37 protein-coding genes and 3 pseudogenes are annotated in these 47,542 nt (G+C 48.7%); 22 read left to right on the forward strand and 18 right to left on the reverse strand.

The features are described 5' to 3' along the window. From E2L00_RS20595 to E2L00_RS21885, 3 genes are all read left to right on the forward strand, one after another. Positions 1-1,054, forward strand: a 1,054-nt coding sequence (locus E2L00_RS20595) for a putative PEP-binding protein (protein WP_338031952.1), incomplete at its 5' end; no start/stop codon positions are given. Positions 1,055-1,204: 150 nt separating this feature from the next. Then, positions 1,205-2,530 carry an MFS transporter gene (locus E2L00_RS20600; RefSeq protein ID WP_167614852.1) on the forward strand — a complete coding sequence of 442 codons (1,326 nt, stop codon included), beginning with the start codon at positions 1,205-1,207 and terminating at the stop codon, positions 2,528-2,530. 613 nt (positions 2,531-3,143) lie between these two features. After that, entirely contained in the window at positions 3,144-4,457 is a 1,314-nt protein-coding gene (locus E2L00_RS21885; protein ID WP_338031953.1) for an MFS transporter, read from the forward strand. 154 nt (positions 4,458-4,611) lie between these two features. Here E2L00_RS21885 and E2L00_RS20610 read toward each other — a convergent pair whose 3' ends face one another. The 9 genes from E2L00_RS20610 to E2L00_RS20650 all read right to left on the reverse strand — a co-directional run bounded on the left by E2L00_RS20610 (position 4,612) and on the right by E2L00_RS20650 (position 13,777). Further along, positions 4,612-4,935, reverse strand: a complete 324-nt coding sequence (locus E2L00_RS20610) for a DUF1869 domain-containing protein (protein ID WP_167614856.1) — start codon at positions 4,933-4,935, stop codon at positions 4,612-4,614. Positions 4,936-5,712: 777 nt separating this feature from the next. Next, entirely contained in the window at positions 5,713-5,910 is a 198-nt protein-coding gene (locus E2L00_RS22045) for a hypothetical protein (RefSeq protein ID WP_167614858.1), read from the reverse strand. A gap of 282 nt (positions 5,911-6,192) precedes the next feature. Continuing rightward, on the reverse strand, positions 6,193-7,119 hold the full coding sequence (locus E2L00_RS20620) for a substrate-binding domain-containing protein (RefSeq protein WP_167614860.1): 927 nt from the start codon (positions 7,117-7,119) through the stop codon (positions 6,193-6,195). Between the two features lie 102 nt (positions 7,120-7,221). After that, positions 7,222-8,253 carry an ABC transporter permease gene (locus E2L00_RS20625; RefSeq protein ID WP_167614862.1) on the reverse strand — a complete coding sequence of 344 codons (1,032 nt, stop codon included), beginning with the start codon at positions 8,251-8,253 and terminating at the stop codon, positions 7,222-7,224. A 78-nt stretch (positions 8,254-8,331) separates the two neighbouring features. Next, a complete protein-coding gene (locus E2L00_RS20630) occupies positions 8,332-9,447 on the reverse strand; it encodes a Gfo/Idh/MocA family protein (RefSeq protein WP_167614864.1) in 1,116 nt (371 codons plus the stop codon). Between the two features lie 10 nt (positions 9,448-9,457). Then, the gene (gene iolG / locus E2L00_RS20635; protein WP_167614866.1) at positions 9,458-10,453 is read right to left on the reverse strand and encodes an inositol 2-dehydrogenase; all 996 of its coding nucleotides are present in this window, start codon (positions 10,451-10,453) and stop codon (positions 9,458-9,460) included. Between the two features lie 31 nt (positions 10,454-10,484). Further along, positions 10,485-11,477: a hydroxyacid dehydrogenase gene (locus E2L00_RS20640; RefSeq protein ID WP_167614868.1), complete on the reverse strand. Its 993-nt coding sequence runs from the start codon at positions 11,475-11,477 to the stop codon at positions 10,485-10,487. A 1-nt stretch (position 11,478) separates the two neighbouring features. Beyond that, the gene (locus E2L00_RS20645; RefSeq protein WP_167614870.1) at positions 11,479-12,297 is read right to left on the reverse strand and encodes an HpcH/HpaI aldolase family protein; all 819 of its coding nucleotides are present in this window, start codon (positions 12,295-12,297) and stop codon (positions 11,479-11,481) included. A 10-nt stretch (positions 12,298-12,307) separates the two neighbouring features. Beyond that, positions 12,308-13,777 carry an NAD-dependent succinate-semialdehyde dehydrogenase gene (locus E2L00_RS20650; protein ID WP_236127789.1) on the reverse strand — a complete coding sequence of 490 codons (1,470 nt, stop codon included), beginning with the start codon at positions 13,775-13,777 and terminating at the stop codon, positions 12,308-12,310. Between the two features lie 379 nt (positions 13,778-14,156). Between E2L00_RS20650 and E2L00_RS20655 the strand changes: the two genes are divergently transcribed. From E2L00_RS20655 to E2L00_RS20690, 8 genes and pseudogenes are all read left to right on the forward strand, one after another. Continuing rightward, entirely contained in the window at positions 14,157-15,092 is a 936-nt protein-coding gene (locus E2L00_RS20655) for a MurR/RpiR family transcriptional regulator (protein WP_167614872.1), read from the forward strand. Between the two features lie 149 nt (positions 15,093-15,241). Then, positions 15,242-17,086, forward strand: a complete 1,845-nt coding sequence (gene iolD / locus E2L00_RS20660) for a 3D-(3,5/4)-trihydroxycyclohexane-1,2-dione acylhydrolase (decyclizing) (RefSeq protein WP_167614874.1) — start codon at positions 15,242-15,244, stop codon at positions 17,084-17,086. 14 nt (positions 17,087-17,100) lie between these two features. Then, on the forward strand, positions 17,101-18,015 hold the full coding sequence (gene iolE / locus E2L00_RS20665; protein ID WP_167614876.1) for a myo-inosose-2 dehydratase: 915 nt from the start codon (positions 17,101-17,103) through the stop codon (positions 18,013-18,015). After that, positions 18,015-18,824: an SDR family oxidoreductase gene (locus E2L00_RS20670; RefSeq protein WP_167614878.1), complete on the forward strand. Its 810-nt coding sequence runs from the start codon at positions 18,015-18,017 to the stop codon at positions 18,822-18,824. The genes iolE and E2L00_RS20670 overlap by 1 nt, the downstream gene beginning before the upstream one ends. Before the next feature lie 248 nt (positions 18,825-19,072). Then, on the forward strand, positions 19,073-20,557 hold the full coding sequence (locus E2L00_RS20675) for a sugar ABC transporter ATP-binding protein (RefSeq protein WP_167614880.1): 1,485 nt from the start codon (positions 19,073-19,075) through the stop codon (positions 20,555-20,557). 19 nt (positions 20,558-20,576) lie between these two features. Further along, positions 20,577-21,599: an ABC transporter permease gene (locus E2L00_RS20680; RefSeq protein WP_167614917.1), complete on the forward strand. Its 1,023-nt coding sequence runs from the start codon at positions 20,577-20,579 to the stop codon at positions 21,597-21,599. A 427-nt stretch (positions 21,600-22,026) separates the two neighbouring features. Continuing rightward, positions 22,027-24,432, forward strand: a complete 2,406-nt coding sequence (locus tag E2L00_RS20685) for a membrane-bound PQQ-dependent dehydrogenase, glucose/quinate/shikimate family (protein ID WP_167614882.1) — start codon at positions 22,027-22,029, stop codon at positions 24,430-24,432. Between the two features lie 370 nt (positions 24,433-24,802). After that, a pseudogene (locus E2L00_RS20690) lies at positions 24,803-25,015 on the forward strand (MurR/RpiR family transcriptional regulator); the annotation flags it as partial. A gap of 301 nt (positions 25,016-25,316) precedes the next feature. On the opposite strand, the gene idnD reads toward E2L00_RS20690, so the two are convergent. From idnD to E2L00_RS20705, 3 genes are all read right to left on the reverse strand, one after another. Further along, the gene (gene idnD / locus E2L00_RS20695; protein ID WP_167614886.1) at positions 25,317-26,360 is read right to left on the reverse strand and encodes an L-idonate 5-dehydrogenase; all 1,044 of its coding nucleotides are present in this window, start codon (positions 26,358-26,360) and stop codon (positions 25,317-25,319) included. 15 nt (positions 26,361-26,375) lie between these two features. Beyond that, positions 26,376-27,734 carry an MFS transporter gene (locus E2L00_RS20700; protein WP_167614919.1) on the reverse strand — a complete coding sequence of 453 codons (1,359 nt, stop codon included), beginning with the start codon at positions 27,732-27,734 and terminating at the stop codon, positions 26,376-26,378. A gap of 88 nt (positions 27,735-27,822) precedes the next feature. Beyond that, entirely contained in the window at positions 27,823-28,590 is a 768-nt protein-coding gene (locus tag E2L00_RS20705) for an SDR family oxidoreductase (RefSeq protein WP_167614888.1), read from the reverse strand. Between the two features lie 358 nt (positions 28,591-28,948). On the opposite strand from E2L00_RS20705, the gene E2L00_RS20710 reads away from it, so the two are divergent. Together E2L00_RS20710 and E2L00_RS20715 are read left to right on the forward strand one after the other, a co-directional pair. Continuing rightward, complete coding sequence (locus E2L00_RS20710; RefSeq protein WP_167614890.1) at positions 28,949-29,656, forward strand: FCD domain-containing protein; 708 nt, start codon at positions 28,949-28,951, stop codon at positions 29,654-29,656. 84 nt (positions 29,657-29,740) lie between these two features. Beyond that, on the forward strand, positions 29,741-30,994 hold the full coding sequence (locus E2L00_RS20715; RefSeq protein ID WP_167614892.1) for an enolase C-terminal domain-like protein: 1,254 nt from the start codon (positions 29,741-29,743) through the stop codon (positions 30,992-30,994). A gap of 213 nt (positions 30,995-31,207) precedes the next feature. Here the strand turns inward: E2L00_RS20715 and E2L00_RS21770 are convergent. The 3 genes and pseudogenes from E2L00_RS21770 to E2L00_RS20725 all read right to left on the reverse strand — a co-directional run. Then, positions 31,208-31,366 (reverse strand): annotated as a pseudogene (locus tag E2L00_RS21770) (integrase); the annotation flags it as partial. Between the two features lie 395 nt (positions 31,367-31,761). Continuing rightward, complete coding sequence (locus E2L00_RS20720) at positions 31,762-33,126, reverse strand: class-II fumarase/aspartase family protein (protein WP_167614894.1); 1,365 nt, start codon at positions 33,124-33,126, stop codon at positions 31,762-31,764. Between the two features lie 40 nt (positions 33,127-33,166). Beyond that, complete coding sequence (locus E2L00_RS20725) at positions 33,167-34,723, reverse strand: PTS transporter subunit EIIC (RefSeq protein ID WP_167614896.1); 1,557 nt, start codon at positions 34,721-34,723, stop codon at positions 33,167-33,169. A 248-nt stretch (positions 34,724-34,971) separates the two neighbouring features. Between E2L00_RS20725 and E2L00_RS20730 the strand changes: the two genes are divergently transcribed. After that, positions 34,972-36,537, forward strand: coding sequence for a helix-turn-helix domain-containing protein (locus tag E2L00_RS20730; RefSeq protein WP_167614898.1), 1,566 nt, complete (start codon positions 34,972-34,974; stop codon positions 36,535-36,537). Positions 36,538-36,723: 186 nt separating this feature from the next. On the opposite strand, the pseudogene E2L00_RS20735 reads toward E2L00_RS20730, so the two are convergent. Beyond that, positions 36,724-37,050 (reverse strand): annotated as a pseudogene (locus E2L00_RS20735) (integrase core domain-containing protein); the annotation flags it as partial. A gap of 650 nt (positions 37,051-37,700) precedes the next feature. Next, entirely contained in the window at positions 37,701-38,651 is a 951-nt protein-coding gene (locus tag E2L00_RS20745) for a hypothetical protein (protein ID WP_167614900.1), read from the reverse strand. Between the two features lie 495 nt (positions 38,652-39,146). On the opposite strand from E2L00_RS20745, the gene tssB reads away from it, so the two are divergent. The 8 genes from tssB (at position 39,147) to E2L00_RS20785 (ending at position 47,300) form a co-directional block, all read left to right on the forward strand. Then, positions 39,147-39,647 carry a type VI secretion system contractile sheath small subunit gene (gene tssB / locus E2L00_RS20750; RefSeq protein WP_167614921.1) on the forward strand — a complete coding sequence of 167 codons (501 nt, stop codon included), beginning with the start codon at positions 39,147-39,149 and terminating at the stop codon, positions 39,645-39,647. Positions 39,648-39,770: 123 nt separating this feature from the next. After that, positions 39,771-40,412: a hypothetical protein gene (locus E2L00_RS20755; protein WP_167614901.1), complete on the forward strand. Its 642-nt coding sequence runs from the start codon at positions 39,771-39,773 to the stop codon at positions 40,410-40,412. Further along, positions 40,409-40,621 (forward strand): hypothetical protein, encoded by a 213-nt coding sequence (locus E2L00_RS20760; RefSeq protein ID WP_167614903.1) that lies wholly within the window; start codon positions 40,409-40,411, stop codon positions 40,619-40,621. The genes E2L00_RS20755 and E2L00_RS20760 overlap by 4 nt, the downstream gene beginning before the upstream one ends. Before the next feature lie 186 nt (positions 40,622-40,807). After that, positions 40,808-43,336, forward strand: coding sequence for a type VI secretion system tip protein VgrG (locus tag E2L00_RS20765; RefSeq protein WP_167614905.1), 2,529 nt, complete (start codon positions 40,808-40,810; stop codon positions 43,334-43,336). Between the two features lies 1 nt (position 43,337). After that, positions 43,338-45,359: a lipase family protein gene (locus E2L00_RS20770; protein ID WP_167614907.1), complete on the forward strand. Its 2,022-nt coding sequence runs from the start codon at positions 43,338-43,340 to the stop codon at positions 45,357-45,359. Continuing rightward, the gene (locus tag E2L00_RS20775) at positions 45,352-46,125 is read left to right on the forward strand and encodes a hypothetical protein (RefSeq protein WP_167614909.1); all 774 of its coding nucleotides are present in this window, start codon (positions 45,352-45,354) and stop codon (positions 46,123-46,125) included. Before E2L00_RS20770 ends, E2L00_RS20775 begins: the two co-directional genes overlap by 8 nt. Before the next feature lie 110 nt (positions 46,126-46,235). Next, the gene (locus E2L00_RS20780) at positions 46,236-47,006 is read left to right on the forward strand and encodes a hypothetical protein (protein WP_167614911.1); all 771 of its coding nucleotides are present in this window, start codon (positions 46,236-46,238) and stop codon (positions 47,004-47,006) included. 27 nt (positions 47,007-47,033) lie between these two features. Then, a complete protein-coding gene (locus E2L00_RS20785; RefSeq protein ID WP_167614913.1) occupies positions 47,034-47,300 on the forward strand; it encodes a PAAR domain-containing protein in 267 nt (88 codons plus the stop codon). Here E2L00_RS20785 and E2L00_RS21435 read toward each other — a convergent pair. Further along, positions 47,279-47,542 (reverse strand): hypothetical protein (locus tag E2L00_RS21435; protein WP_201279518.1); only part of this gene is annotated, 264 nt, incomplete at its 5' end. The two genes, E2L00_RS20785 and E2L00_RS21435, sit on opposite strands and share 22 nt — an antisense overlap.

Raw genomic sequence — 47,542 nt, forward strand, 5'->3', positions numbered from 1 at the left:
CATGAAGGACGACCAGAACGTGACGGTTTCCTGTGCGGAAGGCGATACCGGTTACGTTTACCAGGATCTGCTGGATTTCAGCGTGAAAAGCTCCACGGTCGATACCATGCCGGACCTGCCGCTGAAAATTATGATGAACGTCGGCAACCCGGACCGCGCATTTGACTTCGCCTGCCTGCCGAACGAAGGCGTGGGCCTGGCGCGCCTGGAGTTCATTATCAACCGTATGATTGGCGTGCACCCGCGCGCGCTGCTGGAATTTGACCAGCAGGAGCCTGCGCTGCAGAACGAAATTCGCGGGATGATGAAGGGCTATAACGATCCGGTCGAATTCTACGTCGGCCGTCTGACGGAAGGGATCGCGACGCTGGGCGCGGCGTTCTGGCCGAAGCGCGTCATTGTGCGCCTGTCCGACTTCAAATCTAACGAGTATGCCAACCTGGTGGGCGGCGAGCGTTATGAGCCGGAAGAAGAAAACCCCATGCTGGGCTTCCGTGGCGCCGGCCGCTATGTAGCGGACAGCTTCCGTGACTGCTTTGCGCTGGAATGCGCCGCGATGAAACGCGTGCGTAACGAAATGGGCCTGACCAACGTTGAAGTGATGGTGCCGTTTGTGCGCACCGTGGCGCAGGCGAAGGCGGTTGTCGAAGAGCTGGAACGTCAGGGCCTGAAGCGCGGCGAAAACGGCCTGAAGGTCATTATGATGTGTGAAATTCCATCGAATGCGCTGCTGGCTGAGCAGTTCCTGGAGTATTTCGACGGCTTCTCTATCGGTTCTAACGATATGACGCAGCTGGCGCTGGGCCTCGATCGCGACTCCGGGGTGGTGTCGGAACTGTTTGACGAACGCAACTGCGCGGTGAAAGCGCTGCTGTTAATGGCGATTCGCGCCGCGAAGAAGCAGGGCAAATATGTCGGCATCTGCGGACAGGGCCCGTCGGACCACGAAGACTTTGCCGCCTGGCTGATGAAAGAGGGGATCGACAGCCTGTCCCTGAACCCGGATACCGTGGTGCAAACCTGGCTTAGCCTGGCCGGGATCAAAAAAGAGTAAAAGGTCAGCACGAGGTTATTTAAGTAGAGGAAGCCATTAAGCCACCTCTAACCCGATATTTTTATTAACTATTTAGTTCTGTTTCAAGACTTCATTAATCTTTTTGTGTCTATGGCATGGTAAATTTATAGCAATGGGTGAGGTTACATAATGGATACAGAAATAAGAGTGGGAGTTTATAATAATAAAAAAACGCACGTCAGGTTTTTAATATTATTCTTCGTTTTTATTATCACCGCAATTAGCTACGCAGACCGTGTGGCCTTATCAATTGTCGGTAGCGATCTGATTAAAGAAATGAATTTAGATGTCGCAACCTTAGGAAGGATTTTTTCTGCGTTTGGTATTGCATATATGTTAATGCAAATACCTGGTGGATATTTACTGGACCGCTATGGGTCAATAAAAATTTATGCCTATAGTTTGTTCTTTTGGTCTTTATTCACTTTCCTTCATGGCTTTGTAATTTTTGCTCCAGCAATGTATATAGTTGTTTCGCTGGCGCTGTTGCAATTCTTGCTTGGCGTGGCTGAGGCTCCGGCTTTTCCCGCCAATACGCGTATTGTTGCTACGTGGTTTCCCACAAAGGAGAGAGCTACGGCTGCGAGTATATTCAATGCATCACAATATTTTTCATTGGCTGTATTCTCTCCGCTATTGTCATGGGTTACATATAATTTTAACTGGCAATATGTTTTCGTGGTGATGGGCGTTATTGGTTTTATTTTTACTTTGATATGGTCAAGGTTGGTCCGCAACCCCTTAGAGCACCGTTCAGTATCCGCTGCTGAACTGAGCTATATTGAACAAGGCGGCGCCATGATCCACATGGATAAGCCGAAAGTTAAAAATAAATCACCATCAATGTCTAATATAAAGAAATTGATAACTAACAGAAGCATGTTTGGCATATTTCTTAGCCAATACTTTCTGAATACTATCACCTGGTTTTTCCTTGTCTGGTTCCCTATCTATCTGGTTCAGGCTAAAGGTTTTCCGGTCGTTAAGGCTGGATTGGTCGCTGCAATTCCCGCAATTTTTGGTTTTAGCGGTGGTATATTGGGAGGGGTGTTTTCTGATTTTTTATTAAAAAAAGGTTTCTCATTGACGGTAGCCAGAAAGATACCAATTGTAATTGGTATGCTGCTGGCGGCATGTATTGTATTGTGTAATTATACAAACAATAACACAATCATTATTATCTTGATGGCACTTGCTTTTTTTGGTAAGGGCTTTGGTGCTTTAGGCTTTCCGGTGATAACTGATACCGCACCGAAAGAAATGGTAGGTTTATGTGCTGGTATATTTAATGTGTTTGGGAACCTTGCCCCAGTTGTTACCCCATTGGTGATAGGTACATTAGTAAAAGAAACGCACTCGTTTAATGCCGCATTGATTTACGTTAGCTGTTCCGCATTAATGTCTATGTGTTGCTATTTATTTATTGTTAAAGATATTAAACGGTTTGAAATATAAGATATCAGAACCTCACGATGAAAATATATTTGATGAGGCATTTTTGAGTTCCAGGCACGCCGGAACGGACGACAGTCATCGGCTGGCCGGAAAAGCGCTTTATTGTTATGGCTTGTGCCAGGGGCGGAAAACGTCAAATAAGTTAATTTTCTGCCGGAGGAACAGAATGAATAGTTATGGTTGAAATGCAGATTCAAACGGGCCGCGACGGTTCGGCGCGACGCAGCGCAGTGCGTTATGGCAGTAATGACTCTTAATAAGCAGACTATGTTTACGAATCTCTGCGATAAAAGTTTGTGCAATCCTGGCCTGTATGGCGCTACACGTTCATGAGATGGGTACAAATTCCATACCATGATATGGCGATTATGGGTTCCACGCCGCCGGAAAATGATGAGCAAATAAGTGCTCCTGGTTTGCAGCGTTAAGCGCTTATTTTTAGTTGAAGCTAATAACCATTTTGGAGCTTTATATTCTATTGCCGGTATTCTCCACATCAAATATTTAGGGGCAGAGGTTTTTTATGACGCATAATGATAGTAATACCGTTGTGCCTGTTGCAACACGAAAGGCAAAAACATAAGGCAGTGCTGGAAATACAAATCGTACGGTTATTTCCGGAACATTAGGAACGGCTCTGGAATTTTATGATTTTGCGATTTATGGGCTGGCGGCAGGTACGGTATTTAAAGAAATATTTTTCCATGGCGCTAATCCCTCACTATCTTTATTTGCTAGTTTGGCTACCTTTGCTATCGGCTATTTTGCCCGGCCGGTCGGCGGCATGTTTCTGGGAGCAGTCGGTGACAGAGTGGGCAGGAAAGCCATATTACAATGGACCGTCATTATTATGGGGCTGGCTTCAACGCTCATCGGTCTGTTGCCAACCTACGCCAGTATTGGGTTATGGGCACCGGCGATGCTCGTACTGCTCAGAATAGTACAGGGTATCGGCGCCGGGGCTGAAATGGCATCCAGTTCAGCCTTGTTAGTGGAAACTGCCCCAGGACAAAAGAGAGGTTTTTTTGGCGCGATGGTGGCATATGGCACTAATGGCGGAACTTTACTGGCGGCAATAGTCTGGTTATTGATTAACAAACTTCCGGAGGATGATTTTTACAGTTGGGGCTGGCGGGTGCCATTTTTACTCAGTATCGGGATCGCTGTATTTGGCCTCTGGGTGCGTAGAAACGTTCAGGAAAGCCCGGCCCATCTTGCTAATGTAAAGCAGGGAAAAACGCTGGGATTAGTGGAGAACTATGCGCATATTATTAAGAACAGCCGCAAAACGGTGTTGGCTTGTATCTTGTTGCGCTGGGGCGAAAATGGTATCTCAACCATATTTTTAGTTTTTCTGGTGGGGCAATCCGGGCTCATCAGTCACCAGAATCCACAAATAGGCTCCCTGGCAGTGCTGATTTCAGCGGTGTTTGCAATGGCGATGGTGCCTGTGGCAGGGTTCTTCTCCGATCGTATCGGACGGCGTAAATGTTATCTGGCTTTATCGCTATTCCAGTTTATTGTCGCGCTACCGGTAATTTATTTTCTTTATTCCGGCCAGTCGGCGTGGATTGTGCTGGCATTTATTCTGCCTTATAGCATTGGTGTTACGGGGATGTACGCCGTGCAATCGGCATGGATGGTTGAGTTATTTGGTGCGCGTACTCGTTTAGCCGCGATTACGTCATCTAAAGAATTAGGTGCCTTGACGTCCGGTGGGATTGCGCCAGTCATCTGTGCCGCGTTGCTTGCAGCATACGGGAATTTGTGGGTTATTGGCGGGTATATGATGCTGCTGGCGTTCGTTTCAACGATAGCGGCGGTAATGCTTCCAGAAACTGCCGGTCGGGATTTGGCTGATGAGCATGACGCCATCATCAAAGTGAAAAATGCCTCGATGGCGGCTAAGGAATTTAACCTGAGTTAAGACGGTTAGCTTGTCCAAATCTCAGGTTGAGAGCAGTTCGTTTACAGCATCAACACCAGTCGGATAGAGGCTGGTGTTGATGCTGATGAAAGAGTTGATTTTATTTTTCGGTGCTCCGCTGAAATCATGTGAGTAGCGTAAAGCTATGCTGCTATCAATCATGAAAAAAAATCTCTTCCGCCTCTTCATACCCAAGGATAATATTCGCTATCGCTTTTATCTCTTCGCTTAAGAAATCATTACCTTTTAGCTCTGTAAAGGATTGATAATCCCTGGCTACGGATATTCCATTATTGCTGTTTGTCACGGTTAATATCACCTCTAGTTCATTCATGCTATTTTTATGCAGATTGTGCGTGATGGCTTTGATCATGCCGTTAGCGTACAACCCTTTTAAATCGGCAGCATGTTTTACTATTTCATCCCATTCAGCAGAAGAAGATATTTTTAACTCATAGCCTCTATTTTTCACTTGCATAAAATGCTCCTCATTACTGTTTTTTACGAATGTTTTTTACATGCCTTTTTCCGCTATCAACGTCTTATACGTTAAAAACGATTACGCTTGTTTTTGAATGGTTATTAAGACTAAGTATGATGAGTCTATTTCAGCAACCCTTGTGTGTACAGTTACACTTTGACCGTAGAGAGATAACTGTAATGAAATAATCAGTACAACAGTTACATTGTGGAGGTTTTAATTTGCTTAAAATCAAAAGGTTACGTTGAGTTGTGTTTTTTTATTATAACCATTAACAATAAAGTGTTTATAAATCAAGAGAATAAAAATAGGTGAGGGCAAGGGGATATTGTTTTATTTGGTGATCTGTATCACGAAATATCCCTTTCAAAAGAAGAAAATTATTAACTCACCTTTAGAATGTTAAAAGTGTCTGGAATTATGACGCGATTTTATGCATGACATTCGATAAGATCCCGAGCCGGGGAGTAAGGCGTAACAGGAATAGTGGCATAAATGCCCCTGCCCGGGAGCCCGATCCATTCAGCAACAGGATGCCAGGATAAGGCGATATTTTCTGTCAGATAAAGCAAGTATTGCTCCGCATAAGCGCGATCGTTTCCGGAACGTCATCGGTGTAACTATAATTCCGGTCAGGGCGGGAATGGCGCCGGTGAGAACTATGGAAAAATAGCCGAAAGAAGCTGCCAGCAGACTGGCAGGGAGGCCGGTAATATCGTCGGCGATATCCTGAAATGCCGAGCGCTGCACCATGAATCTGCGCTGGCACGCTTTTCACAACCTCCACGCCGGGCCGATAGCCGGTTTCCAGATTTGACCTGCAACGCTCCACAGAGACGGGCGCTGTCCTGCATGAGACGACATCTTCCGTACGCCTGCATTAAGAAACCAGGCCTGCGGCGGCAGCGTCATGATGGCGCTCGCCAGCGCGACAACCGCAAAGTGACGGTGAGCCAGCAGCCATTTGTGCAATGCTGACGCCGGGTTGTACTGCAAATGCTGCCGGGCTGAGTGAGAGTAGGAGTAGAGAAGCTAAGGCGAGATTTTTCAGGTTAACCTTTCATATCTATTAATGGCTTTGGTTTTGTCATTGCGTATAAATAATCTGTTGTGGAATGTTTTGCTTTCCCCTTTCACGTATCGAGCCGATGATATATTTATCAGAACGTAACGCAGCGAGTTATTTAGCGTTACGAATCGCATGTTAAAAATCGGCACCTGTAACCAGTACAGGTGCCGAAGATCCAGAGAAGCTTATTTTGTCATGAATATCTGGTAATTTTTCGGGGTAATCAACTGGAACGGGATAAAGTTAACGTCCTGCAGGCTTTCACCTTTGGCGGCTTTTACCGCCATATCCACGGCGCCGTAGCCCTGTGATTTTGCATCCTGGAACACGGTCGCGGTCATCATGCCGGTTTTAATCGCCTGCAGGCCGTTGGGGCCGCCGTCGGTGCCGCCGACTAAAACATCTTTACCTACTTTCATACCGTTACTTTTAATAGCCATCGCCGCGCCAATCGCCATTTCATCTGAGTTTGCGGACAGAATGTCAATTTTATCGCCAGCCAGGATCCAGTTATTCATTAAGTTCATGCCGTCTTCACGCATCCATTTCGCCGTGTCTTCGACGATAACGTGCATGTTCGGGTGTTTGGCAATCACTTCTTTCGCCCCCTGGGTTCTGAAGCGTGTTGCATCATTACTTAATAAGCCTTTCATGATGGCGACATTAACGTTTTTACGATCTTTCACCATATCCGCCAGATATTCCATCTGCAGACGACCGGCTTCAATTTCGTCACTGCCGATATAGCTTATACCGTCACCCATTTTAGAGTCAGAAGGCATACGGTTAAGATAAATTAACGGGATTTTTGCCGCTCGCGCTGCGGCGGTAATATTCTTGGTGCCCTGAGTATCAACCGGTTGGACGATAATGACATCCACTTTGCCGTTAATAAAGTTTTGTACCTGGCTCAGCTGCTTATCAGGCGCTCCCTGGGCGTCTTCAAACTGAATCTTCATATCAGGGTACTCTTTGGCTCGCTCGATAATATGGGTGCGAAGCAATGAGTGAAAGACGACATCCATCTGAGAGAAGCTAATACCAACCTGTAAAGCAAAGACCGAAGGACTGATAGTGATTAGAGCAAGACAGAGTAAGATAAATTTTTTCATGATAATCTTCCACAGTAATGGGTACGGCCAGAACCTGCCTGACAGCACCGGATTTATTATTAAGCTTACTTTCGTAGGGTTTGTTTCTATAACCGATATTATTTAGCGTTTCTTCTTATGGCGATACATATCAACAGCAACGGCGCTGACAATAATAATTCCTTTAATAATGTCCTGGATATAAGCATCGATGCCAATAAAGGTGAAGCCACTCTTAATTAAGCCCAGAATACAGGCGCCAATCAGCGTTCCCGTAATACGACCGACGCCGCCCATCAGGCTGCTGCCGCCAATCACCGCCGCAGCGATGGCATCCAGTTCATAGGACATCCCCATGCTGGACTGTCCACTGCTCACCCGCGCTGCCAGCACCACTCCAGCTAAACCGGCTAAACCGCCGGCAATGGTATACACCATCACCAGATACTTTTTTACGTTAATCCCGGAAACCTGGGCGGACACGATATTGCCGCCGATGGCATAAATATATTTTCCGTAACGTGTGGAACGCAGCGCAATATGAAATACGAAGGCAACTAGCAGGAAAATTACTACGGGCATTGCACCCTGACCAAGAGCGGTAAAGCTGTCAGAGAGGAAGCTAACCGGGTTACCCTGGGTATAATATTGCGCCAGGCCACGGGCGGATACCATCATCCCGAGCGTGGCGATAAAGGGCGGGATCCCCGTGCGGGTAATCAACATGCCATTAATAAATCCGCCAATTAAGCCGACACCAATCCCGGCGCAGATAGGAATGACCGCCGGCAGATCCACCAGCGAGGGGAACATTGGCGACATGCTATCTGATGTTTGCGCCAGGCTGGCGGCAATAACGGCGGTTAGCGCAATGAGTGAACCAGAAGATAAATCGATCCCCGAGGTGATAATGACCTGGGTCACGCCTACGGCAATAATGCCAATAATGGCAACCTGTAAAACAATCAGGATCAATCTATTGGTATTAAGTAAAAATGATTGATCGCGTAAATACCACCCTGCACATTCAAATACGAGTGCAATTAACACCATAACAACAAATATGCCGGTATCTTTGGGCAGGCTACGGCGCAGCGACTGCCACCTGAATGAAGGTTTCCCTTCATTGATTCCAGTTGAATTACTGTCAGACATAACATTCTCCTCGTATTTCTTTCCATACGCAGCAACAAGAGCCTGCGCCTGGCTTCCCAGCCAGGCGTAATATGCACGTCAGATTTTTATCCAGCTTCTTTCACGGGAAGAGGTGACAGCGGCATCGACAATTTTCTGTATTTCAAAGGCTTCTTTGAAATCCGGACCGGCGGCGTTGCCATCAGCAATTGCCTGAATAAGCTCCAGCATCTCGATTGTTTTAAGATCGTTAAAGCCAAGCTGGTGCCCTGGCGCCGGGCAGAACAGACCGTAAGGATAATGTTCCGGACCGGCAACCAGCGTCATAAAACCGTTTTTGCTTTCATCTTCACTGAAGCGGAAATATTGCAGTTCGTTGAAACGCTCCTGGTTGAATATCAACGAGCCTTTCGAACCGGTAATTTCAAAGCCCAACTGCATTTTATGACCAGAAGCGACCCAGTTGGCTTCGACATGACCGCTACAGCCACGGGCAAACTTCACCGTCAGACGGGCAATGTCATCAACCTCCACCGCTTTTTTTGTGGCTGCGCCAGGGCTTTCCGGGCGCGTTTTAATCACCGTTTCCAGGTCGGCAACCAGCTCCTCAATCGGACCAAGCAGGAAACGCGCCATGCCAAGAATATGGCTGCCCAGATCGGCTACAGCACCCGCACCGCCAGACGGATCGAGACGCCATGACCATGGAACGGCCGGGTTGGCCAAAAAATCTTCGGCGTGGATGCCCCGGAATCCGTTAATTTCACCCAGATCGCCATCGGCTATCATCTTCTTCGCAAGCTTCAGCAGCGGGTTTTTGACGTAGTTAAAACCGACCTGAGTAATGACGCCGGCCTGCTCGGCGGCACGATACATACGTTCCGCAGTGGCGCTATCCGGGGCCAGCGGTTTCTCGCAGTGAACATGTTTGCCAGCGGCAATTGCGGCGAGCGATTGTTCAGCGTGAAAACGGTTGGGCGAGGTGATGGAAATTACATCAATCTCCGGATCGTCAATCAGATCCTGCCAACGGTTTGTCCAGCGCTGGAAGCCGAACTGCTGCTGCGCGCGCTGTGCCGCGTCGCCATTAATGTCTGCTACGCTGACCAAAACAGGTTGTACGTCGCCCGAAAACGACGCAGCCGCTTTCCATGCCATAGCGTGTGCTTTTCCCATAAAACCTGTGCCGATCAGTCCAATACCTAACTTGCGCATGGTTACTTCCTCAATCCACAGTGACAACCGTATGCGTATCAGCAGAAAGCTGCGCCGCATCCGCTAGTTTTAACGCCTGGCAACCGTCATGAATGGTTACCGGCACCGTACTGCCATTTCTGATGGCAGAAATAAAGACATCCATTTCGTGGCGATACGCCTCGGTATATCGCTGCATAAAGAAATTAAGCAGTGGGCCGCGGACCTCTGTCTCCTGCGGGCCGTAACGGCGAACGCTGGTTTCGCGCTGGTTATCGTTGAGCATCATGCCGTTAGAACCAAAAACTTCCAGCCGCTGGTCATAACCGTAAACCGCCTGGCGACTGCAGTTGATCTGGCACTGTTTCCCGGAGGCCGTGCGCAGCTGTACCATTACGGTGTCGTAATCGCCCAACGCTTCCAGCGAAGGCTCAAAGAGGCGGCTGCCGGTCGCGAAGACTTCTACCGGTTCTTCGCCGAGGATCCAGCGCGCCAGGTCGAAGTCATGGATCACCATGTCGCGGAAGATGCCGCCGGAGTGTTTCAGATAGTTCATCGGCGCCAGCCCCGGATCGCGGCTGGTGATGATCACCTGATGCAGATCGCCAATCTCACCGTTACGAATACGTTGATACGTTTCGCTGTGTCCTGCATCGAAGCGGCGGTTGAAGCCCAACATCACGCGGCTGGCATGTTCGCCGAGCGCTTTTTCCGCAGCGATCGCCTTGCGAATATCGAGATCGACCGGTTTCTCGCACAGCACGGCTTTTCCGGCTCTGGCGGCCGCCAGCATTAATTCGACATGGGTATCGGTCGGCGTACAGATAACAACTGCATCAATATCCTGATGATTAATGGCGTCCAGGGGATTATTGACTGCGGTTCCACCATACAGGGCGGTGAGCGCGTTAGCGTTGTCGATAAAGGGATCGGCAACCATTACTAGTTGAGCGTCGTTATGGTGGGCGACGTTTGCTGCATGTACCTGGCCGATGCGACCGGCGCCGAGGACGGCAATCTTGAGCATGATATTCTCCGCTAAGGGGATGTTATTGCGATCAGGGAAGTTGACTCGTCAGGTCGTTAAGCAACAGAACCTGTTGATTCACTACCAGCTCTTTATCAAGTTGCCCGGTGAAGAAGTTGACGATGTTTGTCGCAGCGGAGGCAGACATACGCATCGCCGCTTCTTCGGTCAGGCCTGCCGCGTGCGGGCTGAGGATTAAGCGATCGCTTTGGGCAAGTAAGGCCGCGTGTAGGTCCGGCGGTTCATTGCGCAACACATCCAACCCGGCGCCGCCGAGTGCGTTATTTTGCAACGCTGCGGCAAGCGCTTCTTCATCGACGATTCCGCCACGCGCGGTGTTGATCAGCAGGGCTCCACGCTTCATCAGCGCCAGTTCCGCCTCGCCGATAAGGGGTTTATGACCGCTTAACGGCAGATGGACGGTAACCGCGTCAGCCTGCTGCAACCCACGGTTGATGTCGGTAACCCGCGTAACGTCATGGTCAACGAATACGCTGTCAGGCAGGAAGGGGTCATAGGCGGCAACCTTCATGCGAAAGCATTTTGCCAGGCGCGCCACTTCTCTGCCGATACGGCCAAAGCCGAGGATAAACAGCGTCCTGCCCGCGACTTCAACAGCGGAAAAGCTGTTACGATTATTCCATTGCCCTTCGCGAATGCTGCGGTCGAAATAATTGACGCGTTTGGCCACCGCCAGCAGCAATGCCAGAGTATGTTCGGCCACTGAAAGCGAATTCACATCGCCGACGACGGTCAGCGGAATATTGCGTGCGGTCAGGGCGTCAACGTCTACCGAGTCGTAACCTACGCCGTGACGGGAAACAATGCGCAGTTTCGGCGCGGTATTGATTTCGCGTGAAGTTAGCGGCTGGGTACGAATCAGCAATGCATCGGCGTCTTTAAGAAACGGCGCAAAGCTCTCCACGCTGACTTCATTAACGAGCTGGAGGTTAAATCCTGCGGTGTGACGCAGAATATCGAGACCGGCCTGATGGATTTTGCCGGCGATCAGAATGTTTGCCATCTCAATACCCTCCTGGCTGGACATATTGACTGCTCTGCGAAGCGCCGCCGCTAAGTTCGCGGAACTGCTGCACGCTGGCTGCTGCGGCAGAGCGCAGCAACTGCACATCATTAGAGAGCGTGACCAGATCGAATCCCCATTCCGCCGCTTTTGCCGCGTAAGCTGCCGAACCGTTGTGCAGACCGGCTTTTTTACCGGCGCGGTGCGCGGTGTGCAGAATGTGCTTAATGGCATCAACTATTTCCGGTTCCGTGCGGTCAAAACCCGTACGATATTTGCGGCCTGTTAACCCGAGCGTCAGATCGGCCGGCCCGATATAGACGCCGTCGAGGCCCGGCGTAGCGACGATCTCTTCAAGGTTCTCCACCGCTTCGGCGGTTTCAATCATGGCGAAGCAGACCACCTGTTCGTCAGCGTGCTGACCGTAATCCTGACCGGCAGAGAAGGTGACTCGTGTTGGTCCGAAGCTACGGTTCCCGGTGGGCGGATAGCGAACGCAGGAAACCAGCGTACGCGCCTGTTCCGCGGTGTTAACCATTGGGCAGATAATGCCCCACGCCCCCGCGTCGAGCGCTTTCATGATGATCCCAGGCTCCAGCCAGGGTACGCGCACCATCGGCGCAACGCCGCTGGCACGCATCGCCTGTAGCATTTGCGTAGCCTGCTCATAACCGACGAAACCATGCTGTAGATCGATGGTTAACGAATCGTAACCTTGTTCTGCCATGATCTCCGCAGAGAAGGAGTTGGCGATACTCAACCAGCCGTTGAGTACCGTGCGGCCTTCATTCCAGCATGACTTGAGATTATTCATTTTCATTAGCCGCTCCTTACACCACAATTTGGGCCAGTTTGACGTTCATATAGTCATGAATGCCTTCGCTACCGCCTTCACGTCCCATCCCACTGGCTTTGATTCCGCCAAAAGGCACTTCAGCGGCGGCCAGCGCGTAGCTGTTAATACCCACCATGCCGGATTCCAGGCGCGCAACCGTTTCGCGAATACGAGCGGGATCGCGGGTAAAAGCGTAGGCGGCGAGGGCAAACTCAGAACTATTCACCCGACGCCACAGATCTTCGCTATCGCTAAATGAGGTAATGGCGGCGATAGGGCCGAAGTTTTCTTCTGCGAGCGCCAGTGCGTCATCCGGTAAATCGGCAATCACCGTTGGCGCATAGAAATAACCGTCGTTCAGAGCGATACGCTGACCACCGGTGACGATACGGCCTCCTTTAGCACGAGCGTCCTCGACAATCGCTTCGATGGCCTTGAGACGGCGCGGGTTGATGAGCGGCCCCATCTGCGTTCCCTCTTCGAGGCCGTAGCCCACTTTCAGCCTGCTGGCGCGCTCCGCGAAGCCCCGGACAAAATCGTCATAGCGGCTTTCATGAACATAAAAACGATCGCAGGTGACACAAACCTGGCCACAGTTGGCAAATTTGGTTGCGACGGAAAGATCCAGCGCCTTTTCCAGGTCCGCATCTTCATAAATGATGACAGGGGCGTTGCCGCCCAGCTCCATGCTCAGGCGTTTAACGGTGGCCGCCGAGTCGCGGATCATCTGCTGGCCCAGCTGTGTGGAGCCGGTGAGAGAAACTTTTTTGACGACAGGGGAGTTAATCAGCGGTTCATAGGTGTCCGCTGTCGCCCCAACGACCAGATTCGCCACTCCGGCGGGCAGGCCACTTTTACGCAGGCATTCAAAAATCATCATCGCGGAGCCGGGAACTTCGCTGGATGGGCGCAGCACCACCGTACAGCCGGCCGCCAGCGCAGGGGCGAGTTTGCGGGCCACCAGCACCACCGGGAAGTTCCATGCGGTAAAGGCCGCAACCACGCCAACCGGTTCGTGCAAGACCTCGCAGCGCCCGCCGGGTACGCGGCTTTCAACAATACGACCATAGATACGGCGCGACTCTTCTGCGTACCAGGTAAACTGATCGATAGAGAGTTCCCACTCGCGTCTGGCCTGTGCCAGCGGCTTGCCGCTCTCTTTTGACACCAGCAGCGCAGCATCGTCGATGCAGGCCGCCATCTGGCGTGCAACTTCCTGTAATACATCGGCGCGGGTCCAGGCCGGCGTGGATTTCCAGACGCTGAGCGCGCGTTCCGCACTGGCAAGCGCTTCCTGCGTATCTGCGGCGGTGGCCGCCGGAATTTCGCCCAGCGGTTTTCCGGTACCCGGATCGATAACGGCTACGGCTTCACTGCTACTGCCTTTCCGCCACTGCCCATTGATGAACTGTCCAAAGTCTTGATACATGATATTTCTAACCTCCGGCATATGTTTCAGGCTCATTTTTGGATCCTGCAACTGGGAAAACGGGTTAGCTAATAGGATCGCTTGTCAGAACCTACAAACCTTAAACGCATCAGTTCTTGCAATACTATGGTATCCGCAATAAAAATTGCAATGTGGTTGTTATCAAAGTGTTGTTGATTTGTTTTTTCAATTTTATCTTTATAAATCAAATAGTAATTAAGGGTTCGCTGGCGTTTCAGGACAATAAAATGATAATGAAAAGTTAATTTTTTAGAAGCCAATCACAAATATCGAGAAGAGTTTTTCCCAGCCTGTTGCAAATACGTTAGAACTAATTGCATCTGAATTTTAATTGCAATTTTTATTGCGGAAAGAGACCGGCAAGTTGAACGGTTAACCTGCGAAGGAAGCGTTGATGAGTAAAAATGAGAAGCGTGAAAGCGTAGCCAGTTCGCTACCTCACGCGAATTATGAGCAGGTTGTCGATGAAATAACGAGGCGATACCCGCAGCTGTCGGTACGCTATCAGCAGGCCGCGCGTTATATCACACAAAACCCGAATACCGTGGCGCTGGAGTCGATCAACGCCGTTGCCGCCAAATGTGGTATGCACCCTTCGGTACTGGTGCGTTTTGCTCAGGCGTTTGGCTACAGCGGCTTTAAGCAGATGCAGGGCGTATTTCAGACGCGTCTGGCAACTGCGGCGCCGGGTTATAACGAGCGGATTACCGCTCTGGAAAGCGACCTGCGTAAGAATGAGCAAAAGGGGAGCCACGGCTTTCTGCAAAGCCTGGTCATTCGCGATATTGCGACATTGCAGGAGCTGTTGGGTAGCGTGACGGAAGCCGATCTGGATAGTACGGCGGCGCTTTTGAAGCAGGCGGAAACTATTTATATCGTAGGCCAGCTGCGTTCTGAGCCGATAGCCTTACTGTTGCGTTATCTGCTTACCATGCTTAACCGCCGGGTGATCCTGCTGGATTCCGCCGGCGGTCTGGCGCCGCAGATGGCAAATAATATGCGCAAGAACGACGTGTTGATTGCCATCGCCTTTCGTCACTATGCAAAAGAGGTGATTGCGATTGCCGATAACGCCAATAGCAACCGTATCCCGGTAGTGGCGATCACCGACAGCCTGCTATCGCCGCTGGCGAAGAACGCGAGCGTGTTGTTCACCATTCCGGAAGAAGAGTACAGCTTTTCGCGTTCGTTGGCGGCACCGGTTTGTCTGGCGCAAAGCATTGCCATGGCGCTGGCGGCGGTATTGCAACCTACGGGGTCGCCGCGTATCGAAACCATTACTGAACGCGAACAACGTACAGAAATCCAGCGTAAACGCAAACGCGATTAGTCCTTCATAACAAAGCTCCCGTCTCAGGTAATCGGGTGTTTTGTCGTCTAAAATTGCAGCTTTTATTGCCATTATCGACCAGTGGCAATTTATGTTGCTAAGTGAAACGCGATGCCGCTATGTGGCATCTAATAAGAGTGAGTGAGGATATGGCTACGATTCGTTGCACGACGGCTCAGGCGATAGTTCGCTATTTGAGCAATCAGTTTACCGAAGTAGACGGCAAGCGCGTACCGCTGTTTCCCGGCGTGTATGGAATTTTCGGTCACGGCAATGTGACTTGCCTGGGCGAAGCGCTGGAAGCGGCGCAGGACACGCTGCCGACGTGGCGTGGTCAGAATGAACAGTCAATGGCGTTTGCGGCGGTAGGCTTCGCCAAGGCGATGACGCGTCGACAGATTATGGTGGTGACAGCCTCCATCGGGCCGGGAACCACCAACCTGTTGACCGCCGCCGGTGTCGCCCACGCCAGTCGTTTACCGGTACTGATGATTTGCGGCGATAGCTTCGCCCGTCGTCATCCCGATCCGGTGATGCAACAGGTCGAGCATTTCAACGATCCGACGCAAACCGTCAATGATGCGTTTAAGGCCGTTTCACGCTACTGGGATCGTATTACCTGGCCGGAACAAATTCTCTCTTCTCTGCCGCAGGCCGTGGCAACCATGCTGGATCCAGGCGATTGCGGTCCGGCCTTTATCGGCGTTTGCCAGGATGTACAGGAGATGGCGTGGGACTATCCCGAAGCGTTCTTCGCGCCGCGCCTGCATCAGATGCCGCGTCCGCGTCCCGATCGTTTACTGCTCGCCCGCGCGGTGGAATGTCTGAAGCGGGCTAAGCGGCCGCTGATTATCTCCGGCGGCGGTGTACGTTACTCGCAGGCCGAGGCGGAGCTGGAACAGTTTGCTGTCACCCACGGTATTCCGGTGGTGGAAACCATCGCCGGGAAAGGGGCTTTCTCCCATGATAATCCCGTGCATATGGGGCCCATCGGCATTCTCGGCTCTACCTCAGCCAACGCGCTGGCGGCGGAAGCTGATGTGGTGATCGCGGTGGGGACGCGACTGATGGATTTCGTGACCGGTTCCTGGACCGTCTTCGATCATAAAGCCCAGTTTATCTCGTTGAATGCGGCCCGTTTTGATGCACATAAACATTTTGCCATCCCGCTGGTGTGCGATGCGCGTGAAGGCATTACTGAACTGGATGCGGCACTGGTGAACTGGAAAGCTGACGATGCCTGGATGAAGAAGGGACGTCAGGCGTTCGCCAAATGGAATGAACTGATCGCGCAAAGGCAGGAACGTACGATTACGGAAGGCGATCCTACTTATGCTCAGGTGATTGGCGTGGTCAACGCGGCGGCAGCGCCGGAAGATTACATCATCAGCGCGGCGGGTGGGCTTCCCGGAGAGCTGGTGAAAGGCTGGCGAGTAAAAAATCCCGGCACCTTTGATTGTGAATTCGGCTTCTCCTGCATGGGCTATGAGCTTTCTGCCGGCTGGGGAGCGGCGATGGCGGAACAGGAGCGGGATGTCTTTGTCATGATCGGCGACGGCACCTACATGATGATGAATTCTGATATCTACTCCAGCGTGCTGTCCGGCCACAAATTCATTTTGCTGGTGTGTGATAACGGCGGCTTTGCGGTGATTAACCGTCTGCAGAATGCGAAAGGCGGTGCCTCGTTTAACAACCTGCTGAAAGATTGCCGTGTGAAGGAGCCTTTCCACGTTGATTTCGTCGCCAATGCGCAATCTATGGGGGCGCTGGCGCGTAAGGTCACCTCGCTGGATGAGCTGGAAGAAGCCGTCCGCTGGGCGAAGGGTAACGATCGCACGACGGTGATTTCCATTGCCACCCATCCGTTTGACTGGACGCCGGGCGATGCATGGTGGGATGTCGGCGTACCAGAGGTCAGCGCCCGCGAAAGCGTTAATCAGGCCTATGCGGAACACCTTGAAGGTCGTCAAAAACAACGTGTTGGAATTTAATCAGGGGAAAGAATATGGCACTTAAAGCAAAACTGGGGATCGCACCTATTGCCTGGTCTAACGACGATCTTCCGCAGCTGGGCGGTGATACGCCGCTGACTACCTGTCTGGCGGAAAGCCATCAGGCGGGTTTCCAGGGCGTTGAAACGGGCGGTAAGTTTCCGAAGGCAACGCCGGAACTGCGGGCAGTACTGAAAGAATACCAGCTTGATTTAGTCTCGGGCTGGTACTCCGGCACGCTGCTGGACAGTACCGTCGAGGAAGAGATTAAAAAAGCGCTGCCGCAAATGCAGCTATTCCGCGACTGCGGCGCCGTGTGCCTGGTTTACGGCGAGACGGCAGGCACCATACAAAATCGCCAGGATATCCCGCTGGCCAATCGCCGTCGCCTTAGCGACGAGCAGATGCAGGAATATGCAGCGAAATTATCGCAATTTGGCGCCTTTTGCCGCGATTTTGGCGTTCCGCTGGCGTTCCATCATCATATGGGGACCGCTATCGAAGATGAACATGACATCGACCGTTTAATGGCGGCGACCTCGGCAGATGTGGGCTTGCTCTTTGACGCCGGCCACCTGGCGTTTGCCGGCGTCGATCCCATGTCTATCCTGGAAAAACACGGTGCGCGTATTAATCACGTTCACACGAAAGACGTGCGCGCGGAAGTGTTACAGGCGCTGGACTGGCAGCGAGACTCTTTCCTGGATGCCGTGTTGAAAGGCGTTTATACCGTGCCCGGCGACGGCATGATCGATTTCACCGCCATTATCAAAAAGCTGGCACAACTTGGCTATGAGGGCTGGTTCGTGGTGGAAGCCGAACAGGATCCAGCAAAAGCGCCGCCGCTGGAGTATGCACAAATCGGTTACAAAACCCTTTGTTCAGCGTTGGATCAGGCAGGTTACACCCTTATTAAAGGAGCATTCTGATGGGTCAGTTGCAGGGTAAAGTTGCGGTTGTTACCGGCGGTACACAAGGCGTCGGCGCCGCCATTGCGCGCCAGTTTGCGCAATCAGGCGCTGCTGCGGTAATTATTTGCGGGCGTAATCAGGAGAAAGGCGAAAAGATGGCGGCGCTATTAAATAGCGAAAGCGCAAGCAAGGTCACTTTCGTCCGTGCAGATTTATCCTCGGTGGCGGATTGTCGCAAGGTTATTGCTACAGCGGATGAGCTGCACGGCAGAGTCGATATTCTGGTTAACGCTGGCGCGATGACCGATCGCGGCAGCATTCTTGATACTTCCCCCGAGCTGTTTGATCAAGTATTTGCCACCAATGTCCGCGGACCCTTTTTCCTGATGCAGGAGACGGTTAAGGTTATGCGCCGGGAAAATATTACCGGCAGCATCGTGAATATTTGTTCGATGTCTTCACTCGCCGGGCAGCCTTTTATTGCCGCCTATTGTTCTTCGAAAGGAGCGCTGGCGACGCTGACGCGTAACACGGCTTATGCGCTATTGCGTAACCGTATTCGCGTGAATGCGTTAAATATTGGCTGGATGGCGTCGGAAGGCGAAGATCGAATTATGAAGCAATACCATAACGCGGAAGATAACTGGCTGGAGAAAGCTGCCGCGGCACAGCCGTTTGGGCGTCTTATTCAGCCAGAAGAAGTCGCGCGAGCGGTGGCATTCCTGGCGAGCGATGAGTCTGGCCTGATGACCGGTTCGGTTGTGGAATTCGATCAGTCGGTCTGGGGAGGATATGACCAGGCGCCAGCGCCTGCCAATCCGCTTTAAGCGTGATGGTATCAGCCTGCAATGCAGGCTGATTATTTAATTTGTTAATCTATTAACAATCCCCCGTAATATTGCGATGCTTTTTATTTTTACGCGGGCATTAAAATAAATAGTTTAAACATAAACGTTCAGGAGAGCGTTTTTGTTCTCACTATTTTTATTCATTTATTACCAACGAGTATCGGCTCCGGTTCGTTAACCAAAATCAGAAATAACTATTACTCATTCAGTCGTGCGGAGGTTGATGTATGAACGGTTTTGCACTTGAAGCGGAAGGGATCAGTAAATTTTTCCCAGGCGTGAAGGCGCTCGATAATGTATCGCTACGCGTGCGGCCGGGAACGGTGCATGCGCTGATGGGAGAAAACGGTGCGGGTAAATCCACGTTAATGAAATGTCTGATCGGTATCTATCGCCCCGATACGGGCGCTATTCGCGTCAAGGGTGAATCGGTGCAGTTTCAGGATACGATGGATGCGCTGCGTTCGGGGATCTCGATGATCCACCAGGAGTTAAACCTGGTCACCCACATGACGGTGGCGGAGAATATCTGGCTGGGACGTGAGCCTATGAAATATGGCTTTGTGGATCACCGCAAGCTTAACCAGCAAACCCGGGAACTGCTGAACAGGTTGAATATCCGTTTGTCGCCGGAAAAAATGGTGGGTGAATTGAGCATCGCCGCTCAGCAAATGGTGGAAATCGCCAAAGCGGTGTCGTGGGATGCGGATGTAGTGATTATGGATGAACCCACCTCAGCATTAACGGAGGGGGAAGTAGGTCACCTGTTCAATATTATTCGTGAGCTGCGCGAACAGGGCAAAGCTATTATCTATATCAGCCATAAAATGGATGAAATTTTTACGATCACCGATGAAATCAGCGTATTCCGCGACGGCACCTGGATTGGCAGTAAACAAACCTCGGAATTTACGCGCCAGTCGTTGATTACCCAAATGGTTGGCCGTGAATTAACGCAGCTGTTTCCGAAATTTAATAGCACCATCGGTGAAGAGGTGCTGACGGTACGTAACTTGACGCGTAAAGATCATTTCCAGGATATCAACTTTAGCGTCCGGCGGGGAGAAATTCTCGGCATCGCAGGTCTGGTTGGAGCCGGTCGTACTGAAGTGATGGAAAGTTTATTTGGCATGGAAGCGTTTGATAGCGGTGAAGTGCTGATTGATGGAGTTCCCGTCAACATCGATTCACCCGCCGCCGCAATTGACAAGGGCATGGCGTTATTGACGGAGGATCGCAAAAAGTCCGGTTTATTCCTGGTTCTGTCAGTATTAGAGAACATGAGTATCGTTAATATGCCGGAATATATTGGGAAAAGCGGGTTTGTCAAACATGTAAAAATGGCGCAGGACTGTATGGATCAAATCCATCGTCTGAATATCAAAACCCCAACCATGGATCAGATTATTAATAATCTTAGCGGCGGTAATCAGCAGAAGGTTTTAATTTCCCGCTGGCTATTAGCACAGCCGAAAATTCTGATACTGGACGAACCGACCCGTGGTATTGACGTGGGGGCGAAGGCGGAAATCTATCATCTGATCAGTGAACTGGCGAACCGTGGCGTAGCCGTCATTATGGTTTCTTCTGAACTGCCCGAGATTCTGGGCATGAGCGATCGCGTGATGGTCATGCATGAAGGACGTGTCACCGGCATTCTCGACAGAGAAGAGGCCGATCAGGAGTCCATTTTGTCGTTGGCATCTAATTGAGGCGCAAAAAATGAGCAATATGAAATTGACCGCGGCACCGGTAAGCGCACAGCCTTCTTTTTTTGGTCAGTTACGCCATAAATTACCCAAGGATACCGGTATATTTGTTGTTATGGTTGTTATGGCCCTCATTTTTGAAATGGCGGGCTGGTATGTGCGCGATCAATCCTTTTTATTAAATACCAACCGTCTGGTACTGATTGTTTTGCAGATCGCCATTATAGGTATTATTGCCGTGGGCGTGACCCAGGTCATTATTACCACCGGGATTGATCTCTCATCCGGTTCGGTGATTGCGTTGGCGGCGGTCGTTGCGGCAAGCCTGGCGCAAACTTCTGATAGCATGTCGCCCATGTTCCCTGCTCTGGTCAACCTGCCGGCAATTATTCCTTTTTGTGCCGGGATTGGCGTCGGCTTAATCTGCGGGTTTATTAACGGCGTGCTGGTCACCCGTACCGGGATTCCCTCTTTTATCGCCACGCTCGGGATGATGGTGTCCGCCCGCGGTCTGGCGCAATATTACACCCAGGGTAATCCGGTTAGTTTTCTTTCCGACAGCTTTAGCGCTATCGGGCAGGGGGCCATGCCGGTAATTATCTTTTTCGCGATCGCCGCGCTGTTTCATACTGCGCTGAAATATACCCGCTATGGTAAATATATTTATGCCATCGGCAGTAATATGATTTCAGCAAAGGTTTCAGGCATTAACGTTAATAAATACCTGCTTCTCGTCTATACTATTGCGGGAGCGTTAGCCGGTTTAGCCGGTGTGGTGCTGGCAGCACGAGTGAGTAGCGGACAGTCCAGCATGGGGATGTCCTATGAACTGGATGCGATTACCGCCGCCGTTATTGGCGGCAGCAGCCTGATGGGCGGCGTCGGTCGTATTACGGGAACGCTGATTGGCGCTGTGATCCTGGGCCTGATTAAAAGCGGCTTTACCTTTATCGGCGTTGATGCTTACGTACAGGATATTATCAAGGGAATAATTATTGTCTCTGCGGTTGCCATTGATATGCGGCGTAATCGCAAGAAAAGGTAAGCAATTTAACAACAGAATGCGGTGTCGGAAACCACGCCGCTTTATCTTTCGTTTATTAAATGTATCCGGTTATCGGACGCTTTTTTATGCCTGAAATTACTGCTCGACGATATCTACGCTATGAAAAAGGTTCCCCTTAGTTATTTTGTTGTTTTTATAAAGGGCCTGAAAAGAGAGGAGCTGTTTATTTATAGAACAGAAAGGATATTATTTGTTATATAAAAGCAATTTTTGCATAGATATTATGTGAGCAAAATGTTAATACTTTTAGGCCCAACCTCAGGCGACGATTGATTAGGACGACAGTGTCCTTAAATAGCCGTTTGTTGCGTTTGTACAATTGCCGGTAGGGAGATGTATTTCTGGCAAAGGAAGGGAACATGTCGGTATATGCCGATACTTATACAAAAGTACGAGAGTTTATATTATGAGAAGTCGGGTTCCTCTCGCGATTATTGGCGGGATAATTTGTATTTTAGGGGTTTTACTTGCGGCAGGAGGCCTGTGGCTGATTACGCTTGGTGGATCGTGGTTCTATTTGCTGGCAGGTTTACTGATGGCAGGAATAGGATACGGTATGGCTAAACGTCGGAGATGGGCGCTGCCGCTTGCCCTGGCGCTGTTAATAATCAGTATTATCTGGTCTCTGTGGGAGGTCGGATTTGATTTCTGGCAATCAGTGCCACGTATTATAGCTTTTCTGGTTATCGCGTTGATCGCATCGGCTGCTTCGCCGTGGCTATTGCGTTCAGATTCAAAGGCCGCGCTGAGTTGTAAACCAGCAGCAGTGTTGTCAGTGGTGTTCGCGGCCAGTATTGTTGCGTTCTTTACCGGAATGTTTTTCCCCCATCCTACTGTCGTGGCCGAGAATGCAGCGCCAGCTGCCGTTGTTAAGCCTGATGCCGGACAGGACAGCGGTAATGACTGGCCAGCCTGGGGGCGTAATGTCGAAGGTAACCGCTTCGCGCAGTTCGATCAAATTAACAAAGATAACGTGAAAGATCTGAAGGTTGCCTGGACTTATCGCACAGGCGATCTGGCGGTGAATGGCTCGGAGTATCAGGTTACACCGATTAAGATAGATAACACGATGTATCTGTGCACTCCGATGAACAAGGTGATTGCGCTGGATGCAACCACCGGCAAAGAACGGTGGCGCTTCGATCCACATATGAAGATCACCGACAGTAACAAGCAATGGAAACGTTGCCGCGGCGTTGGTTACGCCGATTTGACTGCCGACAAGGTTAGTCCTCCGGTTGCGTCTGTCACGCAGAATACGTCAGCAACTACGCCGGCTGCGTGCCGTAAACGTATTGTCAGCACCACCAATGACGGTCGCCTTTTTACTTTAGATGCTGAAACCGGTGCCCTCTGTGATGACTTCGGAACACATGGTTTTGTGGATCTCAAGGAAGGTCTGAGTGAAGCGCCTGAGCAAGGTTCTTACTACCTGACTTCTGCACCGCTGGTTGCCGATGGCGTCGTTATGGTCGGGGGTAAGATAAACGATAACATTTCCACCGATGAACCTGCGGGCGTTGTGCGCGGTTATGATGTCCGCACCGGTAAGTTGCTGTGGGCCTTTGACCCGGCAAGACCTGAAGACAGTACGCCGTTGCCGTCAGGCCAGAATTATGCTCCTGAATCACCCAACTTCTGGGGAACTGCCTCTTACGATCCGAAACTGGGTCTGGCCTATTTCCCTACCGGTAACCAGACGCCAGACTTCTGGAACGGTAACCGCCATCCATACTCGGAGGAGTTCAATGATTCCATCGTTGCTATCGAACTGAAGACCGGCAAGTTACGCTGGCACTTCCGCACAGCCAACCAGGATCAGTTTGACTACGACGTTTCCTCGCAGCCTATTCTGTACGATCTGAAGAATAAAGACGGCACTACAACGCCGGTAGTTATTCAGTTGACCAAACGCGGTCAGGTATTTGTCCTGGATCGCCGGGACGGAAAACCGGTGGTACCGGTGGAATACCGTAAAGTATCAACCGACGCGATGCCGGGCATGAAAGTGGCCAGTACCCAACCTTATTCGAAAATATCAGTGGGAACAGAACCGCTGAAAGAATCAGATATGTGGGGAGCATCGATTTTCGACCAGCTGTATTGCCGTATACAGTTCAAGGATATGCGCTGGGAAGGTGAGTGGACGCCGCTGTCAGACAAGAAACGCACGTTGATTTATCCTGGCTACTATGGCGGGATGAACTGGGGAGGCGGAGCTCTTGATGCCTCCACCGGTACGTTGATTGTGAACGATATTCGCATGGCGCAGTGGGGGCGTTTCATTAAACAGGATGAAGCGAAACGCATTGGTCTGAAACCCAGCACGGAAGGCGAGTATTCCGAGCAGAAAGGGACTCCATGGGGTGTCGAGCGTTCGATGTTCATGTCGCCATTGGGTATACCTTGCTTTAAACCACCGTTTGGCACCATGACAGCAATCGATCTGGCTTCAGGGAAAACCAAATGGCAGGTTCCAATGGGCAGCATTCAGGATGCGCCGGTGAATGGCGTTGTTCCAGGATTGTATATCCCTATGGGGATGCCAACGATGGGCGGACCACTGGTGACAAAAGGTGGTTTGACTTTCTTCCACGGCACTCTTGATTACTATGTCCGTGCGCTTGACAACGACACCGGCAAAGAACTCTGGCGTGGGCGTCTGCCGGTAGGCGGGCAGGGAGCACCAATGACGTATATTGGTAAAGATGGTAAGCAGTATGTCGTTGTTGTTGACGGTGGTGCGACCCGTACCGGGACTAACGCCAACCGAGGTGACTACGTGATTGCTTATGCGCTACCTGAAAAATAATATTTAGACGTTATTCTGATAAATAGAAAACCACTTCCTTTCGGAAGTGGTTTTCTCATAATGATGGCCCAATAATAGACGTTATGACTGCGAAAAATAGAGGGTTTTAAGCGCTATTGGTTGTTACAAATCAATTTTAATAATTTATTGTTTATTTTTTTTTGCATCGAATTTATCGTGTTAAATGAATTTTTTAGCAATTAAAGGTTATTGCGTAAGAGGTTTGTATAGTTACAGGTGGTATGCGTTTTAAACGTTGCTCAAAAGAAGTTACTTTTACCGGGTGAGGGTGTCGAGGTTTGGCATCCGGGTTGATAAAGATACCCAGTCCGAAATATCTATATCAGCGTCAGTACATAATGGCTGTAAAATGAATTCAACGTTCATCTTTATGAGAGAAACTTGTCTCCGTTATGACAGTCTGAATAAGCGACTCAAACAGGTTGCACGATATGTACCGGTTAATCCAGATAGCATTGCATTTGATACAATGGCCATCATTGCTGGAGGTTCTGAGGTTACTCCTTCAACATTTATCCGGTTTTCAAATGCGTTTGGATTCGGCGAATTTAATGAGATAAAAAACTCTTCCGGCAGCATCGTTGCTTTATTTTCACTATGCGGCAACAGAGAGTGGCGGATTAAAGACACTCTTCACATTTTAGCGGCAGGGTACGCTGTTTGAGTTTGCGAAATAAATGGCGTAATAAAGGTGTCGGCAGCAGGAACCAGTTCCTTGAACGGCCAGGGATGTAAATGGAGGACATTCCGGGCATTCACACAGGCATCGGGTAAACGGGCAAAGAGCAAAAGAGAAGGCCATCTGAATGGCCTTGCTGGGCGGCAGGATATATCCTCCGGTGAAAGACAACCGCGTAACCGGTTCAAAAGATAATTTGAACTTTGGCCGCCAGGTTTTTATTGCCAGCCGTTTCGAGAGCATGAACGATATCCTGCTGCGGGAATTCTGCCGACAGAAGAGGAAGAGGGTTAACCCGGCCATTTTCCAGCCAGCGAACTGCCGTCTCAAACTCGTTAATGAAGCGGAAAGAACCCGCCAGTTCAATTTCTTTTACCAGCAGCAGACCTAATGGAAATGCTAAATGAGTCACTCCCATCCCGAGTTGAATGATACGTCCTTTTGGACGCGTGAAACCAACCAGCGAGGCCGTTGCTGCCGGTGCGCCTGATGCTTCAAAACAAACATCAAAATATCCCCCATTTTCCTGCCATTGCCCGGTCGTGGCTGTATCCATAGGGTCAATGGCGTGTGCAGCGCCCATCTGAGATGCAAGACTTCTGCAACGTTCGCTTATATCCGTCGCAAAGATTTCAGCAGCACCTGAAGCCAGCGCCGCGGCAACCACCAGGCAACCAATTGGGCCTGCGCCGGTCACCAGCACTTTTTTACCGGTCAGATCACCCGCCTGATTTATGGCATGAATGGCTACCGCCAGAGGTTCGGCAAAAGCGATGATTTTTGCCTCGGCCTCAGCGGAATAGGGTATACATTGGTGGGAATTTACCGCGACAAAGTCTGCAAAACCCCCATTAACGTGAGGAAAAAACTGCGCGCTACCCATGAATCGCATATTAAGACACAGGTTTTGCTTCCCTTCCTGACATAGCTCGCAGTGATTGCAGGGCTGAGAAGGATTAATCGCCACGCTTTGCCCGACTTTTAGCGGACCTCCTGACGGCGCTTCCATTACCCGGCCAACAAATTCATGACCGATAATCATCGGCTGTTTTAACACCGACATACCGGCACGTCCGTGCTGATAATAGTGAATGTCGGAGCCGCAGATCCCTCCGCGGTCAACCTTCACCAGGACCTGCTCGTCGCTATACTCCAGGCTCCTGGGTTCGTTATAAACATGATGTGCGGCGCTGACGACGCTGGCGGTAATTTGTTTTGTCTTTTTCATCCGTGGCTCCCGGGCTTAATGAGAAGACTCGCAGATTTCTTTCCGGGCACTTTCCTGATTCGATTTGGAATGAGGAAGCGTAATAACTTCTATTTTGTCTACCAGGAAAAGGTAAGCCAGGAAACCAAGCAGCGCCACGGCGGCGATATACCACATCGCGTACTGGAAGTTGTCGGTTTTTTGCAAAATAACGCCAATGACAATCGGGCTGATAATACCTGAGAGATTGCCAAAGATATTGAGCATTCCCCCAACGGTACCGATTAAATGGCGGGGAATAACGTCGCTGCATACTACCCAGCCCAGATTTGAAAAGGCGTTGGCGAAGAAAGCGATAGAAAGTATGGCAATGGCGATAGTCGGGCTATGCTGGAAGAAATTCACCAGCGCAATCGACGTTGTAACCAGCAACCCCGACATCACCGGCAATTTACGGGCGAAGGTTCTTGAATGCCCTTTCTTGAGTAACATATCGCTCAGCGTACCGCCGCAGAGCACTCCCGCCATCGCCATAAGATACGGGAACATGGCGCCGATACCCGCTTTGGCAATTGACAGGCCCAGACCTTTTTCCAGATAGACGATAAACCACGTAAGGAAAAAGTAGAGGGTGGAAGACGCGGCAAATTGTGCAATAAACAAACCCCACACGGTGCGTTGTTTGAGAATATGTCGCACATCCATCCAGTTGACCGTGGTGCTGTTTCCCTGCTGACTGGCCGAGCCGTAGCCGCCGCCTTCACGTATATAGCGCAGCTCGGCTTCGTTAGTCCTTTTACTGTGTTGCGGATCGCGGTAAACGATAAGCCAGTAAATACCAAATACAATACCCACCGCGCCAGAAATGTAGAATGACATTTCCCAGCCCCAGGTAGCGACAATAAAAGAGAGAACGGGTGTTAATACCGCCAGACCAATGTACTGGGCGCTGGCGTAAAATGCGGTCGCGCGGGCACGTTCATGATCGGGGAACCAGTTGGCGATAATTTTTGTGTTTGACGGGAAAGAGGGCGCCTCAGCGATACCTATCAGCGCACGGCAAACCAGCAGCATCATAAACGAGGCGGTTAGGGTGGTGAACATATGATGCGAAGCGAAACCCATGATAAAGGTGAATACGCTCCAGAGTACAATCGCGCTGCCGTAAAGCACCCGCGAACCCACCCGATCCAGGATGTAACCAACCGGAATCTGGCTCAGGGCATAAGCCCAGGTAAACATCGAAAACAGCAGACCCAGTTGAGTAGGAGAAAGTTCGAATTGTCCCTGAATATGGGAACCGGCAACGGATAAGTTAGCGCGATCCATATAGTTAATCGCGGTGACGATAAAGAGCATCATCAGGATTAACATTCGTGAGCGCGTAGGCTTCATTGTTGTCATGCTACTAACCTCTGATTTATCAGGTTATTGAAAGGAGAGGCCGCTATCTTTTTGTCCTGCTGACGGCCTGAACGTATTGTTAAAGAGTGGCGAGCCACCCGCCATCAACATAAATAATCTGGCCGTTGACATAGTTTGATGCCGACGAGGAGAGATAAACGGCAGTGCCGATTAACTCTTCCGGCGCCCCCCAGCGCCCTGATGGCGTGCTGTTGCGTACCCATCGATCGAATTCGGCATCATCGACCAGCGCCTGGTTCATATCGGTCAGGATATAGCCGGGACCAATGGCGTTCGACTGGATGTTGTGCTGCGCCCATTCCGCGGCCATGGATTTTGTCAGCAACTTGATACCGCCTTTGGCTGCGGTATAAGGGGCGACGGTAGCGCGTGCGGCCTGGCTGGTAAGCGAACCAATATTAATTATCTTGCCGCCGCTCTGACGGCTAACCATGCGTCGAGCCGCCGCACGGGCAACCAAAAAAGCGCTGGTCAGATTTATATCCAGAACGTGCTGCCAGTCGCTCAGTTCCAGTTCAAGCATGGGTTTGCGAAACTGGATACCGGCATTGTTGATCACGATATCAACGTGCACGTTTTCTGCATCAAGCTGAGCAAATACGGCTTCCACCGCAGCTTCATCGGCAACGTTAAACAGAAATCCTCGAACGTTAACCCCCTGACTTTCAAGCGCTTTGAGGGCGGTTTTAAGATGTGTTTCCTGAGTCCCATTAATAATTACCGATGCGCCCGCCGCAGCCAGACCCTGAGCATAGGCAAATCCCAGACCGCGCGTAGAGCCGGTAATCAAGGCCGTTTTTCCGTGAAGAGAAAAAAGGAAGGACATAAAGAGCTCCTGGATTATTCATGTAAGATGACTAACAAGTTGTGAGATAAAGATCTACTTGAGGAAGCTGAAAGGCGCAATGAGAAGATAAAAAAAATGTCGGGCAGTTCACAGATTGATGAAGGTGATATTTGTACTTTCATCCTAACGTCATGAAAAATAACAAAATATGTAGCTTATGGCAACGTGCTTCACGTTATAAAAAATTAATCAGGAAGGTCTTGCAGTTCGGGATGCAGCAATGGTACAACTTGTAGGACAGGTTGCCGGGCGCCACGCGGATAATTTAATTGTTGCTGAATAAACCGCGCTGGAAACGCTATGATAGTGTCGGATCTGTTGATGAATGAGGAATCCCGTGACTCTGGAAAGCGTACAAAAGCATAATGTGGTGAATGTTATTTACCAACAGATGAAAAAGAATATTCAGGACGGCGTCTGGGAGCCGGGCTGTAAACTTCCCTCTGAAGCGGAGCTGGTGGCGACGTTTAGCGTCAGCAGAGTCAGCGTACGTAGCGCGGTACAGAAATTGCGCGATCTTGGCGTGGTGGTGACTCATCAGGGGAAGGGAACATATGTTACCCGGGACGTGGCAAGATTTGGGGAGTTCAGCGATAACCAGCCCGTTCTGCATCTTTCGCAGGAAGAGTTTGAGGATATGCGTGTCTTCCGCCAGACCGTGGAATTTCGTTGTATGGCGCTGGCCGTTGAGAAAGCAACTGATGCGGATATCTCTCGTTTAGAACAGGCGCTGAACCGCATGCTGGTTACAAAAGACGATTATAAAAAATATTCCCAGGCTGACTATGATTTCCATCTTGCGATTGTCAAAGCCTCTCACAACAAAGTCTTTATCCACGTCATGGAGTCGCTGAAAAATATCTATATCCACTATCTCCAGGAGCTGAACCGGGTTCTCGGCGTTACTCTGGAGAGCGTTGAGGCGCATATCAAAGTTTATATGGCGCTTAAAAATCGCGATGCGGCAACCGCCAGTGAGACGCTCAATAAAGCTATGGCCCATAACGTTGACGTAATCGAAGAGTCCAGACTGCTGGATAAATAATTCATAAAGCCTCTGCCGCGAGGCTTTTTAATCATCCTAACTTGTAGGACATCATACATATTAGTGGTAAAACCGGAGGTCCTGATGGAAACCCTGAAAATTACGGACGTTAAGACGATCCTTACCGCCCCTGGCGGAATTGATTTAGTAGTAGTAAAAGTTGAAACCAACCAGCCGGGTCTTTACGGTCTGGGCTGTGCAACCTTTACCCAGCGGATTTTCGCCGTTGAGGCGGCGATAGAAAATTACATGAAGCCTTTCCTGTTGGGTAAAGATCCGCTGCGAACCGAGGATATCTGGCAATCGGCGGCGGTCAGTGGTTACTGGCGCAATGGTCCGGTTATGAATAATGCCTTATCTGGTGTGGATATGGCGTTGTGGGACATTAAAGGAAAGGTCGCCGGACTGCCGGTTTATCAACTGCTGGGTGGAAAGTGTCGGGATGGCATTCCGCTGTATCGACACTGTGACGGAGCTGATGAAGTTGAAGTTGAAGACAACATTCGTGCCCGTATGGAGGAAGGATATCAGTATGTGCGTTGCCAGATGGGAATGTATGGCGGAGCGGGTACTGAGGATCTGAAGCTGATCGCCGGAAAGCTGGCAAAAGCACGTAATATTCAGCCCAAATTTTCACCACGGACAAAGACACCGGGTATTTATTTTGATCCGGATGCATACGCCCGGGCGGTGCCCCGCTTATTTGAGCATTTACGTAATAAGCTGGGCTTTGGCGTCGAATTTATCCATGACGTTCATGAAAGAACTACCCCGGTCGCTGCAGTACAAATGGCGAAAAACCTTGAACCTTATCAGCTCTTCTTCCTTGAAGATCCGGTCGCGCCGGAGAATATCGACTGGCTGAAAATGCTACGTCAGCAGTCAGCCACGCCGGTGGCTATGGGGGAACTCTTTGTTAATATTAACGAATGGAAACCGCTGATTGATAACAAATTGATTGATTATATCCGTTGTCATATCAGCACCATCGGCGGTATCACGCCGGCGAAAAAACTGGCCACCTACAGTGAGCTTAACGGTGTCAGAACTGCCTGGCATGGTCCCGGTGATATTTCACCCGTGGGCGTCTGTGCCAATATGCACCTTGATATGAGCTCGCCAAATCTGGGTATCCAGGAATACACGCCGATGAACGATGCGCTGTATGAGGTGTTCCCGGGCTGTCCTGAAATTGATAAAGGCTATGCCTATATCAATGACAAACCAGGATTGGGGATTGATATAGATGAACAGCTGGCGGCTAAATATCCCTGTGAAGGCGGCATCCCTTCATGGACGATGACCCGCACCCCTGATGGTACGGCATCACGTCCATAATGCCTGGAAGGGGCTCAGCTATATGTTTAAACCGGGGACGACTTAGTTTCCGGTTTTTAATCAACACCCGTTTAGTTCCATGTATTTGTTGAGAACCCCTGGGGCTGGCTGACATAATCCAGTAACTGTTCTGGCTGCTGGTCAGGTCAACAGATAATGCTGTCACGCATAAATATATGACGCAACATACCCTTTACGGCTGATATTACAATGCATTAAACGCAGCGCCCGATTGATCGTCTTTCCACTCGTCGGCTTATACGGATTATGGTCGCCGGGAAAGACTACATCCAGATTACCGTAGATCTCCTTTATCTATTTCAGAATGGCAATAGCCCGGCGGGATCTCGGCACGATATGCGGAGTACGCAACACCTTCCAGAATGGATTACAAATAAAAACTTGCTATACATCGTTCCCACTATTTTATTGTCTTAGCTCAAGTCACCTTTATATTTTTCTGGCAAAACATCAAACCACCTCGCATGCGTTTATTTTTGAAACGTCAATTACTGCTAATTTGAGTGCGGTGTTAGTCATAACTCGATGATAGTAAAAATTATATTCTGCATGCTGCGCAAGCAGAAGGTACATTATTGCGTTAGTGGCTTGAGATTATTAAATAATCCAGGCAACCTCATGAATGTAATGGTAACAAAAATCCCGTTATCATCAGCTATGATTACGGGATTTTTATTATGTTGACAGTAAAAAGAAAAAATTCTTATTAGATAACGGCTATTCAATCGGTCTATCAACCTTCGCTATTATCCTCCGATCAATTTAGCCGCCGCTTGTTTTGCTTTCTGCGCCATTTCCCGTGCCAGTTCTACGGCCTGCCCGGTATAATTCTCAGGTTTTAACATATTTTCCAATTCGTCGGCAGAGTATAACGCCGCTAACTGGGTATCTTCCTGTAGGCTTTCCAGGAAACTTTTATTATGTAGAGTTGAATTCATCGCCAGCTCATACATTTTTATATGCGCTTGATCCTTACCAATGGCCTGGACTAAATTCATCATGACCAGTCCGCTGTTGTCCAGTCCTTGCTTTATCCTAGAATTGGCGCGCATTTTTTCCTGATTAACATGCAGGCAGCGAGTCAGTTCCTCAGTGCGTAAAACGATCTCTGTCATCAGTTCCAGGGATTCATGCAGGCAATTTTCCAGCAGCATATACGAAGAACTATCCCCTTCATACGGGCGGCAACACGATGACAGCATCACGGCGGGAAGAGAATAGAGTTTCTGGGAGTTAGCAATAATCCCCTTAGCCAGTTTCGGATTGATTTTATGTGGCAGACTACTGCTGCCCACGGTGCCTTCGGTGAATCCTTCGAGCACTTCTCCGATCTCTTCTAAAGAGGTGGAGTACATCTCCTCGGCCATTTTATGGCACACGCTGGCTAACAGGCACAGCCCCATAACATATTCAACCTTATGCGTGCCGATATTACGTGATGGAACAGTCATTTCGGTCATATCAAGTCGTTCTGCAACCCGGGTCTGTACCTGACGGCCGAACTGCCCGCAGGCATTGAAAGCGCCAACGGGCCCTCCCATCATTACACTGAAAACCCGAGGCTCAGCCTCCTGTAAACGGGAGACTGCCATCAGGAGTTCGTCAATCCATACTGAGACTTTGAAGCCATAGGTAATGGGTTCAGCGTGACGCCCATGAGTACGGCCAGGCATCACCGTCTGGCTGTGCTGCTCTGCCAATTGAGCCAGATTAGCCAGTATTTCCCCGACCACCAGTAAAAAACGGCTATTTACTTTTTTGGTTACCAGTAATTGTGCAGTCTGCTGGATATTTTGTGTCGTCACGCCAATATGCACATATTTCCCACTGTCGCCGGGGCATGCTTTAATTAGTTGTTTCAGGAACGGCACGAATCCGTGACCGATTTTATCCCGAAGTTTTACCACCTCATCAAGATCGATTTGCTCCAGTTTACAGGTCGCCGCTATCCGATCCGCCGCCTGTTGCGGGATAACGCCAAGCTCGGCCTGTGCCAGTGCGAGCGCAGCCTCTACATCCAGCCACGCCTGAAATTTAACCTTGTCTGTCAATAACTCACGAATACCACGATCGTCTATTGATTTCGTTTTTGAATCATACAATGCACTCATGACCAACCTCTGGATAGTATTAAGTTTGGATAAGACGGCTTCATTTACCGGTCATCCCGTCCACAATTGCATTCTTGACAAACTCGACATGAGGGCCAAATACAATGTGAATATGATTATTTTTAGGCAGGAATACGCCGGAGCAACCTGAGTCTTTCAGCCGTTCATGATCCACTAATTGCTGGTTGTACAAATCAATACGCAATCTTGTAATACAATTATCGGCATTTTTTATATTATCCTTACCGCCCAGCCCTTCGATAACCAGCGCTGCAATGTCCGCGTAGCGCTTATCTTTAAGTAACGTGTTGTGTCTTACTTCTTCCTCACGTCCAACGGTCTTGATATTGAATTTAACAATGGAGAAACGGAATACAATATAAAATACGACAAAGTTAACGGCTCCTAGTAATACCAGTTGTATCCAGTTAGTATTGTCATATAACAGGCCAAAAATACCGAAATCAAAAATAGTCCCGCGAATGTAGCCCATCGACACATGCAGGAAGGCCAGCGGCAGCGTCATTAACCCGCAAAGAATGGTATAAACCAGGAATAAACCCGGTGCGATAAACAGGAACGAGAATTCCATAGGTTCGGTAACATTACCCAGGAAAGCGGTTAATACCACAGTCAGCAAAATACCTTTTACGGCCGGGCGATTGACTTTATACGCCGCGTGGTACATTGCCAATCCTATTGCGGGAATACGGAACATTGCATTTAGCATCTCGGCGGGTGCCAGGTAAGAAGAAAGTTTAGGCATCAGCGACCAGTTCGGATCCTGTGGCCCCAAATCAAAAAGGATTTTGTTGGTAGCATTCAGGATGCCGGTATATTTCTGACCATCAATGATATAAGTGCCTCCAGCCTCGGTAAAGCGCACCAATGAATCCAGAACATGGTGAAGACCGAATGGAATTAGCGCTCTGTTCAGGAACCAATAGACCCCTACGCCAAATTTTTCATTCATGACAACAAACGAAATGCTGGTCAGGAAATCGGTGATGGCATTCCATACAAAAGGAATAACCAGCCCGATGGGGATCATCCACAGGAAGGTAATGATGGGTACTGACTTTTTGCCGCTAAAAAATGCGAAAGCTAATGGCAATTCCAGTTTATAGAATTTGTCGGTGACTTTGGCCGCAACCAGCCCGGAAATAATGCCCCCCATCGCTTCCAGCTGCACCGTTTGGATGCCGAGCACCAATCCTTGGCCGACCTCCGATAAATGGGTCTTCGCTAATGAACCGTCTAGTTTCAGCCAGACATTCATCACGATAGCCAACGTAAGGTAGGCCAGCACTGAAGAAAAGACCGCGATGCCTTTCTCGTATTTAGCCACGCCATAAGCTACCCCCATTGCAAACATCAGCGGGATGTTATTAAAGAGCACGGCGGTGATATCTTTCAGGCTCTGTATCGTAAGTTGAACACCCTCGTAGCCAAGAAACGGCGCTTTACTGATGATATAACTTTGCGTGAGAGCGCTGCATATTCCCATAATCATGCCAACAGGAGCCAAAACTGCTATGGGCAGCAGGAGAGAGCGCCCAAAGAGCTGTATCCCGTCCTTTATATTTTCTACTTTCATAATAACCTTTGCTAAACGGTAAATGTAAGGTGGACAAAGACAGAGTGTTCGCGCTCAAGTCTACGTGAGGGGAGGAGGGCATCAAGGTCACTTTGTGAGGCTGCAAAAAATCAACATTTACCCCTAAAATCAGTCTGCTGTTTAGTTGCTGAGCGGGGATTTTAGATGTCTGCTCCGTCACAAATTAAAAAGTTATATGTTGACAATATTATTTGCATGCTTTAGATGATTGAGGTGTTTAAGCGGAGGTGGCTATCAGTATTAACAGTTTCGATATCAGTTTTTTAAGTTATATGCAGGAAAACGGCGAGCTACGCTTCAGCGATACCGTTAGCGTCTTCCCGGGAAAAAGTATTGTCGGCTTAAAAAGAAGCCAGTCGAGAATCAATTACTATTTACCTGATGATAAAAACATCGTCTGCGCCGGGAATGCTTTTCATTGCAGAATTAATTATAAGGAATACGCAAATTTTATTAGTGCTATTACTTTAAATAAATATCTTTCCTCAGAACATGAGCGGCTGACCTTAATATTGTTTTATTGTTTTCTATATGGAACCGTCAATACCTCGAAACTTTACCAGGATATCGGCGTTAGCCTCAGTACCAAAAAGAAAGACCTTAAAGTCCTGGTCGATTATTTGTCGCAGTTTGATCTGCATGTGGAAATTATTAACCGCAAAGGGATCAGGATCGGAGGGAATGAACTGGCATTTCGCATTCTGATTATGAAGATTATTGCATCCATATGTGAGTTGAATCAGTTGGATCAGTTTATGCCGCGCATAGCCAACAACCCTTATGAAAGGTTGATGTACCAGGGGTTAAGTGGGGATAAAGTGGTTCAGTCTGTTCGGTACCTGGATACCTTCAATGAGATTTTAAATCAATATCAGTTAAATCTTTCCTATCCAGGAAAGAAACTGCTACTCATTTACCTGATGATACTGGAAAAAAGACTGACCATCGATAATACGCAATTAAGCTTGCCTGCGATGAGAATCGCATTTCCTTTGCAGCCGGTGCTAAACAGTCCTGCGGAAAACGTTTTCATTAACCATTTTATAAATTCGCTTGACCATAATTATTACAAAGTAATCTATATCGATATTATACTGTACCGTACGGTCACGCAGTTTGTTCAGAGCGTGCAGGAGAAAATGATTACGGGTATTAGCCATCATCGAGAGCTTTATGATGAGATATATATTTATATTCAAAAATGTATTATCCGAAAAACCTATTTATATGATGTACCTGACGTTAACTTACCGAAGACTCAGAAGCATTATCCCGGTCTTTTTTCCTACGTTGAAGATGCCATAACCTGGACAGAAAAGCTTTATACTGTTCGATTTGATAAGAATCAAATTGCCACTTTAAGTTTGATTTTAAAGAAATTTATTATTAACAGCAAGATGGCGGGTCGCAACAGAAAAAACATCGCTATCGTCACCACCTCAAGCATAGAGAAGGTGAAATTTTTCGCGGCAAATCTGAGGTGCTATGTTGATATCGGGGATTGTTTTAATGTAAATATTAATGAAACCTATAAACTGGAAGACTCGGATCATTTCCTGACCATCGTTTTTTCAAATCGTATTAGCATGCTGTTGCAGGATAAAAATATTCCCCATCTTAAAATAAATTATTATCTGCAGCCTACCGATATTGATAAACTAATAACCGCAGGTTTATCCAGTAATATTAACAGGAAAATCAACGCGGAGGATTTTTCTGCTGACATATTGAATATTCCCCGAAAGGATCTTGCGTTATATCTGCAAGAAAAATATGGCGATCATTTTGCATGAGCGTCATAAAGGCTAACAGGAGGCCGATCCTCATTCGTCCACGCCGCTGCGCCTTTAGTGAAGCAATCAGTGTGGACTTACCTGGCATTAGTAGTTACGGCGTAGAATTAATGAAAATTTACTCTTTACAGGAAACGAAGCAGAAGGAAGGAGTACTAAATAAATAGCAGCCTTTTTTAGGCCTGTTTCATTCAGTGTACTGAACTGATAAAAAGCCAGTATTTCTGTCCTGTACGTCCGGTTAAACCGTTCGATAAAGGTGTTCTGTGTCGGCTTTTCCGGTTTAATAACTTCCAGTATTACACCATGTTCTTCAGCCTATTGCGTCAGCGACAGCAGCTCATAGCTATTATTCACTTGTAGCTTCAGTGGATATCCGCGATTTATCACTATCCTGTCCAGCGTCCTGACCAGTTTCTGGCCCGAAATATTCAGATCGGCCTCAATCGCCAGGGCTTCACGGTTAAATTCATCCACCGCTTTGAAGGTTCGAAAGCGTCTGCCACACGTCAGCAATTTCGCCGGGGCGGAGGGAAAACCAGATACACACCGGAAAAGATTCACGCTTCAGTAGCTGGAAAAAACTTTCTGCAACTGCGTTGTCGTGGCAGTTACCACGACGGCTCATACTGGCCTCTAAACCCGTGGCGATTCATTCATTATTTTCTCCTTTATCAGTAAAATACTCTGGATGGATTATTGTTGTGGTTGTCAGTTATGCATAACCGGGCTGGTTCGCAGAAAATTATGCACTTGTTACAGGATGGTGTAATGAATAATCAAAACCGGTGCGAAACAGTTTTGCCTGATGAATAGGAACGGTGAAACAGATGAAATAATAATGTGTTCATGTGGAGGGGGATGTCTGGCTATTTCTTGTTTGTGGCCGGTTATCTTTAATTTCAGGGGACATTATCCTTATGGATAAGATGCGAATGTCTTTATCCGGTGGTGGCTCATCCCACTGGTAATGCAGACTGTTGTTACTGAATTACCTGCCGGGCCAAGTTCATTCCCCGCCAGAGAGGCCTCCGGGGTCGGATTCAGCCTTTCTGACGCGTTTTTGCCCGCTGGCTGGCATTCTTTACTGACGAGAGTGAGCGTTCCGGGAACAATTTTTGCAGTTCCGCAAAGGAAAGATGCAGATGCGCGTTGAGACGTTGTCATTCCTCCGCTGACCATGGCTTGCGCAGCGTGTTGTTTGCCATGTGAATGCCCAGTTGAAAGGCTTTCTGACCCACGACTTTTGCTGACCGGCCGCTCAGACGCCGGGCAACGGCTCCCCCTTCCGCCGGGTAGAATTCCCGGAGGGTTTGTATTTCTGATGCCGTCCAGTCGCTGAGCGGGCGGGACAACCCCAGCTTGCGAGCCAGAGTGAACACCGACGAGCGGGACCGGCCCGGTAGCATCGTCAGAATGCTGTCCATGGTTTTGCTGGTTTCGTACCAGCGGATAAGGATAGCTTTCTCATCCTCGTGCCAGGCGGTGGTCACCGGTTTGCTGCCGGCCGGTACTGTCGGGAGCGCAACAGCGCCTTTTGCCCGTTTCAGACGAGTGAGGGCGTTTTTGATGGATGACAGACTTCGGTCGGGAAACATCGCCAGCAGATCCAGAGGTGAACGATGCCGGTTTTTACGAAGTAACAGCCATTCCTTCTCATCCCACTGACGAGCCAGGGTATGGCCCGGCGACGCGAGGCCGAGTTCACGGGCTTTATGGCGGATGGCTTCATCTGTTTTATCCGGTAAACGACGCAGTATTTGCTGGCCTTCAGAAGGGTAGTGGTGATTCAGGCAGCTCAGTTCAGCCTGAGACCAGGCGTTTTCAGGGCGCGATAATCCCATTTTGCCTGCCATGGCCATCACGGCGCTACGGTTTCTGCCCGGCAGCATGGCCAGGATGTCCTTTACTGGTTTGCGGTTGCCGTAATGGCGCAACAGGACTTCTTTTTCTGCCTCTCTCCAGCGTGGTGCTTTATTCTCTGCGCATTCAAGCCGTATGGCCATCCTTTTTATCGACATGGCTGTCCTGCCCAGGCGAGCGGCGATATCGGCCAACGCCATGACCCGGTAATGCGTTTTCACGTAGTGCATTTCTGCGAGGGTCCAGCACATTCTGTGATTTCTTGCTTCAGGAGTGGTACCCACTTTTACGTTCCCGCATCTGTTCGCCTGCCCGTTATCATTCCCGTCTTAAACGATAATCAGCCCGGGTGAATAATTACTTTGTTAATTAATAATTACGTGTCTGAATTAAATGCAGTTATCGAAACACGTCATTATCGCACAAAATATATGCACGGCAGGCGTGATGCAATCGTTATTGACAATAAGCTGCCTGACGCTGTCTTTAGGATATTTCCAGCATGTGCTGTTATCTACTGGTACGAAAAGTCTTAATAAATGAATTTGAATCTTTTAGAAATTTTTTTCTTAAATGAGATAGGGTGCGGTTTTCCTGAGGAAATATATAATAACGTATGCAAATCGGTATTGTCCTGTTTACATCCTGAATATGCAACGCAATAATAAACGGCCTGCCGTTATATCTGATGCATGCCCCCTGAACTGGCAGGACGCCCAATAAAACATGAAATGGAGAACAAGTGGATGTCCCAAAGCTTCCAGAATGAAATCCCGAAGGCGCGCGTTAATATTTCGTTAGATTTACATACGGGAGGCGCGCAAAAAAAGGTTGAAATCCCTCTTAAGCTACTGAGTATTGGTGATTTTAGTAATGGAAAGGCGACCGGTACACTGTCCGAAAGAAGTAAAATAAATGTTAATAAAAACAATTTTAATTCAGTTCTCTCTGAACTGAACCCGGAAGTCAGCCTCACCGTAAAAAATACCCTCGCCGATGATGGCTCTGAAGACAATGTCCGTCTGAGCTTCCGGGATATGAAAGACTTTGAGCCGGAGGCCGTCGCCCGTCAAATTCCCCAGCTGAAAGCGATGCTCGCCATGCGTAATTTATTGCGCGACCTCAAATCGAATCTTCTTGATAACGTCACGTTCAGGAAAGAGCTGGAGAATATTCTTAAAGACCCGGCGTTACCGGCGCACGCAACGTCGACAGCCTGCTCAATCAACAAATTCTGCCGGTGCTGAGTCAGCAGCTGCTGACCCACATGGCCGCGAAACAGAAACCGCACTCCCTGACGCTCGGCTGGAGTGAGGAAGAAGGGATTGGGCTGGAGTTTGATTAACAGGCTTATCTAAAGGGTAACAATTATGGACAGCGCAAAAGAGATTGCCAGAGATATGCTTGAGGCCATTAATATTGATGGCTCTGGTTTTTGGGGCGCAATAGGAAAAGGTTTTATTTCATTTCCAGTCAGTCTTGCCTATCTGGGGTATGATTTTATTGATACTGAGCATCGCAGGGATAATCTGGATGATAAATTCAGGCTGGCTCGATTGGTTAAAAAAGGAGTATTTAATCATCAGGTTATTGAGCAAATCATTAAGATCTCTCTCGAAGATTTTATTTCACACATTCACGCCGAAAAAATATCTTCTATCGTGAAAAATGTTTCTGGTTCGTTCATGGGGAAAATGGCGTTTACTGAACTAACGGGTGTGAAGCTGGGCGAAGCAATAGCATCCAGAGGTGTATCAGCCTTTTTTGCCGGAAGTTTGGCTGGTTTATTATTATCTGTCGGTGCTGAAACATCCAGAGCAATTTATACATCAAGAGACCTCGAAGACAGAAATCCTGTTTTGCACAATAAACTCCGACGTCTTGGTGACCTGGATCTTCTTTATTTTATTGTTGAAGATATCGTTAAGCCTTTTGAAAAAGCCTGTGAGGTCGGAAACAGAAATCCTGCCGAGTTTGATAAGGTATGCGAATACTTTTTTGGAGGGTTATGAAAATCAAGGTGGTTTTTCTGGTAATTCTTTCCCGATTAATTCGCGGGGCGGGGATGGGGCTGGGTGTTTCTGGTATTGCATTTACTATTTGGTTTTTTTTCTTATCTTCAAGCGAATCCAGATATTTTTGGGGTATGTTTTCGATAGCAGAATTTTTTGCAGGCTATCTTATATATCGGTTCGCTTATACATATGTTTATGATGAATAATCGTAGGGTTTTGTCACCCCCCTGGAAATCAATCAGGAAGATATTTACAACGTTCCACCAACAGGCATAGAGATAACGTGGCTATACGGTGGAGTCGCTAAATAAAATAATTTAAACCTTATGTCGTTGTCTTTCTCTCCATCACTGGTCATTCAGGATGCTGAAATATTACACGGAGTAAAGATCGTGAGCCTGACAGATACACTGAGTAGTTTAATCCAAACCCCGCTAAACCGTTACCAACTGGATATTCCATCGTGTGTGGCAAATATTGACGTGGAAGGTTTCAGCGGCTCAGAAGCGATGAGCGCGCTGTACAGCTACACCATCAACTTCACCAGTGCCGACAAGAACATTGATGCCCGCCAGATGCTGAGCAAGCCGGCGACCCTGACCATGGGGGCGGGCAACCTGCTTTCCCTGACGGAGCGCAAGGTGGTTCATGGGGTGGTGACGCATTTCGAGCGTACCGGTGGTTCAGCAGATGAAGCGCAGTACTGCATTGTGCTGGAGCCGTTTCTGGCGCTGCTGGGCAATCAGTTCCGTACACACCGCTTTTTCGTCAACAAGTCGGTACCGGAAGTGATCGCTGAGGTGCTCACGGAACATGGTCTGAAAGGCTGGGAGTATGAGTTTACCCTCAAAGACGGCTATCCAAAACGCGAGCAGATTAACCAGTACCAGGAAAACGACCTTGCGTTCATTGAGCGCCTGCTGGCCGAAGTGGGGATATTTTACTTTTTCACTCTCCAGCCAGACACCCAGACTGAAGTGGTGCACTTTGCGGACAAGCAAAGTGCCTGGACATTCGGTAAAACGCTGCCGCTGAACAGCCCGTCAGGGGCGAATGATAATGCGGCCGACTCGGTGTGGAATGTGCACATCTGGCATAACGTGGTGGAGCGTTCAGTCACGGCCAGCGACTACAACCACCGCGAAGCACAGAATATCCTGACCTCTGTTCCGGCGGACATGACCCGCGGTGACGGGGAGGGGAACACCTACGGTGATGTGTATCACTACCGCCCACGTCATCTTGAACGTGGCGATAAAATCACGCCGACGGCAGAAACCGGTAACTTCTGGGCGCGTCTGGAGCATGAGCGGTTCCTGTCCGGGCAGACCACTGTGACCGGTAGCAGCACCGACCACACTCTCGGCCCGGCGCAGGTACTGACTATTACCGAAATGGCTATCCCGCCAACGCTGCCGCGTGAAACGGAGAACGGTGTTGTTATTATCCGCACAGGCTACTACGCCAGCCGTAAGAATGCCCTGAAAGTGACATGGGTAGCGATGCCGTATTACGAGAACCGTTGCTGGCGTCCTGCCGCTAAAAAGCGCCCGGTGGTCAGTGGTACGCTGATGGCCCGCGTCACCAGCGCGAAAGACAACGATATCTACGCCTGGCAGGATGCCTCCGGGATGTATCGGGTGAAATTCGATGCTGACCGCTACGACAAGCGCCAGGGCATGGAAAGTATGCCGGTACGTTTTGCCAAACCCTACGGCGGTGACAAATACGGCTTCCACTTCCCGCTGATACAGGGCACTGAAGTCGCCATTGCGTTCCATGAGGGCGATCCGGATCGTCCGTATATTGCCCATGCTCTGCACGACTCCCGCCACGTTGACCACGTCACTGAAGCCAACAGCACGCGCAACGTTATCCGCACAGCCGGCCTGAACAAACTGCGGATGGAGGATAAGCGCGGTGAAGAGCACGTTAAGCTCAGTACGGAGTATGGCGGCAAGACCCAACTGAATTTAGGGCACAACGTCAATGCTTCCAGGGTTCTTCGTGGCGAGGGGGCAGAGTTGCGTACTAACGACTGGGTCAGCGTCCGTGGTGGTAAGGGCGTTTTGCTTACTGCAGATGCTCAGCCTGACGTCGGCAGTAAAATGCTTGAAATGGACAGGGCTGTAGAACAACTGGAACAGGCACTCACGCTGGCAAGAAGCCTCCAGGCAGCAGCGAAAGGGGCACAGGCAACAGTATCTGACATCGACAGCCAAAAGACGCTAAACAGCTCACTGAAATATCTGAAAATGCCAGGAATGCTGGCCAGTGCACCTGCTGGTATAGGTATTCTCAGTCCTGAGGCTGTCCGGCTTGCTTCAGGCGGAGCAAGTATTGGCCTCATGTCAGGTAAAAACACGGATATCAGCACCGGGCAATCGTTCACTGTGGCGGCAAGCGAGGCTGTAAGTTTGTTTGCACAGGCTGCAGGAATGAAAATGTATGCAGGGGCAGGGAAGGTTGATATTCAGGCACAAGCTGACGCCATGAATGTCTCAGCATTACAGGACATCACTGTCGCCAGTGGTCAGGGAAGCGTGAAGGTGAATGCCAGCAAGGAACTGATTTTAAGTTGCGGTGGTGCTTATATAAAGCTTAGCGGCGGGAATATTGAACTGGGATGTCCGGGAAATATTTTGCTGAAAGCGACCAATGTTAATCAGACAGGTCCTGCCAGTTTAGATACACCACCAGTGACTTTTCCAAAAGGGTACAGTGAAGGGTTTATCACAACATCATCGGCCAGCGGAGCAGTAAAGCCTTTCACCACATATAAAATTACAACGGCTGAAGGGGAGGTTTATGAGGGCATTTCCGGTGCAGAAGGAGAGACTTCTCCAATATTTACGTCTATGCCATCGCAGTTAAAAATCGAATATCCGCGAAATATTGCTGATAGCCAGGAGGGCGAATAACATGACTACCGCTGTATCCTCACTCTGCCGTAAAAACCCCCATGCTCCATGTGACGAGCAAATGCCCTACTGGGTCGAATTTCAACTGGTTGATGAGCAGGGCGATCCCGTGGTGAATATGCCATGGACTGTTGAAAGTGCTCATCCTGTTTCCGGGCCGGTGGAGGGATTCACTTATTCTGGTCAGAGCGATGCTGACGGGCTAATCAGGGTCGACATGCCGCACGGTCTGGAGCTGAGGCTGACGTTAGATGGCAATCAACTGGCCAGGGAAATGGAAAAACGTGCCTTACGCGTTAGCCGCGATGCGGAAAATGATTCTGTTGTGCGTCCTGAAGCTGAAGAGAAAGGGTATATCTGGCATTATGCCATTATCGGTGAACTTTGTCAGAGTTCACCAAACCTAGAATTAAGACCTGGGGAAATGTTACCTGCATACCACTTTCCTGCAAAAACAGCATTTAAGGGATTTAAATTCCGAACGAATGAACTTGAAAAGCGTCATATAATAGAAATATGCCCTTTCAGAGCATGGGAGCTTGTTCTGCATCATCAAAAGGACTATTCCATTGCGAACGGAATTAATCTTGGTGCGGCAGCAACGCTTGCCTATGCAGACGACAGTACTCTGGATACGGTGTCAATTACACGCTTTTTTATTAACCAGTGTCAGGATCTTTCACGCTTACCTCAGCTTTATAAAGATGGTTCCGCATGGAATATGCTAGTACAAGATGTTCCCTTTAGTGAACGGTATTACCCCCCGGTATTTATGGATACCTCACGAGACACGTCACCTAAGGAAGACGAGAAGGACCCACTTGGAACAGCACAGAGAGAGGATGATACCGCTACAACAAAGGCAGACGGTGATACGCAGCTTTATTATGTTTATAACGCGGATAAGGTGATTGTCGCTTGGCGTGGAACGGCCAGTTTGTTTGATGTGGGGACGGATCTTGCGTTTAGGCCGATAAATTCAGAATTATGCGATATAGATAAAACGCAATGCACTCCGTTACTACCTGCTGGGAAAGTGCATACTGGGTTCTGGAGTGGATATAACAGAGTTGAAAAAAAATTTAGTAAAGAAGTTTCAAAATTTGAACAATTGGCAGGTGAGCGTGAGCTATTTATTTGTGGCCATAGCTTAGGGGGCGCGCTGGCATTAATACATTCGGTAAAGTTAAAGAATGTTAATCCAGTTCTTCATACCTATGGAATGCCACGAACTTTTACACGTAATGCAGTGATGCAATTGTCGGAGATTACCCATTACCGTCATGTGAATGATAATGATCCTATTCCAGCCGTACCCGCAGAAGCCAACCTTGATAACGAGTTATATAAAATATGGGGATGGTTTGGTGAAACGCTGGGCTTTTTCTGGTCATTGGGTGAGCTTCTCGCTTACCAGATGGTTGCCTGGGGAGACTGCTTCTGGCACCACGGCAATACGGTTGCCTTTCTCACAGCCACACAGAGCCGGGAATGGAATGAGTGTAAGAGGGATCTCCCAACTCCTGCAGGGTGCATTACCATCAGAAATCCACTTCCACTAAAGGCTAAGCTTTATCTGGTACCCGCTCTGGCGGAACAAGAGATGCAACAGGCCGGTAAGAAACAGAAAGAATTTAAAGCATCATTGACGCAATCGGATTTAAAAAATTTCTTCCCTAAAGGTAGCAACCCGGACAGAGGGATTAATTTAAATATTTTTGAACACCTTATGACGTCCTATATGCCCTATATGTATAACAAGGTGTTAGAGTTGATTGATAATGCCGGCATAGTGGAAAAACGCACATTTACTGAGCACCGGTATAATGTGGATGCATTCAGGGAGCAGATGGCAGAAAATAAAAATGATATACCGAATGATGAATTATCCAGAAATGAAATTTTCCTCAATATAGAAGGCTTGTTGGGAATATCGCTGACTCCAACATTATCTATGCCGTCTGGCAATGATACGCTTTTGCGGTTTGCTCAATATGGAGAAGAGGTAATGGAAAATGTATAATCAATCAAAAATTATTCTGCTTTCCCTGGTGTTGTTTTCCTCTGCAGGATGCAGTGTTAGCCAGGCCGTTAACAAGACGTTATCTCCACCGCCAGATACAAAATGGGTCAATTTTGAGATAAAAAACCCTTCTCAGTATACGAAACCGTTTCCTCTTGAGGTCAGATACATCTCGTATGAATGTAAGAAAAAAAGAATCAGTGGATTTGATGGCTCAGTTATTACGGAACCCAGCTATAACGTTATCGGGATCCCCATGCAGCAAGAGAGCGGGGATATCTGGAAAGCAAAAGTGGCTATGACCGGTGGCGGTTCATGCAAATGGACGTTGAGTGCGGTCAATTTAGGTATCGAATATATAGATGCTATACATCTTGGCAAAGATCTTGTTCCTGGTACGGCGGTGGGGGTGTCGCTCGCTTTTGATAATGATGCCTCCAGAAACGGGCAGTATACTGCAACTTTTGGTGATTTAAATTTATCTCCAAAATATTATCCATATATAATAGAGTGGAAATTAATTCGTAATAGGAATGACTTAACTCTTTTAGGCCAGCATGACTTTATTTTAAGTCAGGTTACTAATGTAAATAATATAAAATTTGAGCCGTTATTGGATGAAAGTAAAATAATTAGATATATTGAGCCTGAAAAAAAGATCAAAGGTGTTCACGCTAAAATAATATATCCAGATGGCAGTGTTATATCCGATGGCACTGTGTTTCCTGATTTTGATAAGATTGATAAAATGAATGTTAAAAAGTAAAAATGATAGCGTTTTTTTTTGCTAAACGTATCAGGCTAATTAATTGTTATAATTACAGGCCTGTAACGCGTTTTTATGATTTTTTTGATATAGAGCAGAGGTAATGAAAAATGTCTAATCAATCAAAAATTATTCTGCTTTCTCTGATGTTATTTACTGTGGAGGGTTGCAGTATGAGCCGGGCCGTAAACAAAACGTTATCTCCACCGCCAGATACAAAATGGGCCAATTTTGAAGTAAAAAACCCGTCTCAGTATACAAAACCCTTCCCGCTGGAAGTCAGATACATCTCGTATGAATGCATGAAAAAGAGAATCAGTGGCTTTGATGGCTCTGTTATCACAGAACCCAGCTACAACTTTATTGGAATCCCCATGCAGCAAGAGAGCGGGGAGATCTGGAAGGCAAAAGTGGTCATGACCGGTGGCGGTTCATGCAAATGGACGTTGAGTGCGGTCAATTTAGGTATCGAATATATAGATGCTATACATCTTGGCAAGGATCTTGTTCCTGGTACGGCGGTAGGTGTGACCCTCGCCTTTGATAATGATGCTTCCCGAAATGGACAATTTACCTTTGTCACTGGAGATGTAGATTTATCTCCGAAATATTATCCTTATATAAGAGAGAAGAAAATAGGGGGGGTAGAGAATAGCTTATCTCTAATTGGTAAAAAAGATTTCCTGTCATTGCGTGTTGGTGAGATTAGTTCTGTGAAGTTTTCCCCTGAACTAGATGAGAGGAAAATAACAAGTTTTGTCGGGTTAGAGAAAAAAATAAAAGATAAATATCCAAAAATCATTTATCCGGACGGGAGTGTTGCTCCTGAAAAAACTCTTTTTCCTGATTTTGATAAGATCGACAAAATGAATGTTAATTGATTCTTATTTATTTTTCGAGTATTCAACATGACAAAAGGCTTAGTTTTGCTTGGTGACAATACTTCTCACGGCGGAAAAGTGATCTCCGCCTCTTCCAATATTACTGTCGACGGGAAAAAAGCCGCATTAGTGGGTGATATGGTGAGTTGTCCGGTAGATGGGCATGGAACTAATCCTATCGTGGAAGGATCACCGCACCGGACATTTAACTGTCGCGCTGTTGTCGTCGATGGTTGTAAATGTCAGTGCGGTTGTACTGTAATTTCAAGTGCTCAGAACAGCACCGTAGGATAATCAATGGGCTGGGAAAGGACGAAAGCAACAACGATGGAGTTGCCTCCTGAACCATCTTTTACGGGATGGCTGTTGGCTGGTGCTGTTGCCGCGGTTGTGGGTATTTTGCTGTTTATTCTGTATGCGTCAGGCATGGTTAAGGCACTGGCTGCATTCAATATCTGGTGGCTGGCATCCAGCCCGATTCTTGGCTGGTTTTTCCTGTTTTGTTTGCGGGGGTGGCTGTGGGGCAGAACCGTCAA

It is taken from the genome of Cedecea colo, assembly GCF_011808225.1.
Lineage (GTDB): Bacteria > Pseudomonadota > Gammaproteobacteria > Enterobacterales > Enterobacteriaceae > Dryocola > Dryocola colo.

Excerpts from the sequence above, each read along its gene's own strand:
- E2L00_RS20625 (WP_167614862.1), bottom strand. The coding sequence starts at position 8,253 with ATGTCTGACAGTAATTCAACTGGAATCAATGAAGGGAAACCTTCATTC.
- E2L00_RS20715 (WP_167614892.1), top strand. The coding sequence starts at position 29,741 with ATGGAAACCCTGAAAATTACGGACGTTAAGACGATCCTTACCGCCCCT.
- E2L00_RS20755 (WP_167614901.1), top strand. The coding sequence starts at position 39,771 with ATGGACAGCGCAAAAGAGATTGCCAGAGATATGCTTGAGGCCATTAAT.
- E2L00_RS20720 (WP_167614894.1), bottom strand. The coding sequence starts at position 33,126 with ATGAGTGCATTGTATGATTCAAAAACGAAATCAATAGACGATCGTGGT.
- iolE (WP_167614876.1), top strand. The coding sequence starts at position 17,101 with ATGGCACTTAAAGCAAAACTGGGGATCGCACCTATTGCCTGGTCTAAC.
- E2L00_RS20770 (WP_167614907.1), top strand. The coding sequence starts at position 43,338 with ATGACTACCGCTGTATCCTCACTCTGCCGTAAAAACCCCCATGCTCCA.
- idnD (WP_167614886.1), bottom strand. The coding sequence starts at position 26,360 with ATGAAAAAGACAAAACAAATTACCGCCAGCGTCGTCAGCGCCGCACAT.
- E2L00_RS20655 (WP_167614872.1), top strand. The coding sequence starts at position 14,157 with ATGAGTAAAAATGAGAAGCGTGAAAGCGTAGCCAGTTCGCTACCTCAC.
- E2L00_RS20640 (WP_167614868.1), bottom strand. The coding sequence starts at position 11,477 with ATGGCAAACATTCTGATCGCCGGCAAAATCCATCAGGCCGGTCTCGAT.
- E2L00_RS20645 (WP_167614870.1), bottom strand. The coding sequence starts at position 12,297 with ATGAAAATGAATAATCTCAAGTCATGCTGGAATGAAGGCCGCACGGTA.
- E2L00_RS20675 (WP_167614880.1), top strand. The coding sequence starts at position 19,073 with ATGAACGGTTTTGCACTTGAAGCGGAAGGGATCAGTAAATTTTTCCCA.
- E2L00_RS20700 (WP_167614919.1), bottom strand. The coding sequence starts at position 27,734 with ATGAAGCCTACGCGCTCACGAATGTTAATCCTGATGATGCTCTTTATC.
- E2L00_RS20670 (WP_167614878.1), top strand. The coding sequence starts at position 18,015 with ATGGGTCAGTTGCAGGGTAAAGTTGCGGTTGTTACCGGCGGTACACAA.
- E2L00_RS20780 (WP_167614911.1), top strand. The coding sequence starts at position 46,236 with ATGTCTAATCAATCAAAAATTATTCTGCTTTCTCTGATGTTATTTACT.
- E2L00_RS20650 (WP_236127789.1), bottom strand. The coding sequence starts at position 13,777 with ATGAGCCTGAAACATATGCCGGAGGTTAGAAATATCATGTATCAAGAC.
- E2L00_RS20775 (WP_167614909.1), top strand. The coding sequence starts at position 45,352 with ATGTATAATCAATCAAAAATTATTCTGCTTTCCCTGGTGTTGTTTTCC.
- E2L00_RS20705 (WP_167614888.1), bottom strand. The coding sequence starts at position 28,590 with ATGTCCTTCCTTTTTTCTCTTCACGGAAAAACGGCCTTGATTACCGGC.
- iolD (WP_167614874.1), top strand. The coding sequence starts at position 15,242 with ATGGCTACGATTCGTTGCACGACGGCTCAGGCGATAGTTCGCTATTTG.
- E2L00_RS20630 (WP_167614864.1), bottom strand. The coding sequence starts at position 9,447 with ATGCGCAAGTTAGGTATTGGACTGATCGGCACAGGTTTTATGGGAAAA.
- tssB (WP_167614921.1), top strand. The coding sequence starts at position 39,147 with ATGTCCCAAAGCTTCCAGAATGAAATCCCGAAGGCGCGCGTTAATATT.
- E2L00_RS20680 (WP_167614917.1), top strand. The coding sequence starts at position 20,577 with ATGAAATTGACCGCGGCACCGGTAAGCGCACAGCCTTCTTTTTTTGGT.
- iolG (WP_167614866.1), bottom strand. The coding sequence starts at position 10,453 with ATGCTCAAGATTGCCGTCCTCGGCGCCGGTCGCATCGGCCAGGTACAT.
- E2L00_RS20600 (WP_167614852.1), top strand. The coding sequence starts at position 1,205 with ATGGATACAGAAATAAGAGTGGGAGTTTATAATAATAAAAAAACGCAC.
- E2L00_RS20610 (WP_167614856.1), bottom strand. The coding sequence starts at position 4,935 with ATGCAAGTGAAAAATAGAGGCTATGAGTTAAAAATATCTTCTTCTGCT.
- E2L00_RS20785 (WP_167614913.1), top strand. The coding sequence starts at position 47,034 with ATGACAAAAGGCTTAGTTTTGCTTGGTGACAATACTTCTCACGGCGGA.
- E2L00_RS20685 (WP_167614882.1), top strand. The coding sequence starts at position 22,027 with ATGAGAAGTCGGGTTCCTCTCGCGATTATTGGCGGGATAATTTGTATT.
- E2L00_RS20725 (WP_167614896.1), bottom strand. The coding sequence starts at position 34,723 with ATGAAAGTAGAAAATATAAAGGACGGGATACAGCTCTTTGGGCGCTCT.
- E2L00_RS20620 (WP_167614860.1), bottom strand. The coding sequence starts at position 7,119 with ATGAAAAAATTTATCTTACTCTGTCTTGCTCTAATCACTATCAGTCCT.
- E2L00_RS20745 (WP_167614900.1), bottom strand. The coding sequence starts at position 38,651 with ATGTGCTGGACCCTCGCAGAAATGCACTACGTGAAAACGCATTACCGG.
- E2L00_RS20760 (WP_167614903.1), top strand. The coding sequence starts at position 40,409 with ATGAAAATCAAGGTGGTTTTTCTGGTAATTCTTTCCCGATTAATTCGC.